This is a genomic window from Litorimonas sp., from assembly GCA_029936425.1.
In the GTDB taxonomy this organism is placed as follows: domain Bacteria; phylum Pseudomonadota; class Alphaproteobacteria; order Caulobacterales; family Maricaulaceae; genus Litorimonas.
The window spans coordinates 163,845-208,742 of record JAPYSU010000005.1 but is presented as its reverse complement, the minus strand read 5'-3'; the positions used below and the strand labels follow the sequence as shown (position 1 = coordinate 208,742).

Sequence of the window (44,898 nt, the reverse complement as noted above, 5' to 3'; positions counted from 1 at the left end):
CCGTCGCAAGGGCCTCTCAGTCCCACCGTCCGATACACCAACACGCCACGCTAGCACGCCTGTCCGTGTGTCCGGAACATAAGAAACATAGCTTGCTTGGGACGGGGGAGGACGCATCTCTGAAAGAAAATTATAAGTCGTTGAAATGGTGTAATAATTTGGCAGGCACGAGTCCGCATAAATACGGATTAAGTTTGATGACGCTCCAAGCCAGAGCTTCCTCCAATGCTCGCAAAGCAGGGATAGCGTCTCCCCTATATGATAATATAGAGTTTACTATTAGACTGCCCAAAGACAGTCGATAAGCTTTACATAATTTTGAATCTCGACAAGGGTCTAAACTTAGAGCGGAGTGTTCTTTATAAACCTCAATTGCCATTCGCACTGCGTGAGGCAATTATTCAGTTTCATCTAGTGGTCAAAGCGCGCCCTGCTGTCTAACACGTAGTCACCCAAATGTGTGCTTTCTAAATGTCACACGTAAACCCTAGCGCTTGAGGCTCATCATGTCTGATCTCGACTCTTTTAAACTCGAAGCCAGAGCTTGGCTTGAAGAAAACTGTCCCAAAGAAATGCGGGTGCCCATGAAGACAGAAGATGATGCCTGTTGGGGCGGTCGTCACTGGACTTTCCAGAGCGAGGCGCAGCAGATTTGGCTGGAACGAATGGTTGCCAAAGGCTGGACGGTTCCTACTTGGCCGAAAGAATATGGCGGCGCGGGCCTTAGCCGCGCTGAAGAAGCTGTCTTGCGCAAGGAAATGGCCCGTATTGGCGCGCGTATCCCGTTATCCAGTTTTGGCATTTGGATGCTCGGCCCGGCGCTCTTGAAATTTGGAAATGAAGCGCAAAAGAAAGAACACCTCCCGAAAATTGCGCGAGGAGAAATTCGTTGGTGTCAGGGATACTCCGAACCCAATGCGGGGTCAGATTTGGCTTCGCTCGCGACCAAGGCCGAGGACAAAGGAGATCACTATCTGGTCAATGGCCAGAAAGTCTGGACCTCTTATGCGGATAAATCAGACTGGATTTTCTGTTTGGTGCGAACAGATAATTCAGGCCGCAAGCATGAGGGAATCTCTTTTCTTTTGTTCGATATGGAGAGCGAAGGCGTTGACGCGCGGCCAATCTCGCTCATTTCCGGAAAGTCCGCTTTTTGCGAAACTTTCTTTGAGGATGTCAAAGTACCAAAAGAACAATTGGTCGGCGAAGTTGGTAAAGGTTGGTCTATTGCCAAATATTTGCTGACCCATGAACGCGAAATGATTGGTGGGTCAGGAGAGGGCGTGACGCGCCCTCTGCACGAGATCGCGGCGGGATCAATCGGTCTCGAAAACGGAAAACTCGCTGATTCCATGCTTCGCACAAAATTGGCAGAAACAGAAATTGACGAATGGGCTTTCAAACTCACAATGCAGCGTAAGCTTAGCGAGGCCAAAGCGGGCGCGTCGCTCGGCGCGGACAGCTCCATGCTGAAATATTATGGGACGGAACTTAATAAGCGCCGGTTCGAGCTAATGATGGATGCGGCCGGATATGACGGATTGGAGTGGGAAGGCGAACGATCCGAAGGCGGAAAACTCGCCCGGGACTGGCTTCGTACGAAAGCGAATTCCATTGAGGGCGGGACGTCTGAAGTCCAGCTTAATATCATCTCCAAACATATTCTCCAGCTTCCAGGCGCGTAACTATGGCACTCCTCCTAAATGAAGACGAAAAAATGCTCAGCGAAACAGCTGAGGGCTTTTTCAAGAACAAAGCGCCCGTTGCGGAACTTCGAAAGCTTCGCGATAGCCAGGACGAGAAAGGTTATTCTGAAGCGCTCTGGTCAGAGATGGCTGAGATGGGCTTTGCCGGCGTTTTAGTGCCTGAGGATCAAGGCGGCGTCGATATGGGCGTGATGGCTGCTGGATTATTGGCCGAACAAATGGGCCGTAATCTGAGCGCGACGCCTTTCTTCTCGACGTCGGTTCTCTCTGCAAGCGCGCTTAAAAATAGCGGCGGCGATCTCTCAAAAAACTGGCTGGAAAAAATTGCCGGGGGAGACGCGATTGTCTCTTTTGCGATTGATGAAGGCGCAAAGCACAATCCGCTTGGCACTGAAACGCGTGCGGAACGCTCCGGAAACGGTTTCAAGATTACCGGCAGTAAAGTCATGGTACTCGACGCGCATGTCGCGGACGCTCATATCGTTGTCGCCCGTACGGGCGGCGAGCCTGGAGACCGGGAGGGTTTGAGCCTTTTTCTTGTTGAGAAAACCGCTGAGAACCTCTCTGTAGAACGTACGATTATGGTGGACAGCCATAACGCCGGGCGAGTTGAACTCAACGGTGTCGAAGTCACCGCTGAGGCCATGTTGGGCGCCGAAGGTGAGGGCGCAGACGTGCTCGAGAAAGTGTTAGGGGCCGGACGCGCTGTTTTATCCGCAGAACTTCTTGGGGCCGGATCGCAGGCATTTGAAGATACTGTGGCGTATATCAAGGAGCGTAAACAATTCGGCAAAATCATCGGAGAGTTTCAAGCCCTTCAACATCGCGCGTCCCACTTATATTCCGAGCTAGAGCTTTGCCGTTCTGCTGTGCTTGCGGCTTTATCCGCACAAGATGATGGCGACAAAAATGCGGCCAAGATGGCGGGTATGGCCAAAATAAAACTGGGCCAGGTTGCCAAGCTCGCTGCGCTCGAAGGCATTCAAATGCATGGCGGGGTCGGTATGACGGACGAGTATGATATCGGGCTTTTTCTCAAACGCATCCGTGTGTTGCAGGAATTACTAGGCGACGGAAATTACCATCTGGACGATTTCGCAAAGGCGAGCGGCTACTAAGCTGCTTTAGACGTAGATTTGATTCGGGCTGACGCTAATGCGCGTCAGCTGACTTGTAGCTTTTCCCGTCCAAGGGGCTGGCAACAACCATGCCCCAATATGTGGAATAGGTCGTACGAGGTTCATAGACGAGGGCAATGCCAAAATCGACGACATCGTTGCGCAATAGGTTTTCATTATGCCCGGGACTATCTTTCCAGGCTTGAAACACATCATCCCAGCTCTTCTGACCCGTAGCGACATTTTCGCCAGCGATTGAGAAATAGTATCCTTGGCGCTGTACCCGGTCGCCATGCGTGGATCCGTCTGTTCCAGTATGGGAGATAATTCCGGCTTTTGCCAAATCCTTGGCATGGACCTTTGAGGCTAAATTGAGCTTGTTGTTCAATTTGACCGGACCTAATCCGTGTTCTGCACGATACGCGTTCAAATCCGCGACAGCAACATCAACATCAAGTGGTTCCGGTGGAATAGACGGAAATACAGGGTTTGAACCAAACCCATCATTGAGACGGCACTGAGCTTCGGGTTTGGAAACATCGGGTTGATAAGTCACGGCCCCGCGGCATTTTTTATCCGCTTTACAAAGCGACGAGCATTCTTCGGGTGTTGAAACAGGATAGATGGCATAGGTGCCGTCATCTTCGTCAAATTCGCCGACCTTATTATCGACCGCAAAGGCGGACGCGCTCAGAGAAAAAAAACAAACCAAAGATAAAATTAACTGCTTGACCCTCATGTCGCTAGACATACCCAATCTCCCTGCTCTGAAAAGCCAAGATAACAGTTAAATCTTTACCTAAGCGTTAGGATGGGGATTAATTATCAGAAAGGAAAAAGGCCTATCGGCCAGCCGTTGAAAACTGGCCAGAGGAGGGCGAGACGCCATTGGCCATATTTCGCTCTCTTTCAAAGGCCTGGGAGAGTGATTCGTAAAACGCAACCTGCCTTTGGACGCGCGGGTCATCCGGTGTGGGATCCGGCGCTGGGAGAGGCCTTACCTTGAGGCCCTTGTGAGCGTCGAGCATGAAAGCCTTCCAGGCATCGGCGGGCAGAAGCCCGCCTGTCACTTTTTGGGTCGGGCTATTGTCGTCATTGCCCATCCAAATCCCAGTCGTGTATTGAGCAGTAAAACCGACAAACCAAGCATCGCGATAATCTTGCGACGTGCCCGTTTTTCCAGCAGCGGGTCGATTGCCTAATTTCGCGCCATAGCCAGTGCCGGAATCGACGACGTCCCGCAGCATGCCTGTCATTTGCCGAGAATATGGCACAGCATAGGCGCGCGTAGGTTGAGCCTCCCGGCGCGTGTAAATTGAGCGCTTGGCCGTATCAGTGATTTCGGTAATGAAATAGGAAGGCTTGAGGAGCCCTTCATTGGCGAAGACCGAATAAGACGTGGTCAGCTCTAAAAGGTTAACTTCAGAGGTTCCCAGAGCAATAGAGTATTCTGGTCGCATTTCGGATTTTATTCCAAAACGCTTGGCCGTACTCACGACTTTGGTAGGCCCTATCTCAGATCCGACCTGAGCCGCCACCGTGTTGATGGACAGCTTGAGGGCTTCTCTCAAAGTGATAGGGCCGCGATAGCGGCGCGTATAATTTTCCGGTGCCCATCCTTTGATTTCGATAGGTTGGTCAATACGTATTGTGCCCGGAGTAAAGCCTTCTTCCATGGCAGCGGCATAAACAATACTTTTGAACGCAGAACCGGGCTGCCGTTTTGCTTGACTGGCTCGATTGAACTTTGATGTGGCGTAGTCACGGCCGCCAACCAGAGCTCGGACGGCCCCTGTTTCATTTTCAATGCTGATAAGAGAGCCTTCACTTATATTTTTAGCCTTTCCTGACGTTTCTAATACTTTCTTTATGGCCGCATCAGCTTGTTTTTGCCTTTGTGTGTCGAGAGTTGTCCGGACAATCAGATCCTGTCTCTTCTCGCCGATAAGTTCATTCGCCCGATCGGTAACCAAGTCAAAGACATACCCGATCACGTCAGGATCTAGTAGAGGATCAGCGTCTTCAACCATAACAGGAGGAGATTTCCGGGCCTGTAACTCCTGCTCTGGCGAAATGAACCCGTTTGCTGTCATACGCTGCAAAACCAAATGAGAGCGGGAGAGGGCGCTATCAAAATTTCTGGTAGGATCATACCGGCTTGGCGCTTTGGGCAGAGCGGCCAAGAGGGCGGCTTCCGAAAGACTCAAGGTTCGGGCGCTGTGGCCAAAATATTTTTGAGAAGCCGCTTCAATTCCAAAGACTTGAGGCCCGAGATTGATCCGATTTATATAGAGTTCAAGGATTTCCGGTTTGCTCAACTGGGCTTCCATGTCGCGGGCGAGCAGCATTTCCTGCACTTTGCGCCGGTAGGTTTTCTCAGGCGAGAGGACCATGTTTTTAACCAGCTGTTGGGTGAGGGTGGAGGCGCCCTGCGATTTTTCACCAGTTGACGTATTGGTAAGCAGAGCGCGAAGTATAGCTTTATTGTCAATTCCGGTATGTTGATAAAAACGTTCGTCTTCGATCGCGAGAAAGGCATTAGCCGTATATCGGGAAAGCTCGTCGAGTTTGAGAGGCTCCCCGATATAGGGGCCACGATGCCCAATTACCTGTCCGTCCTTGTCCAGTAGCGTGATATTAGGCTTCAAATTCAATTCCCACATCGTCGCTTTATCCGGCAATTTAGGAAGGCCATCGAGAAAATAATGACGGGCCTGTAAATAAGACGCGGTCATGAGGATGCAAATAACCACTAAAACAGCTACCCAGATATTACGTTTGCGACGCTGGCGATTGTCATTGGCGACGTTAATGTCTGCGCGGTAGGTTGGCATATCTTCCATATAGTGTAAGGGGCCTGAATGGTTGCTAAATCAAATCTTCCCTTTTGGAAAACCAAAAATATGGCCGAATTGAGCCGAGAACAGTGGGAAAGCCTGTGTGATGGCTGCGGAAAGTGTTGTTGCATCCGTCTGGAGGATGAAGATGACGGTTCTGTTTATGTGACAGATGTGTCCTGCCATTTGTTTAATCCTGAGACTTGTGCCTGTAAGGATTACAAGAATCGTAAATCCATTGTTCCGGATTGTGTCACGTTGACGGCGGCAACGGTTGATCAGCTTCACTGGATGCCCGAAACTTGTGCCTACCGCCTTGTTTCCAAAGGGAAAGATTTGCCGGACTGGCATCATCTAATTTCTGGCTCTCGGGAAACCATACATGAGGCTGGTATGAGTGTCCGCAATCAAGTCGAAAGCGAAGCCAAGGTGTCAGATGAAGAACTGCCCCGCCGAATTGTCATCTGGCCCGGCGAACCTGACTATACGAAGAAGCTTGATTCTGCATCTTAATGAAGCCGAGAATTATCTCGGCTGAATTATTGAAAGAATGATTTGATCCGACTGTATCTGGCAGGGAATGACGAAAAACTGTGTTTTTTATGTTACAGTTATGTCACAATTTGTATCAAAGCGTGAGAAACTGCTGTTTATGGGTGTGTTAGGGACATATTTACCTCATAGGGTCAAACCCTTATTGACAGTTTTTTGACGAAGCGACCTTAAATGTTCCTGTAGAGAACAAAGCGCGTTAAAAGCGGAAAAGAATATGACAGACACTACAGCGCGAGCCCTTGCCGCCAACGACCTTTCTCCAACACCTACTCATCGCGGTCAGCCGATACGGCATAGCGATTTTGAGACTTTGTGTGATGGGCTGGATTATGCAGCCGAAGGTAATACCGGTCTGAATTATTTTGACGGAAAAGCGGTTTTGAAGACGGTTTTAAGCTATAGAGAGCTCAGAGAGCGCTCTATCGAACTGGCTTATCGGCTCGTAAAATTTGCGCCTAAAAACTCCCGCATTGGTTTGGCAGCGGTCTCTACGCCAGAGTTCGCTGTTCTTTTCTTCGCCTGTCAATATGCAGGATTGGTTCCGGCGCCGCTGCCGCTGCCCGTGACCCTGGGCGGACGCGGAAGCTATGAAAGACAGCTGCAACGGATGGCCGATACCGGCGACTTCCACGCGCTGTTTACGCCTGATTCGATGGAACCTATTATGAGCTCGGCCTTGAACGACCAAGCAATACCGGTTCTGACCTTTAGTGATGTCGAGGCGCTTCCAAAAGGAGATAAACTACGTAAATTTAACAGCGAAGACTTGTGTTATATTCAGTATTCTTCCGGCAGCTCCAGTTCTCCAAAGGGTATTATTGGCACTCAATCAACGGTTTCGGCCAATTGTCATGCTATCACGAAACATGGCTTGAAAATAAATGAAACAGACCGTGCGACCAGCTGGTTACCCCTTTACCACGATATGGGTCTTATCGGTTTCATGCTCGCCCCTATGATGAGCCAGCTCACAGTCGATTACATTGACCCTCAGGATTTTACCCGCCGACCGATCACATGGCTACAGCTTATCAATGACCATAAAGGCACATTGTCCTATTCTCCCACCTTCGGGTATGAGCTTTGCGTCCGGCGTTGGCGCGAAGACAGAGAGCTTGATCTTTCTAGCTGGCGCGCCGCCGGTATTGGCGGAGACATGGTGCGTCCTGAGCCTTTAACCGAATTTGAAGACCTGTTTGAGCCCATGGGTTTCAAACGGGGTGCGTTCACACCGAGCTATGGCTTGGCGGAAACCACATTGGCGGCAAGTTTTGCGCCTTTGGGACAGGGATTGAAAAAGCATACGATTGATATGGACCGCTATGAGCGCACGACCGAGGCGGTGACGGCTTCCGAGCTCACTCCAGCGGCTGCCCGCCGGACATTTGTCGCCTGCGGCACGGTTTTACCGGATCATGAGATTGAGATTCGCGACATCAAAAACAATGTTCTGACCGGGTCAAAAGTCGGTCGGATTTGCCTCAGAGGCCCTAGTGTTTCTCCGGGTTACTTTCGGAACTCTCAGGCTACAGAAGCTGCTTTCACCAAAGAAGGGTGGCTTGATACAGGTGATCTCGGTTACTGGCTGGATGATCAGCTTGTCGTAACAGGTCGTTCAAAAGACTTAATTCTTTGGCATGGCCGCAATATTTGGCCGCAGGATATAGAATGGGCGGCTCAAGCGGCCGCGCCCCATCGTTGCGGCCGCGCCTGTGCTTTTGCGATTGGCGGCGCAGGGGATGAGAAGCAAATCATGCTTCTGCTGGAATGCCGGACACGGGACCAGAGTCTTCTCGATGAAATTTTCAAGGCTGTCACGGCGGCAATCCGGTTGGAAGTCGGCGTCCCCGTTAGACTTCAGCTTGTTCCCAAATCTACAATGATTGTGACCAGTTCAGGCAAACTATCCCGTGCCCGGGTGAAGGAAAAATTTGCGTCTGGCGGGATTATTGACCTTCAGAACGCAGAGTCGATCCGCGTTGTCCAATCCGAGACTTAGTCACCAATGCCTCGAATAATTGCGCTGACCGGCGCAACGGGGTTTCTTGGACAACACCTTCTTAAAGGCTTGTTGGATAATGGATATGGAGTGAAGGCGTTAGCACGTCGTCCCGGCGGCCTTTCAGGTTTTTCACATAAAAATCTTGAGGTTATCGAAGGGGATTTGGCAACCGATTTGTCCGGCTGGGCTAAAGGCGCAGATTGCGTAATTCACCTCGCTGGTTTGGTAAAGGCGCCCTCCTGGAAACATTTTGAGTCCGTAAATGTGAACGGAGCCAAGGCCGTCGCGAAAGCGGCTGAAAACGCCAACGTTCCTCGCTTGATACTACTTTCGTCGATGACGGCCCGAGAGCCGGGCTTAAGTTTCTATGCTAAGTCAAAGAAACTGGGCGAGCAGGCTGTAAAGGCCGAATTTTCCGGAAAACTGGCGGTGATTCGGGCGCCTGCCGTTTTTGGTCCGGGCGATAAGGCGACAAAGCCAATATTTGATTTAATGAAACGGGGTTTCTTACTGGTCGCAGGCGGCCGGGGTTGGAAAACCCGATCCGTCGCTATGGTTTATGTTCATGACTTGGTTGACGACTTGATAGCGAGAGCATTGAAGGGAGAATATGACAACAAGTCAGTTTCGCCCGCAACTGTCAAAGCCTTAAGCATGCCGGAGCTGGCCAATTACGGAGAGGACGCATTTAACAGGTCTGTGCGCGCTTTTCCGGTTCCACTCTTCATACTTTATCCTATTGCCGCTATTACGACTTTGACTTTACGACTGTTTTCTATAGGGCACTTGTCTCTAGGAAAACTGGCTGAGTTCCGTTATGAGCACTGGCAAAGTAACGACTTGGTTTCGAATCCCACCCCCATGGTTGAGGCCATTTCAAAAACCGTTCAAAGCTATGATGCGCCGGAATAATTTATGACATCTTCGCCAAATCGTGATGAGATTTTCGCTAAAGTCTGCGAGCTCCTTAAGCCTTATAATCCCCAGAACCGTCCGATATATCGGGAGAGCGGGATTATGTCTGACTTGGAAGTCGATTCTGTCGCGGTATTTGATTTGGTGATGGGCCTTGAAGATCACTATGATATTTCTATTCCTATGGAGATGGTGAGCGATATCAAAACTGTGGGAGAGCTCGTCAACGCCATCAAAGAACTCACTTCGGAATAGGACGGACGATGTCTTCTCTTTTTGACAAATACACGCCGCTCAAAACACGCGTCGATATGATGATGAAAATCGGACAAGACGCACTTGGCGTGCAGTTTGACGATATACTTGACGCGACAAGAGGGCGAATCGGAAATCGTGAGATTTTGCTCGCTGGAACAAATAACTATCTAGGCCTAACCTTTGACGAGGATTGCGTTTCTGCCGCTAAGAAAGCGATTGAAACTCATGGCACAGGCACAACTGGTTCACGCGTTGCCAACGGATCCTATGCCGAGCATGTAGACCTTGAAAAGGCCTTGGCTGATCATTTGGGGATGCCAAGCTGCGTCGTTTTTACCACGGGATACCAGACCAACCTTGCGGCTATTGCGGCGCTTGCCGGCGAAAAAGATATAATTTTCATGGATGCCGATGCTCATGCCTGCATTATTGACGGGACACGTCTGACCGGAGCGTCGACAATCCGCTTTCGTCATAATTCACCCGAAGATCTGGATAAACGCCTTGCCCGGCATGGAGATATTGAGGGCGGGCATGCTCTGGTCGTGATTGAGGGCATGTATTCCATGTTTGGTGACATTGCCCCGGTCGATGAATTTGTTGACGTGACACATCGCCATGGCGGATATCTTTATATTGACGAAGCCCATAGCTACGGCGTTTTCGGCCCAACCGGATGCGGGATTGCGGAAGAACAGGGCGTCCTGGATAAGGTCGATTTTATTTCCGGAACGTTCTCGAAGAGCCTGGCTTCTGTTGGCGGCTTTTGTGCATCTCGACACAAAGAATTTGAAATTACGCGGAAAATCATGCGGCCCTATATGTTTACGGCCTCTGCGACGCCGTCCAATATCGCTGCGGCCCGCGCTGCAGTTGAAAAGGTCAAGTCAGGCGGACATTTGCGCGCCAATCTCAAAGAGCGCTCCGAACAGCTTCATGCAGGACTAAAAGAAATGGGGTATGATCTGTGTTCAGAGGCGAGCCCGGTTATTGCGATACGCCGTCCTAATGAAGCGGTTGCCGCCATGGAGTGGAATTGGCTGATTGAAAACGGCGTTTATGTAAATCTGGCCGTGCCGCCGGGAACCCCGCAAAGTTCAAGCCTGCTGCGTATCAGCCTGTCTGCTGCTCACACCAAAGAAGATATCGACACACTCCTGAAAGCCTTTGGCAACCTCAAAAACGCTCAAGAGGAAATGATGCAGGATATGGCGGCTAAACTCGCAGCGGAGTAAATCCTAGCGAAACGCGCCTTTTCGCCAAAGTTGCCACCCCATAATGGGGGAGGTGAGAACCGGATGTTTTCTTTGGAAAGGTGTCGGCTGATAATCCACCCCTGAATGATTTTTTAGCTTTCTGAGCACATAATCCAGACCGCCCTCAAATGTGGCCGCGCTATTCAATATTCTGAGGATCGAAAGCGGCTTGCCTTGGATGCGTCGCCAAAACCAGAGACGTTTTACTCTGCTTTTATTCTCTTCTGATAATTTATACTGACCAGATTGATCCGGTTGACCGTAAAGCGCTGTTGTCAAAAAGGCGTATCTTTCGGAGAAGCGTTCGACAATTTCCTGTGAACGTCCAACAGAACTTTCAGGCCTTAGCTCTGTTCGGTAACTCTCGTAGAAACCCCGTCCCCATATTTCCGCTGCCGAGGCTTTTGGCGCAATTAACGGCGCGGACTGGCTGGCCATATACTGAACAGCATTGACCCGAGCCTGACATACGCGTTCGGAAATCGAATTGTCTTTGGCTCGCAGGAGTATGCAGGGTTGAGAAAAACGCCCCCAAACCTGGGACTGGAGAACTTTACCCGTACAGCGGCGTTCAAACTCTTTCAGACTAAGAATTGAATACTTACAGGTCGACAGAACCCCATCCTTCCCCTCACGTTCAATATAATAGACGGCCGGAGGAATGAGGCGGTTTAGCAGGGCACGCAGCCCTTTGCCGTGAACCGCGCGGTAACTGTCAACCAGAACATAAAAATCTAGCATCTTATCAGGATTGCTTATCTCTCTTAATGAAGACCCGTAATATACAAATGCAAGAACTCTATCTTTGTGCTGCTCTTCGATTGCGTCCAATACGTCATTTATTCTGGCGGGAGGGTCTAGGACTTCGGAACGGATTATCTTTAAAACCGAATCGTTCATCCTGCCCGCCAAAAGGTGACGGGGCGGGACGCAGAAATACGAAGCTTTTGTTCGCTAAAATCCAAAAAGTCTCCGTCCAGTGTGGCGGGTGCAGTTGTTTTTAAAGTCAACCGGTCGATATTATGACTATAATACCCATCTTGCGCGCGGTCTTGCTTTCGACCCATCCAAAGGCCAGCCACATTCCGGCCAAGTTTTCGGCTATCGGCCTCCGCCCAGGTCATCCGCAAAGGCGCGTCTTCTTCTCCCCAAAATGGATCCAGTCCCAGCATTAGGGAAGGTAAGGTTGTCATAATAGTCCCGAGGGCAACTCCCTTATGTTTAAAGAGAGTCTGACCGCCTAATCGAGCTTTCATTTTATGCTTTACAGGTGGCATGAGGCGGGATTTATCGCCCGTCACCGCTTTCAGAACAGCGCCGACGACGGCCGTGCCTCCGCCGACTCCGTTTCCGTTTAGTTTTTCCTGCGCAAATCGGCTGATATGAGGGAGTGCGCCCGTTGAGAACAGAAACCCATACAGTGGATTTGTCGGACTTCTATCCTGTTTAACTCGGTCTATTTTAACCAAAGAGATTGAGTGAGCTTTAATATTGCCGTCCTGGATTGTCCTTAAGTCGGTCAGATCTTTCAGTCCGATATTCCTGGCAATCTGATTGGTTGTTCCGCTTGGTAAAATGGAAACTGCAGGCAGGTTGTCATTCATATCATAGCTATTTAACAAGGCCGTCATGACCGTCCGCACGGTACCGTCTCCGCCCTCAATAAGAATATGGCGAGTGCGCTGTTCACGGGCCTTTTCCATGAGGGGCATAAGATCACTGCGATCCTGACTTATAAAGTGCTCACTATTTTCGGGCAGCGTTTTTAATGAAAGGGCTGACCCTTGCTTTGCAACAGATCGGGCTTTCGCATTAGAGATGGCCAATATTGACATAAGCTCACCCTAAAGGCTTTCGGTCCGGACAAGCATAAAAGCTCCAAACAGACCGAATAGAGCCAGTGGGAAGGTTATGGCGGTCGCTACGCCGATACCGCCGGACGTTGCAAAAGTCGCCATGGCTCCGTCAATAATCAGGAAGATAAATCCCATAGTAATACCGACAATAAGGGTTTTATCCCCTGTATCCTCTCTTCCAGTGCGTTGCATGAGAGGTACGCAGCATAAGAGCAAGATCAAAGCGGCCAATGGGCGGGTCAGGCGGTGAGCATGCCAAAAACTATAGGCAAAGCGGGGTTTAGAGCCTGAATTCCCTCGCATCATAAAGTTTCTCATCTCGGACATGGAAATATCGCGCGGTTCCGCCGCGAGGCGGGCAATAGACTCAGGTGTTTGGCTCGTTTCCCACATACGCGGAGAGGGGTCTCGAAGAGCGCTACGTTTTTCGCCATCAGATCCGGCCACTGTTAATATTCTGACGCCATGAAGTGACCAATTCGGGTCTGCATAATCTGCGCTTTTCGCCCAAAGAACTGATTTGACTTCTCCGGCATCCCCTCGCTCAAAGATTTGTATATCTCCCAGACGTGTATAGCTGATCCTTTCCGTTGCGCGGACAATATCCTGTCCATCCTCAAGCCATAAGGGGTTTTCGGAAGTAATATTTTTGACTTTATATTCCCCAATTCCCCAGTCCTGTAGTGCCCGGACAGCGGGCGCCATCGCAAAGTCAATAATAGTGATAGAAACTAGGCTAGCCCCAAATACGATAGGGGCAAGCAGTAGAATTTGTTTTGGCGCGGAAATTCCAAAACCCAATAAAGCCACTAATTCATGTTGTCGGATGAGCTTGACGAAAACCAGGAGGATAGCGACCACGAGCGTGAAAACAAATATTCGGTCAAAAATAACCGGGGCCCGCAACAGCATATAACGAAAAGTACCTTTGAAGCCTTCTCCGCTGGCAACGATATCAGCTCCATTAGCCAGGCTGTCGAGCAGGCCAATCAGAACCAACATACCAAATACGGTTCCTAACCAGGTAAACAAAAAGGTTTTAGAGAGATAGAGACCGAATTTAAGCACTGTCGGCCCCTGAGAGTTTCCCCCGAACACGGGAGACAGCAGAACGCGCCTCTTTCTGCCAATGTGCAACTTGCATGGCAAATGATGTCAGTGGAGGCTGGCCCATTTTATAAGCGCTTTTCCAAAATATATAGGCTGCAAAAATTGTGACTACAGTAATAACGGACCAAATACCGAGCCAGGGCGGAATTTTAGCTGAAGCGCCTAAACCTTGTCCGAATTCCAAGGCCTTTTGCAAGGAAACCAAGAATACGACACCTATGAAAATACCGGCAGAAGACGGGTTACGCCCGTAATTTAAGCCAAAAGGAACTGCAATGAAGGGGAGAAGGATTAATAAAAACGCACGGCCAACGCGCAAGTGTAAGGCGGCGTTATTGGTTTCTTTGGTGAGCGTATCGAGATAAGTGCCTTTACGGTTTTTGAATAATTCAACCGATGTGAGCTCTCTCTCATCATCGCCGCGGGCGCGGTATTCAATAACGGAAGCCGCTCCGGTCACGTCCGCACTGCTAAAGCTCAAATCACCATCAAACTGTTCATTATTTTCAACTTGATAATAGCGGCCAGAGGAAAGTTGCAAGACGGGATCGTTACTATCCTCTTGTACGACCAGACGTCCTTCATTAGCCGTTGTCATACGAAATCCGAGCTGATTTCCATCCTCGTCTTCTGTGGATTCATAAATAAAGATGGGGCCTATGGCGGATCCGGATAGGTCTGTTCCGGCAAAGAAAGTTCGGGTGCCTACCGTTGTAAAAGTCCCTTCGCGAAGAGCCGCCGTAAAACTCTGTTGTTTTACGACATTGACCAGCTGCCGATAATTATACCGGCCTACGGGTTGGAGGTAGCCTTCAATAAAAATCGTCAAACAGGCCAGGAAGGCGCCCAGCAGGACAAAAGGTTTCGTCATGTGAAAGAGCGAGACACCGGCCCCCAGGGCGGCAGTAAGCTCACTTGAGCGTGAAAACCGGTCTATAGTTATAATTGTTCCCAGTAGTAAGGCCATGGGAACTGCCATGCCGAGATAGTGCGGAAGAAGATTGTAGATCATTCGGGTCGCGTCAGCGGCTGGATTTGAGGAATTCGATACAATCTCAAAAATCCGCAAAAGTCTCTCCAAGAGGAGGACACAACATGCAAAAACGACCAGCCCACCGATATTCACGGAGGCCCGTTTGAAAAGATATAGGTTCAGCCTGCCCATCATCTCTGTAGTTAGACCTTTACTCTTTCTGTAAGCTGTCCATATTCAGTCTGTGTTCAGACCGACTGCATCACTATGAAATTAGGGCTTAATAAGGGCAGACCGTGAAAGCAAACTTACTTCACAGATTTTTATCCGAAATCTTTGTAATATTTACAATATTCGTGATTTTTTCAACCAGTGCGGTCGCTCAAAGCCGTGAAGTGGATGATGAGGAAGAGCCGGATGACGAAATTTCGGCTATCGGCAAAGAGTTAGGGCTTGAACTCTACGAAAGTGATAAATCCGATTATTGTGTAGAGGATGGCCTTCAAATTCGCGTCACTGTGAATAATGTCACCAAAGAAGGGATTCTAAAACTTGAGCTTTTTGGCGAGGATAACTTTCTCAGAAAAAGTGGCAAATTAAGAAGAATCCGTGTTCCAGCTGAGCAAGGGTCTCAAGAGTTATGCATTAATGTGCCCACACCGGGGTCTTATGCGGTTGTTGGCTATCATGATATTGACGGAGACCGCCGCCTTAAAAAGGCATGGAACTTCAAACCCCTAGAGCCATATGGCCTATCCGGAAACCCAGAGATAAAAGCCCTGCGTCTACCAAAATATTCAGAGACGAGCTTTGATGTTCCTTTGACGGGAACAGATATCGTCATCAATTTGGTTGACCTGTCAAAGTAAGCCGAACAAAAGCCCAATACTTGCTTTCCAAGCTTGGGGATTTTCGTGATTACTCAAATTGATATTATTGAGGTTTCAACTGCGTCGGACGAAAAGCGGTTTTTGTCTTTCCCCTATGACCTCTATAAAAACTCTCCAAATTGGCGGGCTCCGCTGCGGTTTGAACGGCAGCAGCAGATAAATCCTGAAAAAAACCCCGGCGCGCCGACGAATCGTCAGATTTTTCTAGCCGTTGCTGACAATCAAGTTGTTGGAAGAATTGCGGCCTTTATTCTTGATAAACACGATGCGCAATATGACGATAATACTGGGTTTTTTGGCTATTTTGACTGCCTCGACGACCCGGCTGTCGCAAAGTCCCTTTTATCCTCTGCGGAAACATGGCTGAGGACTGCCGGACGCAGCCGCATGGTAGGTCCTTCGCAATGGAGCGTAAATGAAGAGTGCGGTCTGTTAATTGACGGCTTCGACACGCCCCCGGTCATGATGATGCCGTTCGGCCGATCGGATTATCAAACTTATTGCGAATCATTTGGACTCATTAAGGCAGTCGATATGTATGCGTATCAAGCTGAGCTGGCGGCGGGTTATCCACGATCAAAATTTCTTCAGTCCCTTCTGAAATACGCCCAATCCAACAAATCAATTAAGTGGAGAAAGCTCGATAAGAAGAGCTTTCGGGATGACGTTGATTTGGTGATGGATATTTTTAATGACGCTTGGTCAGAAAATTGGGGGTTTCTACCCTTTAGTGATGATCAGATCGAACATATGGCCAAGGAAATAAAACCGCTTATTTTCGAAGATGGGTTCTGGATTGGTTATATCGACGATATTCCGGCCGCTTATATATGGATGGTTCCGGATCTAAACGCGTTGACGGAGGGCCTGGAGGGGAAGCTTCTTCCCTTCGGATGGGCAAAACTCGTTTGGCGGTTGAAGGTCTCAGGTGTAAAACAGGCCCGAATTCCACTGATGGGCCTCCGGAAAGCCCATCAAAATACGCGCAAAGGTCTGGCTTTGGTTGCCCAGCTTTGCGAGACGGTGTTTGCGGCGGGCCGAGAAAAGGGCTTCACCCATTGCGAACTGTCCTGGATATTGGAAGATAATAAAGGGATGATCGGAATCTGTGAGGAAGCCGCTGCAACCCGTTATAAAACCTATAGAATGTACGAAAAAAATATCGTCTCATGAAGCAGGTAACAACACTAGTATTAGCGGGGCAGAGGGCCGGCGTAGTCGATCCGCTTTGCGCCGAATTCGACGTTGAGTACAAAGTCGAAACCCCGATTTTGGGTCGACCCATGCTTGACTGGGTAGAAAGGGCGCTCGAGACGGCGGAACTTACCCGGCCTTATATGATTTCGGGTTATCCAAAGGCAGGCGAGGGGTGGTCAATTAAGGAAAGCGGAAAGGGCCCTGCAGACAGCGCTCTTATTGCTTTAAAAAATGCAAGCTTTCCTTGCCTTATGACAACAGGCGACCACCCATTATTAAGCGCTGAAATGATATCCAGCTTTGTTAATGGCTCAATTGCCAGCGGAGCAGATTTTTGCGTCGGTTTAGCCAATGAGGCCGTCATCCAAGACGCCTACCCCAAGACGAAACGAACTTATTTACGATTCTCCGATGAAGCGGTCTCGGGATGTAACCTGTTTTTTATCTCAAATGAAAAGGGTCTTGCCGCGCTCGAATTTTGGAAAGAGGCCCAACATCTGAGGAAGCAACCGCTTAAACTCGCCCGAAAAATAGGAATTGGCTTGGGTCTCAGATATGCGGTGGGTCGTTTATCGCTTAAGGGCGCCTTTGATGAGGCGGGTAAGAAAATAGGGATATCGGCAAAACCCGTTCTGCTTCCATTCGCCGAGGCCGCCATAGATGTTGACAAAGTCTCCGACCACCAATTGGTCAGTGAGATTTTAAAAAAGAGGGAGCTTTCAGATGAAAACTCCTGATTTAGGCATTCGATCTGATAAAACTGTCGGCAAGAGGATTGCGGCTAATACAGGCCTGCTTGTGGGGGCAAGAGGGCTTGGTGTTGTCCTGGGTTTGGCGACTTTGCTCATTACCGCAAAAGCGCTCGATAATCAGGTAAGCTTCGGGACGATTATCTTTTTACATGGGTATATGCTCTTCTTTGCAGAGGTGGCGACGTTTCAAAGCTGGCAATCTATTATCCGTTTTGGCTCTGATGACGTTCACAATGAAGATCCGAAGAGATTAGCGGGTCTGGTCAAGTTCGGCATTAAAATCGATGTTTTATCAGCAATATTAGCCTATGCAGGGGCGATTATATTATTCGAACTATATGCGCTCATTGTTGCCGCCTATCCCACTCTTGCCCCACAGGGCGGCGGATTTGACGTAGAGACACTCAAACCACTCGTCATAGCTTATTCAACTGTCGTTTTATTTCAGATTACAGGGACGCCCATCGGGATATTACGCTTGTTTGATAAATTTAACGGTTTGGCTTTCGCAGGAATCGTCATGCCGGGCATACGACTCCTGGGAGCAATTTTCGCGTATTTCATGGGGTGGGGAATGATAGGTTTTCTCTGCGTGTGGTATGTCGCTTCGGTGTCAGGTTATGTGTTCAAAGTTGCTCTTGGATTTGTGGAGCTTTTAAAGCGTCGATTGGCGGGTTCCGTCCTAAAGGCCGAAGACGGTTTTTTCAGGGCCAGGCCCGGACTGTGGAGTTTTGTCTGGAAATCCAACATAGACTCAACTCTTGCGGCTGGTGTCAATCAACTGCCTATACTCTTGGTCGGGGCTACATTCGGGCCGGCATTTGTGGCTATTTATAAGTGGGCGGAGGAAATCGCCAAATTACTCTCAGAAGGCGTAAAATTACTGGATCAGGTCATATATCCTGAACTGGCACGTATCGTCAGCGGAGGTGAGGGACGCCGCATATTGCGTCTGGTAACCCGTGCGAGCCTTGTTTCATTAGCCGTCGGAATGTTTTTAGCGGGAATTGTCGCTGTTTTTGGTCCATTCATCATAGAAGGAACGCTTGGCGCGGAATATGGCGGCGTTGTCCCCTTAGCAGTCGTTTTGGTCATTGGCGCCGCTCTTTTCGCGGCTGTCGCGCCGTTATTTCCTGTTTTTTATGCCGCCAACCGTCCGGAAAAAGCTATTTACGCCCGGGCTTTGGGACTGATTGTTTATGTCATAACCTTTTTTATCTTTACCCAATATTTTGGAGAGATTGGTTCGGCTCTGGCGGTTGTCGCGGGTTATTTCGTCGGTATGATTTTGGTCGTTATTTTAACGCGGCAGGTTTTGAAAGGCTTGGAAGATCGTGACGTCCAAACAGACTGACTTACCTATCATAGCCATATTTGATTTAGACTACACTCTCACCAAAAGAGGGACATGGGGAAGGTTTGTCTGGCGCACGGTTCGCTATAGACCCTATTTATGGCTGCCTCTTTTGCTCAGCACACTGATGTTCCAATGGCAGTATAAGCGCGGGAAAATCCCTAGAGGCGCCGTTAAAAAAACTATGATGCGATGGAGTTTGCAGCGCTATAACCGAACTAAATTACTGCCGATTGCAGAAGAGTTTGCTCGCAAGGAGGTTCAGAATTTGAGGCCGGGAGGGAGCCGGGCCTTGGAATATCACAAATCCCAGGGACATCACATAGTCCTGGCGAGCGCTGCCGTAGATTTGATTGTTGAGCCGATTGCGCATCATCTGAATATACCCGATTACGTCTCGACAATATTGGACTGGACAGAAAGCGGAAAACTTAAAGACACATTCAAATCACCAAATTGTTACGGGCAAGCAAAGCTGGATCGTGTCAAAGCCCTTCTTGCAGATGTTGCGCCGCAAGGCGCCTATACCTATTTCTATTCGGATAGCAAAGCGGATCTGCCGGTATTGGACTATGTGAATGTTCCAATAGTTATAGATCCGTCGAAGAAATTTGAGGTATTGGCAGAATTGCGCGGTTTTGAAATTCAATATTGGTTGGAAAAGGGAGAAGGATTCTTGCCTTTTGACCCTGAAGTTAAAAATTTGTCTTAAGGATAATAAAGACTGAATTTTAAACTTTATTGAAACTGTATTCGTTTTAAACCGTAGTCACAGAAGTGTCACGGGGGATCCCAGAGTTATGGCAGAATATGCAGATGCAGTTCCCAGCCTGAAAATCGGTTTTATTTATAATCATGAGGTTCCTCACCAGGTTGCTCATACGGCGCCTATCTTGAAGGAATTGCTTCTAAGGTATCCGGAGCTGGATATTGACGTTTTGGCCTCGACAGAGGAACAAACACAGCTTGTTAAGTCTGGTTTGGGACCGGAACTGGTTAAAAAGACCGGGTTTATAGACCTTGAAGTCGGAAAAGCGGATCGGGGCGTTCTGAAAGCGGCCAATGCAGTTGCTCCAGCCCGCCGAATTGCAATTTTGAAAAACAATCTGGATATTTTTAGAAAATATGATGTTTTCGTTGTACCGGAATCTACATCATTGATCCTAAAATCGCAATTTGGCTTGGATCATCTCAAATTCATTTTGACCCACCATGGGGCAGGGGACCGCTCTGTGACTGAAAAAGAGTCGATTCGGGATTTCGACTTTGTGTTAGTTCCTGGAGAAAAGCTCAAAAAACGTCATCTCGAAAGAGGACTTATCCGCAAAGGTAATTACGCGGTTTGTGGCTATCCAAAATTTGATTTCGTTCCTCACACGCCTGCAAATATGAATTTCTTCGAGAATGACAATCCGATTGTCATTTATAACCCTCACTTCGATCCGCATCTATCGTCTTGGTATGAAATGGGGACGGACGTACTTGAGGCGTTCTTGAATGCGCCGGATATTAATCTGATTTTTGCGCCGCACATCATGCTATTCCAACGTAAGCTCCATACATCTGTTGAGCATAAACGTGTCAAATACCGTAAGAGCCTCCCTAAGCGGTTTCATGAGGCTCCTAATATTCATATTGATTTAGGCTCCACGAAAAGTGTCGATATGACTTATACGCGCAGCGCCGATATATATTTGGGCGATGTCAGCTCTCAAGTTTATGAATTTTTGGAACGTCGTCGTCCAACTGTTTTCCTCAATAGCCACGAGGCCGATTGGGCCGGAAACCCCTTTTACATGAGCTGGACAACGGGACCTGTGCTAAATGGTGTGGAAAATTTGATTGAGACTATACGCGAAGCAGAGGCTACGCATGATAAGTACCTTCCGGCACAAAACTTTGCATTTGAAGAAACTTTCGAATTTTTTGATGGTAAGGCGTCTGCCGTAGCGGCCGATTCCATTGCAGAATTTCTGAAATATCAGTCCTGCGCAGAAGTGGAGCTGGAAGCGGCGGAATAAGCCATTCACTTTCGTGGATAAGTCTATTCACGATAAATTGCGTGTTCATTAGATTTAGTCCATTTATACAAATGCGATGAGACTACTAAATTCCATGATGTCCCGATTTGTAAAAGTCGGCCAGTTAACAATCATAGACGCGGACGGGAACCATCACGTTCATGGCCCCGGAGGCGAGCCCCGGGCCACCATTCGTCTGACGGATAAAACTCTTTACCGAACACTGTTTTTAAACCCCGAATTGAAGGCCGGCGAGGCTTATATGGACGGGACATTGATTTGCGAAGAGGGCGGCATTCGGGATCTACTGAAAGTTTTTCTTCATAACCGTGGGGGCCTGCGCAGTCACCCCATTCAAAAGGTTTTAAACCGGACGCTCAAAAAACTTAAAAAACTGCATCAGCGAAACAAGAAATCAAATGCTCGAACGAATGTGCAGCATCACTATGACCTGTCTAATGATTTCTATCGCTTGTTCCTAGACGAAGACCTTCAATATAGCTGTGCCTATTGGCCGAGCCTCGATATCACCCTTGAAGAGGCTCAACGGCTCAAGAAGAAGCATATTGCTGAGAAACTCTGCCTCAAACCCGGTCAAACCGTCCTGGACATTGGCTGTGGATGGGGCGGTATGGCAATCTACCTTGCTCAAAGCTATGACGTTAAGGTTGTCGGCGCGACGCTTTCAGATGAGCAGTTGTCTCTTGGCCGAGAAAGGGTGAAAGAGCTTGGCTTGGAAGACAAAGTAGATTTAAGGCTTGTCGACTATCGCGATTTGGATCAAAATTTTGACCGTATTGTAAGCGTAGGCATGTTTGAACATGTTGGTGTTGCCCATTACGAAGAATATTTCTCAAAAATCAAAAGTCTTCTTACCGAAGACGGTATAGCGCTTGTGCACTCAATCGGCCGTAAAGGCGGGCCGGGGACCACCGGCGCTTGGATTCGCAAGTACATCTTTCCGGGAGGGTATTCCCCGGCGCTCTCAGAAACTTTTGCTGAAATTGAAAAAGCTAAATTGTGGGTGACTGACTGTGAAATATTACGTCTGCATTATGCCTATACATTGGCTAAATGGAACAAACGCTTTCAGGCCAATAGAGAACAAATCGCCGTCATGTTTGACGAACGGTTTTGCCGTATGTGGGAGTTCTATCTTGTTATAAGCGAATTCTCATTCCTTTACGGCAATCATATGAATTTCCAGATTCAGCTTACCAAAGATGTGCATGCCGCACCGATTACACGGAATTACATGATGGACGATGCGGCCGTTTCGGGTTAAGCGGCGCTCATTATGGTAGAGACAGTCGATAAACCGAAAAACCTTTCTAATCCGCGGCGGGCCTTTGTTAAAAAGACCGGGAAGAAGCTAGTCCGGAAAATTGCGGCCTTCCAGTCAAGGCAATCCATTGTTCCGGATACGCCGAAAATCGATAATTCTTATTTTCCGTTTCTGAGCGAATTTACGGATAATTGGAAAACGATTCAGGGCGAGGCCAAAGAGGTTTTGAAATTTCGCGAAGCCATACCGGGTTTTCAGGAAATCTCACCCGATCAGTACCGGCTAGCCAAAGAGCAAAACTGGAAGACTTTTGTTCTATTTGGTTTTGGAGAGCGTTTGGAAAAAAATGCATCCTTGGCGCCTAAAACAGCTGAAATACTTGAGCGCGTTCCAAATTTGCAAACCGCCATGTTCTCCATACTTGCTCCCGGATATCATATTCCGGCGCATAAAGGGGTCACTAAAGGCATTCTTCGCTCGCATATTGGCCTCATTATTCCAAAAGATCGTGAAAAATGCCGAATTCGCGTCGACGACACCATTACGGCCTGGAAAGAGGGCGAAATTTTTGTGTTTGATGACACATTTGAGCATGAAGTCTGGAATGATACGGACGAAGAACGCGTGATTTTGCTGTTTGACTTTGACCGCCCGATGAAATTTTGGGGTCGTTTCTTGAACAAGACATTCCTTCAAATTATGAAGCTCACGGCATTTTACCAAGATCCGAAAAAGAATCTGCAAACTGCAGAAGACCGTCTGGAGGCGGCTATTCGTCAGGCTGATGCCAATATGGAAGCGATGTCCGATCCGGCAGAACGGCGGAAGTAGCCCTGCCAGTGGCTCTAATGTGATTGAATTGAATAAATGAGCCGTCCAATAGGCTTCAAATCAGGGTTTTCCAACCCGCCTCCATCCACTAGCGAAAGCATATTACCGATTTGAACTAAAAACCGAGCATTTGCAGCGGGTTTTGCTTTTTTATCAAAAATCAGTATGGAGTCCCTGGCGAACTCTTTATGATCCAGTGAATCTAGAGCGAATAATTCCTCGAGCTCAATCGCCAGGCTAAGATAGCGTGTGGGCTGGGCATTTGCGAAAGACTTGGCATTTGCTGTCCATTCAAAAATCGGAATGTGCCTAATCGGGGTGTTCAGGTGCTGGTAGACAGGACTTCGGCCTGCTGGAAGTTCACCGGAAAGTAGCCAAACCGAGTCGACGCCCAGACAATCCGCAATTTTCTCGAGCGCGTCTTTACGAGGAATATGTCCTCCGCGCTCCCAATTCGCGATGGTTGGCTGACTCACCCCGCATCGATCCGCCATGTCTGCCTGCGACAATCCGAGCTTTTTTCGGTGTTGTTTTATTCTCGAATGTAGATTAGGCATCGCGCCACCAACTGCTTATAGACTGTGTTTATAAGTTAAGTTTATTTAATCTCGCCTGCAAGAGCTCTCTACAGCTCATTAATTAGGGTTAAACGAGGCTAAATTCACTGTGAAGGACTTGCTTGTTTGGAAAATATGTCTATTTCGGCGCGTTCTAAATGAGGGCTGTGCGTTTAAGTGTATTAAGATGACAAAGAATTTATAAGAAAAACCTATAAGTTTTCTTGAATGAATGGCGTCAATGCTTATCTACAGTTCACGGATGATGATTCAACAGTCAGCGAATGAGACCCATAACTCGTTTGTTGATAGATAAAAACTGAAAGAGGATACCATGAAAGGTGACTATTGCACGCGCGAAGGCGCTGAAAAATTAAAAGAACAAATCGAAGCTTACTGGGCTGAACGCGGTCATGATGTCCGTATCAACTTGGTTCAGGGCGGATTTTTGGCGTCTATGCGGTCTGCCCGTACAGATGTTCGTTCTAATATGGTGAACGGCGTTCCAACGAAATCTACTGAAAACTTCGCATAATTCTTTTAAAGTTTGATTGAACAAAACCGCCCTTATGGGGCGGTTTTTTTATGCGCCGATATTAAGCTAGAGTTTTGACAAAATAGTGGGAATATCTCTGAAGTTATTGAGCGCATAAGTCGGTTTAAGGCGGTTTGCATTAATAGGCGTATAACCATATCTCATCAGGATTGTGGGTACTTTGGCATTATGTCCTGCACGAATGTCCGGAAAGCTGTCTCCGATCATGACAATGCGTTTTCCTTTTCGGTTCGGGCCGGCTGCTTGCAGTAAATGCCGGGCGTCAGGTTTGGCCTTGGGTGCTTCATCACCGCCAACAATGATTTTGAAGTATTTGGTTAAATTGAGTTTTTCCAATAGGGGGCGCGCGAGATAGCCCGGCTTATTCGTGCAGATTGAGAGAGTTGCGCCCCCGCGTTTTAAATGCCTCAGCGTTTCGACCACGCCGGGAAAGGGGCGGCTATGTTCGGTGAGCGTCTCGGCATATCGGGAAAGGAACCATTGTTGCAATTCTGTCAAACGATCCTCCGAGACGGTATGATTTCCCCGCTTCATCGCGCTGGCAATCAATTTTTTCGAACCATAGCCGACTTCCCGTCGAGCGGTTTTAAAGTGTGTCTGTGGAAGTCCTTCAAGGGCGATGGTCTCGTTTGTAACTCGAATCAAGTCAGGCGCTGTATCGACCAACGTACCGTCCAGATCGAGACAAAGAATGAAATTGTTATAGGGCAGGGCGACTGTCCCGGAAGCCGAATTCTTTGATATCATGACCGTCATGAGAGAAAGACCTCAGTTAAACTAAAATTATCGGGTGCAGTGTCCCCGAACTTTCGCTAAGCCCAATGCGATAGTAGAAACCCTGTAATTGTCAAACACCCAGGATTTTATGCAAAATCGTGCCGCCATTATTCTCGCCGCCGGAAAAAGCACACGCATGCAGTCAAACATGTCAAAGGTTCTGCATCCGGTTGGCCGTCGCCCGCTGTTGGAATGGGTCGGCGCTCTGGCTACGACAGCCGGTGTTAACAAGACAATTTGTGTTGTCGGTGAAGGAAATGAAGACGTCAGAGCCGCGGCTGAAAAACTGGGGTTTGATATCGCGGTACAGGAGCCTCAGCTAGGAACGGCCCACGCCGTTGACGCAGCTCGTAAAGCTTTAGAAGACTTTGAGGGGCAGGTTGTCGTGCTTTACGCCGATACGCCCCTTATCCGACCAGAAACATTATCAAAAGTATTTGACCGGTTGGAGGACAGCGCTGACCTTGTTGTCATGGGCTTCAAGGCCGCAGATCCGGGTTCCTATGGCCGACTGATCGTTGAGGGGGATGGATCTCTCCAGGCAATTGTCGAAGCGAAAGACAGCTCGGAAGAGCAGCTGAAAATTGATATTTGCAATAGCGGCGTCATGGCCGGAGACTGCAAATCCATTTTTGAGGCAATCTCAAAAGTTGGGAATAATAACGCGAAGAATGAGTACTACCTCACTGATATTGTTGAAATATTGAAGTCCTCTGGCAAACGGTCCGAAGTTATAACGGCAGATGAAAATGAAGTGCTAGGCGTCAATGATCGCACGGATTTGGCCAATGCCGAAGCGTCATTCCAAAAGGTCATGCGTGAGAATGCCATGCAAAGCGGTGTGAGTTTGAAACATCCCGAAACCGTCTTTTTCTCATATGACACCGTTTTGGAAAAAGATGTCACAGTCGACGCCAATGTCGTATTCGGCCCCGGCGTAACGGTTCGATCCGGCGCCGTAATCCATAGCTTCAGTCACATTGAGGGCGCCGAAATTGGGGAGGGAGCTCAAATCGGGCCATTTGCCCGTCTTCGTCCCGGTACAGTTCTCCATAGTGACACCAAGGTTGGCAATTTCGTTGAGACCAAAAAGGCAACAATCGGAACAGGCAGCAAAATCAATCACCTCTCCTACATAGGGGACGCAGAGATTGGGGCAGGGGTTAACATTGGCGCCGGCACGATCACTTGTAACTATGATGGTTTTGACAAGCATAAAACCCATGTGAAGGACGGGGCTTTTATTGGTACGCATTCATCTCTGGTGGCGCCTCTCACAATTGGTAAGGGGGCGTATCTGGGATCCGGGGGCGTGATTACCAAAGACGTTCCGGATAACGCTTTAGCCATTGCCCGGGCTGAGCAGGTGCATAAGCCCGAATGGGCAGAGCGTTACCGCGCCGCGAAAGCAAAACGAAAAGAGTCAAAAGGATAATCCGCATGAATGTGGCGAAAGAAAATGCCGCCTTGGCGGCGCTTGAATTTGTGAAAGATGGTATGGTTCTGGGGCTGGGCTCAGGATCAACAGCTGAGATTTTTATCGAGCAGCTTGGTGAAAAAGTGGCCGGAGGATTACGGGTTCAAGGCATCCCAACATCTGACCGAACCGCAGAATGCGCCAAAGAAGCCGGTGTCCCTCTCATCGCAGCGGACAAAATACGCTCAATTGATTTGACGATTGACGGCGCAGATGAGGTAGACCCGGCCTTTTCACTCATCAAAGGCGGCGGAGCTTGCCTTTTGCGTGAAAAAATTATTGCCCATGCATCCGCTAAGATGGTTGTGATCATCGATGCGAGCAAAATGGTGGAAAACCTCGGAGCCTTCCCTCTCCCGATAGAGGTAGACCCCTTTGGGCTGACTCTAACTGCGGATAAAATTTATGAAGCCTTGAAAGACACGGGATGCCGGGAAGCCCAAACAGTTCTCCGCCAGGCCAAAGACGGAAGTGGTCCACTGGTCACAGATGGGGGACATTGGATACTGGATAGTAAATGTGAACATATTGCGTCGCCTTTCGAGACAGCCAAAGCGCTCTCCTCCATTCCCGGCGTGATGGAGCACGGCCTTTTTATTGATCTGGCGGATACGATCATAATAGGAGAGGTCGATCACGCGAAAGTTATGGAATTGGCCAAGAACTAGGCCAATCGCTTCCTACATATACATGATAGAACAGAACGATTTCCGAGAGAAATATTATGAGTGATTACGATTTTGACCTATTTGTTATTGGCGCGGGGTCCGGCGGAGTCCGGGCCGGACGTTTAGCGGCCCAGCTTGGCAAAAAAGTGGGGGTGGCCGAAGAAAGTCTTCCTGGCGGGACCTGTGTCGTTCGCGGCTGCGTTCCTAAAAAATATCTGGTGTATGGGGCTGACTTTGGAGGCGCCATCAAGGACGCGAAAAAATATGGTTGGAATATCGGTGATGTCAGTTTTGATTGGCCGGCCTTACGGGATTCCATTCAAAAAGAGGTTTCCCGTCTTTCAGGTATTTATTCAACCTTATTGGAAAAAAACGGTGCTGAGGTCTTCCGCGAACGCGCCGAATTTGTGGATGAGCACACAGTCAAACTCGTTAAGAGCGGTAAGACAAAGACGGCCAAGACGATCTTGATCGCCACAGGGGGGCGGCCTTGGGCCCCGGAAATGCCTGGAATAGAACATGCAATTGTTTCCGACGATGCCTTTACTCTCGACGAGCTGCCTGAACGGGTTTTGATCATCGGCGGGGGATATATTGCCTGTGAATTTGCCGGTATCTTTTCCGGGCTTGGCTGCAAAACAACTCAGGTTTATCGTGGCGGGCGCCTTTTGCGTGGCTTTGATCCGGAAATTCGGGATGAGGTTGGGATTGCTCAGGAAAATAATGGTATAACGATCAAATTCAATGCCTCTCCTACGGGCATCAAGAAAACCGGAGGCGGCTTTATCGTGACTTTCGATGACGGCTCCAAAATCGGTACGGATTTGGTTTTCATGGCGACAGGACGCAAACCGAACACAAATGGCCTCGGTCTCGAAAATGCAGGCGTTGAAATCGCAGAGAACGGCGCGGTCAAAGTCGATAAATATTCAAAGACATCCAAAGCCAATATTTATGCTGTTGGTGATGTTACTGACCGGGTGAATTTGACGCCTGTGGCTATTCGCGAAGGCATGGCATTTATCGAAACTGTCTTTAAAAAGAATAAAACCGCTTATGATCATAACGATGTTCCCAGCGCAGTGTTTACACGCCCTCCTATTGGTGTCGTCGGCTTGACTGAACCTGAAGCCCGCGAAAAATTCGGTGACGATGTAAAGGTTTACTGCACCCACTTCCGGACGATGAAAAACGTATTGGCCGAAAAGTCTCAAAGAGTTTTCATGAAACTGATTACATCCGGAGAAGAAGAAAAGGTTGTCGGAATTCACATTCTGGGCGATGATAGCGCAGAGATGATACAGGCTTTGGGAATTTGTGTGAAAGCCGGTTTGACCAAGGAAACATTTGATAAAACCTGTGCGGTTCATCCTACAACCGCCGAAGAAATCGTGACGTTAAAGCCAAAAGAGCCGAACAAAAATACTATTGTGTCATAATTTTACCCGATTAGCCCATTTTACTAAGGGTTAACGACAGGTTTTATACAGTCACGGCTTTAAAACTCCATCCGGCTGGCCCAAACTCCAACGGGCTTGCGTATGATTCGGACAGAGCCGTTCAGGAACGGGGAAGGGAACAAAATGACATCGAACAAAGATCAGTTTTCCCCTGACATGATGACAGAGGATGAAACCCTTACGCCTTTTGACGTACGGGACAGTTCCGGACGTCAGGGATTGATAAAGCTTATAATCGGTACCGTTGTCCTACTGGCAATCGCTTTTTTGCTTCTCAAATTTTATCAGCCCGGAACACGGGACCGCGACGCGCCGCCCCTGATAACAGCAGAAAACACGCCTTTTAAAGTGACGCCAGAGGATCAGGAGGGGCTTCAGGCTCCGGATCAGGATCGCGGGGTTTTTGACGTCATGAATGGTCAGCCTCCTGAAGAAACGGTCACGGACACGCAGTCACCGGAAGTGCCGATCACGCTTCCAAAAAACCAACCCGCGGATATCCCGCCAAGTGGGGCGAATATACAGCTGGACCCACCGTCCAATACTTCGGAGGCAAATTCGAACGAAACCGAATCTCAGCCTCAAATAGAAGTTGAGCCTGAACCGGCCCCTGTCTCCCCTCAGCCTCGAACCGGCGGAAGCGAGTTTGTTGTTCAGGTAGCCTCTGTCCGTTCAGAAGCAGACGCCCAAAAGGTCTGGAATGAATTAGAGCAGCGCTTCGCATCACTTCTTCCGGGCGGCGTCTATGTTGATATCAAACGCGTCAATCTGGACGAGAAGGGGATTTACTACCGCACACGGGTTGCTGGATTGGCAGATAAATCTGCCGCAAATTCACTTTGCAATTCCTTCAAAGGATCTGGACAAGCCTGTTTCGTGACAACCAAATAAAATGAACCCTCTTTCCGTCATTCTCGGTCTATCCGGTCCGTCTCTGACGGAAAGCGAGCGTGTGTTTTTCCGGGATGCCGACCCGTGGGGCTTTATTCTGTTTTCCCGAAACATTGAAACGCCAAAACAGGTTCAAAAGCTTTGTGCCCAGTTGCGTGAAAGCGTCGGTCGGGACTGTCTTATATTTATAGATCAAGAGGGCGGCCGGGTGCAGCGCTTGCGTCCGCCCCACTGGCCAGCATATCCGCCGGCTTCAAAATTCGGAAACCTTTACGACATTGAACCGGTAAAAGGGCGACGCTCCGCTTTTCTGGCTTACCGCCTGATTGCAGACGATCTGCGTCAATTGGGTATTACGGCGGATTGCGCCCCTGTATTGGATTTGCCGCAGCCCGGAGCGGACCCGATTATATCGGATCGGGCTTTTTCAACTCGAATAGACCCTATCATAGATATGGCCCATAGCTGCATGGCTGGGCTCATGATGGGAGGGGTGGCGCCGGTCATTAAGCATATACCCGGTCATGGCCGTGCAGAAGTAGATAGCCACAAGGCTCTGCCGAAAATTTCGACTGATCTATATACCCTTAAGGCTAGTGATTTTGTTCCTTTTCAGGCGTTTAGAGAGGCGCCCATGGCTATGACCGCTCACGCGGTTTATCTGGATCACTCCAAAAAAGCTGTCACTGTTTCAAAAAAGGCTATGAAAGACCTTATTCGTGACGCTATCGGTTTTGACGGGCTGGTGATGAGTGACGATCTCGATATGAAGGCTCTCAATGGCTCTCTAACACGTAAAACGGAGCGGGCTCTGGCCGCCGGATGCGACATTGCGCTTCAATGCTCCGGCAAAATGAAAGACATGGTTCAAGTGGTAAAAGGCGCCGCGGCGCTTGAAGGCGTCAGCTACCGCCGCGCGAAAGTTGCAGAAAATTGCACGAACTCCCTCGTGAAATTTGACAGAAAGTCTGCTGAAGCCGAATTCGCTGAGCTAATGGGCCAATTATCATGACAGCCGAAGACTTTCAGGAAGACCTGGACTTCGAAGCCGCGACGGATGCGTCTGACGAAGGGGAGGGCCTCATCCTCGACATTGATGGTTACGAAGGTCCCTTGCACCTTTTATTGGAGCTCGCCCGAAAGCAAAAAGTCGATCTCGCCCGTCTGTCGATCCTGGAACTTGCAGAACAATATATAGCCTTTATCAAGTCGGCTCAACACCTTCGGATTGAACTGGCGGCTGATTATCTGGTGATGGCGGCGTGGCTGGCTTATCTGAAATCCAAACTTATCCTGCCCAAGGACGATCAGGGCGAAGTCACCATGGAAGCCGAGGAAATGGCAGCGCATTTCGCGTTCCGTCTGGAGCGGCTTGCAGCGATGCGGGCGGCTGCCGAAGGGTTGTTCCGACTGCCGCAAATGGGTCAGAGCGTTCATAAACGAGGTATGCCTGAGGGCCTTCGGTCCCGAACCTCTCCACTTTATGAGGCCGAAATCTTTGATCTCCTGCAAGCCTACGGGACGTCCCGTTCGCGATCTGCCTTTAAGAATCATACCTTACCAAAGCCAAAAGTTTTGAGTCTGGAAGCCGCCAGAGAAAGATTGCGTCGTGCCTTGCAAAATTCCGGAACGTCTCTGGAGGAGTGGACCGCTTTGGACGGGCTTTTACCTCAAGTTACGGAACTTGATGTAGAGGTGCCAACGGCTTCCATCAAAGCCAGCTCTCTTCTTGCCAGCCTGGAGCTTGCAAAAGAGGGCGATATCGAACTTCGTCAATCCGGGGTTTTTAAGCCTATTTTTGTTCGTTCCAGACAGGGAGAGCGGTCCTGATGTCAAATTCATCCGATAGAGTGGAAAATGCCAAGTACGGCATTGAAAGCGGCATTGTCCAAATAAGCGACCGTTTGAAGACACCCCATAATGTTGAAACGATTGAGGCGAATCTCCGATTGCTTGAAGCGCTTTTGTTTGCAGCAGTAGAGCCCATTGATACGCAAACCCTTAGAGATCGAATGCCGGATGACGCCGATGTCGGCGCTCTGCTCGCCCGTCTGACACGAGATTATGCTGGCCGCGGCGTTCATTTGGTCCGGGTGGCCGATAAATGGCGGTTTCAAACTGCGCCCGATCTAGAACATCATTTGACAGACGTAAAAGAAGCGCCTCGGAAACTCTCTAACGCCGCTCTCGAAACGCTGGCGATTATTGCCTATCATCAGCCCGTAACACGCGCCGAAATAGAAGACGTCAGAGGCGTGGCCGTCAGCAAGGGCACACTTGACGTTCTGATGGAGCTCAGCTGGGTCAGATTACGCGGACGGCGCCGTACGCCGGGGCGCCCAGTCACCTATGGCACGACTGACGAGTTTCTGGCCCACTTTAATCTTGAAACAATAACGGATTTGCCCGGACGGGATGACCTTAGATCTGCCGGACTTCTTGATCCTCGTCTTCCAAAAGATTTTGAGATGCCGGAGCCAAAAATGATGGATGATATTAATACAGACGAAGACCCACTTGAAATGGAAACCGAAGACCCTAATTTCTTCGAGGATTTCCTCGAAGAGGACGACGATTAGACCAATTCGTCTAACGCTTTTTTGTTTGAATTACAGATTCCCTTTGTTGCGCCAAACCTCGTAGAGCGTTAAGCTAAGTCTCAAATAAAGGATATGGTATGGCTCTCGGTCCCTGGCAGATTTTGATAATTCTTGTAATTGCAGTGCTTGTCTTTGGCGGGCGCGGCAAGATTAGCTCGATCATGGGAGATATGGGCAAGGGTATTACCAGCTTTAAAAAAGGGCTGAAAGACAGTTCAGAGGAAGAAAAAGACGCTTCGGAGGACGCCATAAACGTAACTCCGAAGAAAGAGAAAACGTCTAAATAATCTCGCCGACCGAACCGTTTACCGGGCATGATAGCCTGAACCTATAGGGGCTTTCCAATGCTTCCGCAGCTTGGTTTCGCAGAAATGATTGTGCTGGCGCTCCTGGCCATTATCGTGGTCGGACCAAAAGACTTGCCAAAACTAATGCGGAGTTTTGGGAATATCATGGCGAAGATCAGAGGGTTGGGGCAAGAGTTTAAAGACGCTTTCGATGAAATGGGCGCCGAAGATGAAATCGCCGAGATGCGGAAAGAACTGGAAGACCTTAAGAAAATGGGGTCTGTAAAATCCCTGACCGGTGATTTGGAAGAAGAGATGAGGGCGCTTGACCGGGATTTGCGAAGCTCCGCAGACCCAAAGTCGAAATCAAATCCCAAATCCCAAACAAATCCTGAGTTGCAAGTTAAGCCCGAATCTGAAGAGTCCCGTCCCGAGACACGGCCGGAGTCTTCCGAGTGAGCGGCACGAAGGCAATTGAAACAGATGATGAAGTGGACGCAAGCCGGGCGCCGCTTATGGATCATTTGTTAGAGCTTCGCTCTCGACTCATTCGATGCGTGCTGGCTCTGATTATTGGCTGTGTCGTCTGTATTCCGTTTTTAAGGCAAATCATACAAGGTCTGATGTGGCCGTTTGAGCAAGCAATGCTCAAATATAACGCCGCTCAATTCAAGGCGGGCTTTCCTGAAATTGATCTTGGCTTGATTGCGACCCATCCACTCGAAACATTTTTCGTGAAGCTTAAGATCGCCCTTTTTGGCGGAATTATTCTCGCCTTTCCTGTCTTTGCCTATCAAATTTACCGTTTTATCGCCCCAGGCCTTTACCGAAATGAGCGCGGCGCGTTCTTACCTTATCTAATTCTATCTCCTCTGCTTTTTGTTCTGGGGGCGTCCCTCGTATTCTATTTTGTTTTTCCTTACGTGATGGAATTCGCTTTAAACCAGCAAGCCATAGGAGAAGGGCAACGCATTGATCTGATGACAAAGATCAGTGATTATTTGAGTCTGGCCATGACCTTGTTTTTGGCGTTTGGCTTATCTTTTCAGCTTCCCGTTATTCTGTCTCTTTTAGGCCGGGTTGGGATCGTCAATTCAAAACAGCTTAAATCAGCCCGTAAATATGCTCTCTTCGGTATTGCCGTCTTCGCCGCCTTTGTGACGCCGCCCGACCCGATCACTCAGATTGTGCTCGGTCTGGCAATATATACATTATACGAAATCTCCATTCTCTCGGTCAGACTTCTTGAGAAAAAACTGGAAGAGGAGGAGGGGCAGTCTTAACAGGTTTGCAGGCTTAAATTATAAATGATTTAAGGATTGAAAACGCTTTCTTAACCCTGTTTCTTCATAAGGCGCTGATTAAATATGCTTTTCAGAGGGCAAGCTCATGCGTAAATTTTTACTTTTCGCGACATCCGCGTCTATACTTTTAACGGCGACAGCCTCATCGGCGCAGGATAATGTAGCTCAAGATGATCGATTTAAACCTCGCATCTATGGCGGCGCGGTTGCAACGTCCGAAGCGGAATCTGTCAAAGCCGGAGCACCGGCATCCGATGCTCAGATTGAACGCGTGATAGAAGAAGCCTACCGCGTCAGAAAATATCAAGGCGTAGGAGGCGGCGCAACGCCGGCCCAATCCGCGCCGCAAGCCACACCCGCCCAGAAAGTCTCGGCGAGTGCCAATGAAGCTCTTTCTCATAAAGTAAAACAGGGCGACACACTTTATAATCTATCCAAACGTTACAATGTGAAAGTTGAGGCCCTTCAGGAGGCGAATAATATCTCTGATAACAAGATTGAGATCGGGCAATCCCTTACTATACCGAAAAATTCCGGGACTCTGACGCAAGCAAGTACAGCTTCAGAAACTATTGTTGCGGAGAACCGGGTTGAGACAAAAGACCCGAAAGTGAAACGGGTAGTTTTACCTGTTCATGCCGAAACGGACACAATATATGCCGTTTTACCAAAGGACACGCTTTACAGCATATCAAAACGTAGCTGTGTGAAAGTTGGCGCACTGGTTGATGCTAACGGTCTTTCCAATCCCAATGTGCTCAAGCCTGGGCAAAAGCTGAAAGTGCCGGAGGGTCACTGCCTGGATCGCTAAAAGCTTCTTCAATATGTGAATAACCATCAGGCATTACAGTTTTGCCGCCGCTCTGCGTTGCAATCAATATTGATATCCCTATATAGGCGCAGATGAACGACGCTTTTTTGAGCGTTCAATTTTAATTTGGGGACTCAATATGTTCGCATTGATTATGCAATCCGCACCATCGGGTGGGGCCTTAGGTGGAGCCGTTGGGTCCATTTTACCGTTTATCCTAATCGGTTTGATTTTTTACTTTTTGATTATTCGCCCGCAAAACCAACGGGTGAAAGCACATAAGCAGCTTTTATCCGAGATCGTCCGAGGCGATACGGTCGTCACGAATGGCGGTCTTATCGGAAAAGTCAAACGAGTCGATGAAGATGAATTGACCGTGACCTTTGGTGAAAATGACATAAAAGTGGTTCGGACAATGATTGCAGACGTTAGAAACCGGACCGTCGCTGCAAACGACAAGAAATAATGCTTATATCCCGCCGCGCAGTGTCGCGGCGTCTTTTTAGGGCCTGATAAATGCTGTTTTTCTCCCGCTGGAAGATCATAATGATAATGGGCGCAGTTGTGCTGGGCCTCTTATTTGCCTTGCCAAACGCGCTTCCCTCGAATGTGCGGGAGAACCTTCCTGCCCCGATGCAGCGCACGATAAATCTTGGTCTCGATCTTCAGGGCGGGGCGCATATGCTGCTCGAAGTCGATTTGACGAGCGTTTTGGAGCAAGCCCTTGATAATGAACGGGAAAATATTCGTATCGGCTTTTCCGACGAACGGATTCGGGCTGAGTTTATTCGGGTTGAAGACAATGCTGTCGTCGGACGCTTGCGCGACGCTGCAGATATGCCGGCAGCCTTAACGGTTTTACGCTCCCAATCCGAAGTGATTGACCAAACGGCCCTTAATCAAGACCGGACGACCTCTGTCGAACAGATCGGCGACAAGGGATTTCGCGTCGAAATTACGGACGCCAATATTGAAGCCATTCAGACCCGTACGATCGCCCAGTCAATCAATGTTCTGCGCCGCCGGATTGATCCGACAGGCACAACAGAAATGACTTTGGCCAGAGAAGGGGATGATCGCATTCTCCTTCAAATTCCGGGCGCTAAGGATATTGACGAAATTAAAGACCGTATTAACAAAACGGCCAACCTTTCATTCCACATGGTCAGAAAAGAATCTGACAGCGAACGCATGATCCAACAGGCTGTCGAGGCGGGTCGCGTTCCTCCAGGCGCGGCTTATTTTCCTATGCAGGATGGTTTTAGCGGATTGATCGTAGATAAACGGACGCGCATTACGGGTGAGTGCCTGAAATCCTCATCAGAGGGGCTTCATCCGCAAGGGAACTACCCGATTGTTAACTTCAACTTTAACATCAAATGCGCCCGTCTGTTCGGGGATCTTACAGCTCAGAATGTTGGTCAGAGATTTGCCGTTGTTCTCGACGGAGAAATCATAACGGCCCCCCGCATTAATGGCGCGATTCCCGGCGGATCCGGCTTTATCGAAGGTAGCTTTACAATTGAAAGCGCGCGAGAGCTTTCACTTCTTCTCAACGCCGGGGCATTGCCTGCAAAACTGATTATTGTGGAAGAACGGACGGTCAGTGCCGAGCTCGGCAATGACTCCATTCAGGCCGGTAAAATTGCGTCCATTTTGGGTCTTATCGGTGTGGCAGCCTTTATGTGGCTCTCTTACGGCGCCCGTTTTGGTACAATTGCGAATTTGGCTTTGACAGTGAATATTGTCCTTATCGCGGCCTCGCTTTCACTGTTTGGTGCAACCCTAACTCTGCCGGGCATAGCCGGTATTATTCTGACGATCGGTATGGCTGTGGATGCCAATGTGTTGATTTTCGAGAGGATAAGGGAAGAGGTCTTCCAGGGAAGGCCGCCTGTCAATGCGATTGAAACAGGGTATCGCAGATCGCTCGCGCCTATTCTGGATGCTAACATCACGACATTGATCGCCGCTGTGACTCTTTACTTTGTGGGGTCTGGGCCAATCCGGGGATTCGCTGTGACGCTCGCAATTGGTATTGTCATGAGCGTCTTTACCGCTGTTATTTTTGCACGTTTGCTGACCGCCACTTGGTTGCGCCGCTCACGTCCTAAAACTTTGCCGATTTAGAAGGGCAGACTCATGAAGGATATTTCTCTTGTCCGGTTCCTGCCTGTGGAACCCAAAGTCCCATTTATCAACCTTAGAACGATTGCCGGAGCTCTGTCTGTGTTGGCAATCATTGCCTCCATTTTTCTCTTCGCCACGCGCGGGCTGAATTACGGTATTGATTTTACCGGCGGGACCGTGATCGAGCTGGATTTTGGCGAAGCCCCTGATCCCGACGGCATTCGTGATACGATGGTTGATCTCGGCTATACCGGAGCGACCGTGCAAAATATCGCGCCGCCTTCTACGGAAGGGGTTGATTATGAATTTGTGCGAGTCGGTATACCTCTACAGCCTGAAACCGAGGAAACCGGGGCGACGGCGCAGCAAGACGCGCTTAATGAAGTCAAAGCCGGGCTGGCGGAAAGCGTCGGGGAATTCAGCGTCTACAACCAGGGCGTCGTCGGATCCAAAGTTTCGGGTGAATTGCGGACGAAAGGCGCTTTGGCTGTTGGTCTCGCTCTCTTTATGGTGCTCGCTTATATCTGGTTCCGTTTTGAATGGCAGTTCGGACTCGGCGCTGTGTTGGCCCTGTTCCATGACGTTATTTTGACTATTGGTGTTTTCAGCCTGACGCAGATTGAGTTTAACCTCTCAATTATTGCCGCCATTCTAACAATTGTGGGCTATTCGCTTAATGATACTGTGATCGTCTATGACCGAATCCGTGAAAATTTACGTAAATATAAGAAAATGCCTCTGCCTGAACTTCTCAACCTCTCTATTAACGACACGCTGAGCCGAACCATTCTGACCTCCATGACCACGCTTCTGGCTCTGTCTGCGCTGTATTTTCTCGGCGGTGCGGGCCTTCGCGGGTTCTCCTTTGCCATGATCTGGGGCGTTTTCGTCGGAACCTACTCGTCAATCTTTGTTGCCTCACCCCTGTTGCTGATTTTGAAGTTCAAGCGCGGCGTCAATACAGGAAATCCAGAGCCGGCAGACGCCTAAAGCAGACGAACGCTTTTGGGTGATATTTTTAAAACTGCGCGCCCGGTAATATCATTCGGGCGGGTTGGCCCTAGAGTTTCTGTCGAAGTTGACTCTGGGCTGTCTCCGGAAAACCAAAGGCCTTTTTCATTGACTCTGCTCAGGCGCTTTATGATTTGGCCTAATCGGAGATGATCTATGACATAAATTAAACCCGGCTGCGGTTTTATCCGCGACCGGGCTTTTTTGATAAGTATGTAATCGCCATTTACCAGAGTAGGGGACATGCTGTCCCCCTCCACGCGGATCAGGCGGAACATGAAGTCGGGCCTAGAGGTCGGGTTCGACAACCTCGACTTTAGGCTCGTAAGGACAAACAACCTTCTTCGTCTTGATGCCTTTCATGTCCCAGAAAACTTCCGCAAATTCATTGCAGGCGTCGACCAATTTTACGCCGTCTTCGCGGTGCAAATCCTGCTTACAGGCAGAGGCGGCGAGCATGATGTTGTGCGCCAGCTCATGAGCATTTGGATGCTTTTTTAGCTTGTCGCCTTTCATGAAATCACCCCAGATGATGCGGGTCTGATGCTTGGTGTTCTCGGCCATCTCTTCTTTTTTGGCCGTGTTCCGAGCTGCCTGCATGGCGAACGCCGTGTCTGAAAGACCCTTGTCTTTAAGCCCCAAAAGAATATCCATCTGGCGCAGCGTGGAAACCGCATAATAGGTCACGATACGTGCATCATAAATACCACAAGGAATATCGCAGTGAGCAGAGGCGCCTTCGATTTTGTCGTCAAACTTTGAAATTAAATTGTGTAACATGAAAATCTCCTTATGCGCGATTTCGAAGGGCTTTAAAGGCAAAATAGCCAAGGCCTGCCAAAGCGACGACCGTCAGAGTTCCATGTACCGGACTGGACAGGAAATGAACGATTTGCTCAAATCCTGACATGGTCATATGTCCGCCATCCGCGAAGGCTGGCGAGGCAAATCCTGTAAGAGCGGCTGTGGCCGCTGCGATTTTTGCTGATTTAATCATAGAAAGGCTCTCTCTTCCGTGTTGAAATTACTATACCCTCTTGTGTAGGGCTTATGGATTTTGACTACAAGGGTATGATTAGCATTACGCGCGAGAACGCAAATCGTTGGAATAATTTTTGATGACATTTCAGTTGCATGAAGAGGTTCTATTCCGGGTTAAGAAGGCCGATCCGGATCGGGTAAGGGCTGCCTATTTTGCCGAAGAAGAGGCAAGGCAGCGTTTAATGTTGCTCTATGCGTTTCATCTTGAACTTGCAAAAGTGCCTGAATTGGTAAGCGAGCCCATGATTGGACAAATCCGATATCAGTGGTGGCGTGAAGCCATTACCGAAATTTACGAAACCGATGCGGTTCGCAAACACGAAATCACAACGCCGCTTCGCCGTCTTTTGCTGGAATATGACGTGCCTCGTTTCTGGCTCGACCAGCTTATTGACGGCCGGGAAAGAGACATTGACCCGAGGCCGTTTGAGACCCTCTCCGAAGCTCAGGAATATTGCGCCAATACCTCCGGGGTATTAATGAAAATTGCTGTGAAGCTATTTGGAATTGATCCGCAGGAAAGCGTTGTTGATGCGGGAATGGCTTGGGGCCTCACGGGGTTGGCGAGAGCTTACCCTTATTACCATCGAAGCATGTTAAGCGCCCTTTCTTTTGAGTCGCTCTGCGAAGCCGCGGACGAGAATTATCAATCTGCCAGAAACTCGATACATAAATTGGAAACAGAAGCCTTTCCGGCCGTCGCATATACTTCGCTCATAGGCCCATACCTCAAGAAAATGGGGCGCAAGGCATTTGATCCCAAAACCGAAGCGGTTACCTTTACGCCATTTGCCAAACAGACCCGCTTGCTAATCTCTGTTTTGAGGGGCAGAGTTTGATATAAATCGGAGCGGGAATTTTAAATGGCGTCAGAAAGAGTGGATGCAGATATTCTTCGGCCACTAGCCCATAGGGGTAAATTGTCGTCTAAGAAATATATTTCCGCTCTGGAAATATTTCGAGACGGGCTCTGGTGGGACAGATGGGCGCTCCGCACACTCTTTGCACTGGCCATTGGGCATATACTCGCCGGAATTATCTTTTTCTTTGCGCATAACTGGTTCGGCCTATCAGACAGTTTGAAATTCGGCCTTGTTGGCGGCGGAATCGGTCTAAGCGTCTTTCTCTGGATTGTCCTTGGCCTGGACAGTCTTGCCGGGAAGAGTTTCGGCATCGCTGCAACCGTTCTGGTCGGCGTGACGTTTGCAGTCTTCGGCCAAGTCTATCAAACGCCGGCTTTGCTCCACACCCCTTTTGTCCTCTGGGCATTAATGACCCTGCCTTTTGCAGCGGTTTCGCGTAATCTGGCACATTGGGCGGTTTGGATCGTTATCGCGCTCGTGGCCATGTTCGCCTATGCCGAGACCGGATTTTATATCGCAGGTCATCCTCTGGCCGCAGATATGCTCATTCTGGTTTCTGCGCTCCTCGCTATATTTAGCGTGATCGGAATAGATCAATTTATTCGGCCTCGATATCCATGGACGAGGGGTGCCTGGTTTCGTATTTTCCTCATATCCATTACGGCGGGATTGCTTGTGACAGCCTTTACGTCGACATTCTGGCCATGGCGAGCGGCAGAATTGAAGGCCTTATCCTACGGCTTGAGCTTAATGGCTTTTCTCGGCGCGCTCGGTGTGGGGCTTTACTTATACAAAGTCCGTTCAACTCTTGCCGAACTATCAATCACTACCTTTGCAATGACGATTATAGTCGTTCAAATCGTCATAAAACTTTTTCAGGATTCAGGCTGGCATTCAGGCGTCATATTGCTGGTTTTCCTGATATTCACTGGACTAACCGTTCTGCTCGGCGCTTTATTCAAACACTACATGCGGCTGACTCATGATGTGGTAAGCGCGCCTATCGATGAGGGTGAGGCCCCGCGTGAAGTGTCGCTTCCGCGCGCCTCCGAAATATTGTCAATTTCGGAGACAGAATTATCATCTCTACAGCAGGATATCGAATCAAAGGAAAATCCCTGGTATATTGAGACGTTTTTGGCCTTAGCCGGAATGGTGACGGCGGGGTTTGGGCTGGCTTTTTTCGGACTGATTTTCTCGTCTGTTTTGGACTTTGATAATTTTGGCCTTGCCTTGCTTATAGCGGGTGTGCCGCTTTATATCGGCGCCCTTATTTTAAGAAATAAGTCAAATCAGGGATATCTTCGGCATCTGTTGAATACCTTCCTCATGGTAGGGGCCGCCATGATTGTTGGCGGAATAGGGCTATCGCTTGAAGAAAACTCCTCTTTTAACTGGGGAGTACCTGTCTCGGCAGTGCTCCTTTTGGTAGTGTTGAATATCACCTTTGTCAGGGACGTTATAATTGAGTTTTTGTCTGCACTTATCGCTCTGGGCACACTCTATTTTTATCTCGGTTATGAACTGGAAATGGCTTATTTCGAGATTATTCTGGTGGCTTTGGCGACAGCCCTTGCCATGATTTTCTTGACTCATGTTTTGAAAAAACGGCTACTAACCGCGGCCGCTTCGGCGCTTCTGATCTATCCGGTTTTTGCCTCAATGTCGTTTGGCTTCGGCGGTGTGTTTGGGATTGAAAGCCCGATAGAAAGTTTGGAATGGACGCGCTATGCTTATTCTTTCGCGGGTGTCCTGATTGCAGCCGCGGCTATAGTCTATTTGAATGTCACCAACTCGGCGTTCAAAGCTTGGCGACCCCCAATTTTCGTCTTGATACCGCTCTTTATTGTCATGGGGCTGTTTCCCTTTGGCGGGGCGAGCGCGCTCCTCTTGATTTTGACCGGATATGTCCTGGGAAATAGAACCCTCGCCATTCTCGGTATTCTGCTGGAAATTTACTACCTCTACATGTTCTATTACGAACTTTCGATCTCACTTGGAACAAAGTCATATATTCTAATGGTGGTAGGTTTGGTGTTTCTGGCCATTTGGTATGTTGTGAACCGGCATCACGCGCAGGAGGCCTTGGCATGAAAATTATACGCCTCTTTATCATACTTGCCGCCACAACGGTCATAGCTTGGCTATTTAGCAGTCAAATCATGGCTCTGAATAAGGTGCGGACAGAAGGACAGACCGTCTATCTGGATCTACAGCCCGTCGATCCACGGGCGCTCATGCTCGGCGATTATATGCAACTCCGATATGCCGAGGAGCGCGTGCCGGACGGAATGGAGATAGACGAACTCCCTCCGAAAGGAGCCTTTATCATGTCATTGGACGATAATGATGTCGCGACTGTTTCAGGTTTAGCGTCAGAGGCTCCAATGGGGTCTAATGAAACAAGGTTCAATTACACGCGCACAAACCGAAGTCTGACTTTCGGCGCGCCCAGATTCTATTTCGAGAACGGCACAGCCGAGACCTATGAAAACGCCAGATATGGTGTATTTAAGGTCTCTCCGGAAGGGAAAGCCATTTTGGTCAATCTTGCAGATGAGGAATTCAAGGTCCTTCGACCGATATCAGAGTAATCCTTACGCCTTCGCCCATGGCAAAATGTCGTTAAGCGCTCGATTGGCCAATAGTCCTTTACGGAAACGAGTCTTGTCCTTGCCGCGCAACCGCTTTCCGTCCGGCGACTTATAAACAATCTCTTCTTCCATCGGTGGAAACAGTCCGAAATTGACGTTCATTGGTTGAAACTTGGATTTCGGCCCGTCCATAAATCCGCCTGTGACATGTTCCATCAGAGCGCCGAGTGCGGTTGTACGCGGCGGCATATCCATTGATTGTCCCAAGGCCTGCGCTGCGGCGAGGCGTCCCGCGATCAATCCAAAGGAGGCACTTTCGATATAGCCTTCCACGCCCATAATCTGTCCGGCGAAGCGAATATCTTCTCGGCCCTTGAGTTGGAGCTGTGAATTCAATAGCTTAGGCGAGTTTATGAAGGTATTTCTGTGAATGCCGCCTAGTCGCGCAAAGACCGCTTTTTGTAAGCCGGGTATGGTTTTGAAGATTTCGGCTTGCGCGCCGTATTTCATCTTCGTCTGAAAGCCGACCATATTATAAAGCGTGCCAAGAGCATTATCCTGACGGAGCTGCACGATAGCATGGGCTTTTACCGTCGGATTATGGGGATTTGTCAGGCCGACAGGTTTCATCGGTCCCCAGCGTAAGGTTTCCGCGCCGCGTGAGGCCATGACTTCAATCGGCAGGCAGCTCTCGAAATAAGGCGTGTCTTTTTCAAAGTCCTTGAACTCCGTTTGATCGGAGTTGATAAGCGCGTCGATAAAAGTTTCATATTGATCTTTATCGAGAGGGCAGTTGATATAATCCGCCCCGTCTCCGCCGGGACCCTTTTTGTCGTAGCGCGATTGCATCCACGCAATGTCAAAATCAATACTGTCCTTGTAAACAATCGGTGCAATCGCATCGAAGAAGGCGAGGCTGTCTTCGCCCGTCGTTTTCAGAATGTCCTGCGCCAGCGCAGGGGCGGTGAGGGGGCCTGTTGCAATAATCGTATTGCCCCATTCTTTCGGCGGAAGGCCCTTCACTTCGCCGTATTCCACAGTGACCAATGGGTGTTGTTGCAAAATTGTGGTCACAGCTTCGGAAAACTTGTCTCGGTCAACAGCAAGCGCCCCGCCCGCTGGAAGTTTGGTCATATCGCCCATGCCCATAATCAGGCTGTTTGAAAGCCGCATTTCCTCATGCAAAACGCCGACCGCATTGCCGTGTTTATCATCCGAGCGGAAGGAATTTGAGCAGACAAGCTCTGCAAAACCGCCGCCTTGATGAGCTTCTGTCATGCGCTTTGGACGCATTTCATGAAGAATGACGGGAACGCCGCGCGAAACGCACTGCCACGCCGCCTCTGACCCTGCTAATCCCGCGCCGATAATATGTACTGCCTTGACCATGGGCGAGGCCATAAGGCAGGACTGCCCTAGATGCAATGTGGCAAGCGAGTCGCATGGCAGGAGGGACAGCATGAAAATAGAGCCGAGAAAACCAACCACTCCGTTTGATTTCGGACAGGCCGCCGGAGCATGGTTTAATACGTCGGGCGGTAAGGAGTATGCTCTTCGCCTCTGGGTCTGGCATAGCGCCGCGATATTGGTCGTGCTGATGATCTGCCAACCTTTAATGCTCCCGCATTATGCTGATATATTAGAAGCGTCCTGGCGTGTGAACCAGCAAACTATGAGCGGCCAACCCTCAGAGGATGTAAGTATTGCCCTCTGGGCGGCCATCGGGCAGATAGCTCTCCCAACTCTCCTTTTCGTGGTCGGTTTAATGGTCACCACCTCGATGGGAGAAAGCGCCTTATACCGAAAATACTTATTAGGGGCGGAGCCTGCGCGGATTCCCATTAGGCTAGATATTCACACAGGACGAAACCTTCTAGCGCAGATTGGGTTTTATGCTCTTTATTTAGTTGTCTATGTTTTGGGGCTTTTGGCAATCATCCTTGTAGCTGGTTTTTTAGGAATGATGTTTGCTCCAATGATGGCAATTCTTCCATTCTTCGGAGTTCTCTTTTTGATGGTCTTATTGATCGTCTATCCCATAAGGTTTGCACCTGCAGCGGCCTTAACCGCCCTTGACGGGAAAACACACGTTTTGGCTGCAAGAAATGTGACTAAACAACGCTTCTGGTCTCTTTTCGGCGTTTATCTGGTCATTTATATTGGCGGGTATATCGGCTATTATATGGTCAGTTTAATTGGCATGTTGCTGGTGTCCGGTAATCCGGATTTCTTGACGGCGATGTCTGGGTTTGGCGGAGAAAACCCGCGTCCAATCATCGAAGCAACGATCGACCGATTTTCAAATCCACTTTATATGATTTTGGGCATTGTTGCCATGACAATGATGGCGGCAGCCCTGTCCGCGTGGATTCTCTGGATAGCCGGCGTCTCAGCTTACGCCGTACGCTGGTGGCACAGTGACGACCCCGCGCCGGCATTTGAATAGAAAATTTACTCCGCCGCCTCGGCATTAGGGGATTTCCGTTTATCGTCTCGCTCCAATAACGGGCCGAGATAACGTCCGGTCCAGCTTTCCTTGACTTTGGCCACGTCTTCCGGCGTACCGATTGCGACGATTTCGCCCCCGCCGTCGCCACCTTCTGGGCCAATGTCGATAATCCAGTCGGCAGTTTTCACAACGTCCAGATTGTGCTCGATGATAATCATGGTGTTGCCGGTGCCGACCAGCTCATTCAGAACGCCGAGCAGCTTGTTCACATCTTCAAAATGCAAGCCTGTCGTCGGCTCGTCCAGAATATAAAGCGTGCGGCCTGTCGCGCGTTTGGATAACTCTTTCGCGAGCTTCACGCGTTGTGCCTCCCCGCCAGAGAGTGTCGTCGCCTGCTGCCCGACCTTCAAATATCCGAGTCCGACGCGCTGCAGCGTCACCAGCTTGTCCCGAATAGTCGGGACGGCTTTAAAGAAATCTGCTCCCTCATCGACATCCATGTCCAA

At 49.2% G+C, this 44,898-nt stretch carries 48 protein-coding genes (1 of these 48 cut by a window edge); 35 read left to right on the top strand and 13 right to left on the bottom strand.

Annotation, left to right across the window (positions count from 1 at the left end; translation table 11 throughout):
- From ACN0IC_RS07175 to ACN0IC_RS07165, 3 genes are all read left to right on the top strand, one after another.
- On the top strand, positions 1-305 hold a 305-nt coding region (locus ACN0IC_RS07175; RefSeq protein ID WP_416878084.1), incomplete at its 5' end, for a hypothetical protein.
- A gap of 201 nt (positions 306-506) precedes the next feature.
- Complete coding sequence (locus ACN0IC_RS07170) at positions 507-1,685, top strand: acyl-CoA dehydrogenase family protein (protein WP_416878083.1); 1,179 nt, start codon at positions 507-509, stop codon at positions 1,683-1,685.
- Positions 1,686-1,687: 2 nt separating this feature from the next.
- Complete coding sequence (locus ACN0IC_RS07165) at positions 1,688-2,824, top strand: acyl-CoA dehydrogenase family protein (RefSeq protein ID WP_416878082.1); 1,137 nt, start codon at positions 1,688-1,690, stop codon at positions 2,822-2,824.
- A gap of 34 nt (positions 2,825-2,858) precedes the next feature.
- On the opposite strand, the gene ACN0IC_RS07160 is transcribed toward ACN0IC_RS07165, so the two are convergent.
- Positions 2,859-3,575 carry a CAP domain-containing protein gene (locus ACN0IC_RS07160; RefSeq protein ID WP_416878081.1) on the bottom strand — a complete coding sequence of 239 codons (717 nt, stop codon included), beginning with the start codon at positions 3,573-3,575 and terminating at the stop codon, positions 2,859-2,861.
- A 91-nt stretch (positions 3,576-3,666) separates the two neighbouring features.
- Positions 3,667-5,667, bottom strand: a complete 2,001-nt coding sequence (locus ACN0IC_RS07155) for a transglycosylase domain-containing protein (protein ID WP_416878080.1) — start codon at positions 5,665-5,667, stop codon at positions 3,667-3,669.
- Positions 5,668-5,685: 18 nt separating this feature from the next.
- On the opposite strand from ACN0IC_RS07155, the gene ACN0IC_RS07150 reads away from it, so the two are divergent.
- From ACN0IC_RS07150 to spt, 5 genes are all read left to right on the top strand, one after another.
- Positions 5,686-6,174 (top strand): YcgN family cysteine cluster protein, encoded by a 489-nt coding sequence (locus ACN0IC_RS07150; RefSeq protein WP_416878079.1) that lies wholly within the window; start codon positions 5,686-5,688, stop codon positions 6,172-6,174.
- Positions 6,175-6,430: 256 nt separating this feature from the next.
- A complete protein-coding gene (locus tag ACN0IC_RS07145; protein ID WP_416878078.1) occupies positions 6,431-8,215 on the top strand; it encodes a fatty acyl-AMP ligase in 1,785 nt (594 codons plus the stop codon).
- A gap of 6 nt (positions 8,216-8,221) precedes the next feature.
- Positions 8,222-9,130 (top strand): NAD-dependent epimerase/dehydratase family protein, encoded by a 909-nt coding sequence (locus tag ACN0IC_RS07140; protein WP_416878077.1) that lies wholly within the window; start codon positions 8,222-8,224, stop codon positions 9,128-9,130.
- Between the two features lie 3 nt (positions 9,131-9,133).
- Positions 9,134-9,388, top strand: coding sequence for an acyl carrier protein (locus tag ACN0IC_RS07135; RefSeq protein WP_416878076.1), 255 nt, complete (start codon positions 9,134-9,136; stop codon positions 9,386-9,388).
- Between the two features lie 8 nt (positions 9,389-9,396).
- Complete coding sequence (gene spt, locus ACN0IC_RS07130) at positions 9,397-10,626, top strand: serine palmitoyltransferase (RefSeq protein WP_416878075.1); 1,230 nt, start codon at positions 9,397-9,399, stop codon at positions 10,624-10,626.
- 3 nt (positions 10,627-10,629) lie between these two features.
- Here spt and ACN0IC_RS07125 read toward each other — a convergent pair whose 3' ends face one another.
- The 4 genes from ACN0IC_RS07125 to ACN0IC_RS07110 are packed head-to-tail and all read right to left on the bottom strand — an operon-like array spanning position 10,630 to position 14,778.
- On the bottom strand, positions 10,630-11,547 hold the full coding sequence (locus tag ACN0IC_RS07125) for a hypothetical protein (RefSeq protein WP_416878074.1): 918 nt from the start codon (positions 11,545-11,547) through the stop codon (positions 10,630-10,632).
- Positions 11,544-12,482: a diacylglycerol kinase family protein gene (locus ACN0IC_RS07120; protein ID WP_416878073.1), complete on the bottom strand. Its 939-nt coding sequence runs from the start codon at positions 12,480-12,482 to the stop codon at positions 11,544-11,546. Before ACN0IC_RS07120 ends, ACN0IC_RS07125 begins: the two co-directional genes overlap by 4 nt.
- A gap of 9 nt (positions 12,483-12,491) precedes the next feature.
- Positions 12,492-13,571: an LptF/LptG family permease gene (locus ACN0IC_RS07115; protein WP_416878072.1), complete on the bottom strand. Its 1,080-nt coding sequence runs from the start codon at positions 13,569-13,571 to the stop codon at positions 12,492-12,494.
- Entirely contained in the window at positions 13,564-14,778 is a 1,215-nt protein-coding gene (locus ACN0IC_RS07110) for an LptF/LptG family permease (protein ID WP_416878071.1), read from the bottom strand. The genes ACN0IC_RS07115 and ACN0IC_RS07110 overlap by 8 nt, the downstream gene beginning before the upstream one ends.
- A gap of 104 nt (positions 14,779-14,882) precedes the next feature.
- Between ACN0IC_RS07110 and ACN0IC_RS07105 the strand changes: the two genes are divergently transcribed.
- From ACN0IC_RS07105 to ACN0IC_RS07070, 8 genes are all read left to right on the top strand, one after another.
- Entirely contained in the window at positions 14,883-15,455 is a 573-nt protein-coding gene (locus ACN0IC_RS07105; RefSeq protein WP_416878070.1) for a DUF2141 domain-containing protein, read from the top strand.
- A 45-nt stretch (positions 15,456-15,500) separates the two neighbouring features.
- On the top strand, positions 15,501-16,649 hold the full coding sequence (locus tag ACN0IC_RS07100) for a hypothetical protein (protein ID WP_416878069.1): 1,149 nt from the start codon (positions 15,501-15,503) through the stop codon (positions 16,647-16,649).
- Positions 16,646-17,410: an NTP transferase domain-containing protein gene (locus tag ACN0IC_RS07095; RefSeq protein ID WP_416878068.1), complete on the top strand. Its 765-nt coding sequence runs from the start codon at positions 16,646-16,648 to the stop codon at positions 17,408-17,410. Before ACN0IC_RS07100 ends, ACN0IC_RS07095 begins: the two co-directional genes overlap by 4 nt.
- Positions 17,397-18,779, top strand: a complete 1,383-nt coding sequence (locus tag ACN0IC_RS07090; protein WP_416878067.1) for a lipopolysaccharide biosynthesis protein — start codon at positions 17,397-17,399, stop codon at positions 18,777-18,779. Before ACN0IC_RS07095 ends, ACN0IC_RS07090 begins: the two co-directional genes overlap by 14 nt.
- Positions 18,760-19,491, top strand: coding sequence for an HAD family hydrolase (locus tag ACN0IC_RS07085; RefSeq protein WP_416878066.1), 732 nt, complete (start codon positions 18,760-18,762; stop codon positions 19,489-19,491). The genes ACN0IC_RS07090 and ACN0IC_RS07085 overlap by 20 nt, the downstream gene beginning before the upstream one ends.
- Before the next feature lie 88 nt (positions 19,492-19,579).
- Positions 19,580-20,800, top strand: a complete 1,221-nt coding sequence (locus tag ACN0IC_RS07080) for a CDP-glycerol glycerophosphotransferase family protein (RefSeq protein WP_416878065.1) — start codon at positions 19,580-19,582, stop codon at positions 20,798-20,800.
- A 76-nt stretch (positions 20,801-20,876) separates the two neighbouring features.
- The gene (locus ACN0IC_RS07075) at positions 20,877-22,085 is read left to right on the top strand and encodes a class I SAM-dependent methyltransferase (RefSeq protein ID WP_416878064.1); all 1,209 of its coding nucleotides are present in this window, start codon (positions 20,877-20,879) and stop codon (positions 22,083-22,085) included.
- Between the two features lie 12 nt (positions 22,086-22,097).
- Positions 22,098-22,916: an aspartyl/asparaginyl beta-hydroxylase domain-containing protein gene (locus ACN0IC_RS07070; protein ID WP_416878063.1), complete on the top strand. Its 819-nt coding sequence runs from the start codon at positions 22,098-22,100 to the stop codon at positions 22,914-22,916.
- Between the two features lie 14 nt (positions 22,917-22,930).
- Here the strand turns inward: ACN0IC_RS07070 and ACN0IC_RS07065 are convergent, their stop codons facing one another.
- Positions 22,931-23,473 (bottom strand): helix-turn-helix domain-containing protein, encoded by a 543-nt coding sequence (locus ACN0IC_RS07065; protein WP_416878062.1) that lies wholly within the window; start codon positions 23,471-23,473, stop codon positions 22,931-22,933.
- A gap of 334 nt (positions 23,474-23,807) precedes the next feature.
- On the opposite strand from ACN0IC_RS07065, the gene ACN0IC_RS07060 reads away from it, so the two are divergent.
- Complete coding sequence (locus ACN0IC_RS07060; RefSeq protein WP_415811080.1) at positions 23,808-24,008, top strand: phosphoglycolate phosphatase; 201 nt, start codon at positions 23,808-23,810, stop codon at positions 24,006-24,008.
- A 66-nt stretch (positions 24,009-24,074) separates the two neighbouring features.
- On the opposite strand, the gene ACN0IC_RS07055 is transcribed toward ACN0IC_RS07060, so the two are convergent.
- Entirely contained in the window at positions 24,075-24,785 is a 711-nt protein-coding gene (locus ACN0IC_RS07055; RefSeq protein ID WP_416878061.1) for an HAD-IA family hydrolase, read from the bottom strand.
- 109 nt (positions 24,786-24,894) lie between these two features.
- On the opposite strand from ACN0IC_RS07055, the gene glmU reads away from it, so the two are divergent.
- The 14 genes from glmU (at position 24,895) to secF (ending at position 37,424) form a co-directional block, all read left to right on the top strand.
- Positions 24,895-26,241 (top strand): bifunctional UDP-N-acetylglucosamine diphosphorylase/glucosamine-1-phosphate N-acetyltransferase GlmU, encoded by a 1,347-nt coding sequence (glmU, locus tag ACN0IC_RS07050; protein ID WP_416878060.1) that lies wholly within the window; start codon positions 24,895-24,897, stop codon positions 26,239-26,241.
- The gene (gene rpiA, locus ACN0IC_RS07045) at positions 26,241-26,951 is read left to right on the top strand and encodes a ribose-5-phosphate isomerase RpiA (RefSeq protein WP_416878088.1); all 711 of its coding nucleotides are present in this window, start codon (positions 26,241-26,243) and stop codon (positions 26,949-26,951) included. The genes glmU and rpiA overlap by 1 nt, the downstream gene beginning before the upstream one ends.
- Before the next feature lie 56 nt (positions 26,952-27,007).
- Complete coding sequence (gene gor, locus ACN0IC_RS07040) at positions 27,008-28,390, top strand: glutathione-disulfide reductase (RefSeq protein WP_416878059.1); 1,383 nt, start codon at positions 27,008-27,010, stop codon at positions 28,388-28,390.
- Positions 28,391-28,534: 144 nt separating this feature from the next.
- Positions 28,535-29,302 carry an SPOR domain-containing protein gene (locus tag ACN0IC_RS07035; RefSeq protein ID WP_416878058.1) on the top strand — a complete coding sequence of 256 codons (768 nt, stop codon included), beginning with the start codon at positions 28,535-28,537 and terminating at the stop codon, positions 29,300-29,302.
- A gap of 1 nt (position 29,303) precedes the next feature.
- Positions 29,304-30,314 carry a beta-N-acetylhexosaminidase gene (nagZ, locus tag ACN0IC_RS07030; protein WP_416878057.1) on the top strand — a complete coding sequence of 337 codons (1,011 nt, stop codon included), beginning with the start codon at positions 29,304-29,306 and terminating at the stop codon, positions 30,312-30,314.
- Complete coding sequence (locus ACN0IC_RS07025; protein ID WP_416878056.1) at positions 30,311-31,132, top strand: segregation and condensation protein A; 822 nt, start codon at positions 30,311-30,313, stop codon at positions 31,130-31,132. The genes nagZ and ACN0IC_RS07025 overlap by 4 nt, the downstream gene beginning before the upstream one ends.
- Entirely contained in the window at positions 31,132-31,881 is a 750-nt protein-coding gene (gene scpB, locus ACN0IC_RS07020; RefSeq protein ID WP_416878055.1) for an SMC-Scp complex subunit ScpB, read from the top strand. Before ACN0IC_RS07025 ends, scpB begins: the two co-directional genes overlap by 1 nt.
- Positions 31,882-31,979: 98 nt before the next feature.
- Positions 31,980-32,189 carry a twin-arginine translocase TatA/TatE family subunit gene (tatA, locus tag ACN0IC_RS07015; RefSeq protein WP_416878054.1) on the top strand — a complete coding sequence of 70 codons (210 nt, stop codon included), beginning with the start codon at positions 31,980-31,982 and terminating at the stop codon, positions 32,187-32,189.
- 57 nt (positions 32,190-32,246) lie between these two features.
- Positions 32,247-32,648: a Sec-independent protein translocase protein TatB gene (gene tatB / locus ACN0IC_RS07010; RefSeq protein ID WP_416878053.1), complete on the top strand. Its 402-nt coding sequence runs from the start codon at positions 32,247-32,249 to the stop codon at positions 32,646-32,648.
- Positions 32,645-33,472, top strand: a complete 828-nt coding sequence (tatC, locus tag ACN0IC_RS07005) for a twin-arginine translocase subunit TatC (RefSeq protein ID WP_416878052.1) — start codon at positions 32,645-32,647, stop codon at positions 33,470-33,472. The genes tatB and tatC overlap by 4 nt, the downstream gene beginning before the upstream one ends.
- Positions 33,473-33,578: 106 nt before the next feature.
- Entirely contained in the window at positions 33,579-34,304 is a 726-nt protein-coding gene (locus ACN0IC_RS07000; protein ID WP_416878051.1) for a LysM peptidoglycan-binding domain-containing protein, read from the top strand.
- 139 nt (positions 34,305-34,443) lie between these two features.
- Positions 34,444-34,770: a preprotein translocase subunit YajC gene (gene yajC, locus ACN0IC_RS06995; RefSeq protein WP_416878050.1), complete on the top strand. Its 327-nt coding sequence runs from the start codon at positions 34,444-34,446 to the stop codon at positions 34,768-34,770.
- A gap of 50 nt (positions 34,771-34,820) precedes the next feature.
- Positions 34,821-36,434 (top strand): protein translocase subunit SecD, encoded by a 1,614-nt coding sequence (gene secD, locus ACN0IC_RS06990; RefSeq protein WP_416878049.1) that lies wholly within the window; start codon positions 34,821-34,823, stop codon positions 36,432-36,434.
- A gap of 12 nt (positions 36,435-36,446) precedes the next feature.
- The gene (secF, locus tag ACN0IC_RS06985) at positions 36,447-37,424 is read left to right on the top strand and encodes a protein translocase subunit SecF (protein WP_416878048.1); all 978 of its coding nucleotides are present in this window, start codon (positions 36,447-36,449) and stop codon (positions 37,422-37,424) included.
- Here the strand turns inward: secF and ACN0IC_RS06980 are convergent.
- From ACN0IC_RS06980 to ACN0IC_RS06970, 3 genes are read right to left on the bottom strand one after another with little or no spacing between them, the layout of a single operon-like run.
- Entirely contained in the window at positions 37,421-37,723 is a 303-nt protein-coding gene (locus tag ACN0IC_RS06980; RefSeq protein ID WP_416878047.1) for a S24 family peptidase, read from the bottom strand. The two genes, secF and ACN0IC_RS06980, sit on opposite strands and share 4 nt — an antisense overlap.
- Positions 37,724-37,733: 10 nt before the next feature.
- Positions 37,734-38,225, bottom strand: a complete 492-nt coding sequence (sodN, locus tag ACN0IC_RS06975) for a superoxide dismutase, Ni (protein ID WP_416878046.1) — start codon at positions 38,223-38,225, stop codon at positions 37,734-37,736.
- Positions 38,226-38,235: 10 nt separating this feature from the next.
- Positions 38,236-38,442, bottom strand: a complete 207-nt coding sequence (locus ACN0IC_RS06970) for a hypothetical protein (protein ID WP_416878045.1) — start codon at positions 38,440-38,442, stop codon at positions 38,236-38,238.
- A gap of 121 nt (positions 38,443-38,563) precedes the next feature.
- Between ACN0IC_RS06970 and ACN0IC_RS06965 the strand changes: the two genes are divergently transcribed.
- Genes ACN0IC_RS06965 through ACN0IC_RS06955 form a run of 3 tightly spaced genes read left to right on the top strand, consistent with a single transcriptional unit; the run spans position 38,564 to position 41,943 of the window.
- On the top strand, positions 38,564-39,325 hold the full coding sequence (locus tag ACN0IC_RS06965; protein ID WP_416878087.1) for a squalene/phytoene synthase family protein: 762 nt from the start codon (positions 38,564-38,566) through the stop codon (positions 39,323-39,325).
- 24 nt (positions 39,326-39,349) lie between these two features.
- Positions 39,350-41,443, top strand: a complete 2,094-nt coding sequence (locus ACN0IC_RS06960; RefSeq protein ID WP_416878044.1) for a DUF4401 domain-containing protein — start codon at positions 39,350-39,352, stop codon at positions 41,441-41,443.
- Positions 41,440-41,943, top strand: a complete 504-nt coding sequence (locus tag ACN0IC_RS06955; protein ID WP_416878043.1) for a GDYXXLXY domain-containing protein — start codon at positions 41,440-41,442, stop codon at positions 41,941-41,943. The genes ACN0IC_RS06960 and ACN0IC_RS06955 overlap by 4 nt, the downstream gene beginning before the upstream one ends.
- A gap of 3 nt (positions 41,944-41,946) precedes the next feature.
- Here ACN0IC_RS06955 and trmFO read toward each other — a convergent pair whose 3' ends face one another.
- Complete coding sequence (gene trmFO / locus ACN0IC_RS06950) at positions 41,947-43,332, bottom strand: methylenetetrahydrofolate--tRNA-(uracil(54)-C(5))-methyltransferase (FADH(2)-oxidizing) TrmFO (RefSeq protein ID WP_416878042.1); 1,386 nt, start codon at positions 43,330-43,332, stop codon at positions 41,947-41,949.
- 70 nt (positions 43,333-43,402) lie between these two features.
- On the opposite strand from trmFO, the gene ACN0IC_RS06945 reads away from it, so the two are divergent.
- The gene (locus tag ACN0IC_RS06945) at positions 43,403-44,389 is read left to right on the top strand and encodes a hypothetical protein (protein ID WP_416878041.1); all 987 of its coding nucleotides are present in this window, start codon (positions 43,403-43,405) and stop codon (positions 44,387-44,389) included.
- A gap of 5 nt (positions 44,390-44,394) precedes the next feature.
- On the opposite strand, the gene uvrA is transcribed toward ACN0IC_RS06945, so the two are convergent.
- A protein-coding gene (gene uvrA / locus ACN0IC_RS06940; RefSeq protein WP_416878040.1) for an excinuclease ABC subunit UvrA crosses the window boundary here: on the bottom strand, positions 44,395-44,898 show its 3' portion. 2,373 nt of this gene lie beyond the right edge of the window; 504 of the gene's 2,877 nt are visible here — the last part of the coding sequence; its start codon lies off the right edge, out of view — the gene reads right to left on this strand; the stop codon is at positions 44,395-44,397.

What these genes read in the sequence shown, in the direction of transcription:
- ACN0IC_RS07170 (WP_416878083.1), top strand. Translation starts at nt 507, where the DNA reads ATGTCTGATCTCGACTCTTTTAAACTCGAAGCCAGAGCTTGGCTTGAA.
- ACN0IC_RS07165 (WP_416878082.1), top strand. Translation starts at nt 1,688, where the DNA reads ATGGCACTCCTCCTAAATGAAGACGAAAAAATGCTCAGCGAAACAGCT.
- ACN0IC_RS07160 (WP_416878081.1), bottom strand. Translation starts at nt 3,575, where the DNA reads ATGTCTAGCGACATGAGGGTCAAGCAGTTAATTTTATCTTTGGTTTGT.
- ACN0IC_RS07155 (WP_416878080.1), bottom strand. Translation starts at nt 5,667, where the DNA reads ATGGAAGATATGCCAACCTACCGCGCAGACATTAACGTCGCCAATGAC.
- ACN0IC_RS07150 (WP_416878079.1), top strand. Translation starts at nt 5,686, where the DNA reads ATGGTTGCTAAATCAAATCTTCCCTTTTGGAAAACCAAAAATATGGCC.
- ACN0IC_RS07145 (WP_416878078.1), top strand. Translation starts at nt 6,431, where the DNA reads ATGACAGACACTACAGCGCGAGCCCTTGCCGCCAACGACCTTTCTCCA.
- ACN0IC_RS07140 (WP_416878077.1), top strand. Translation starts at nt 8,222, where the DNA reads ATGCCTCGAATAATTGCGCTGACCGGCGCAACGGGGTTTCTTGGACAA.
- ACN0IC_RS07135 (WP_416878076.1), top strand. Translation starts at nt 9,134, where the DNA reads ATGACATCTTCGCCAAATCGTGATGAGATTTTCGCTAAAGTCTGCGAG.
- spt (WP_416878075.1), top strand. Translation starts at nt 9,397, where the DNA reads ATGTCTTCTCTTTTTGACAAATACACGCCGCTCAAAACACGCGTCGAT.
- ACN0IC_RS07125 (WP_416878074.1), bottom strand. Translation starts at nt 11,547, where the DNA reads ATGAACGATTCGGTTTTAAAGATAATCCGTTCCGAAGTCCTAGACCCT.
- ACN0IC_RS07120 (WP_416878073.1), bottom strand. Translation starts at nt 12,482, where the DNA reads ATGTCAATATTGGCCATCTCTAATGCGAAAGCCCGATCTGTTGCAAAG.
- ACN0IC_RS07110 (WP_416878071.1), bottom strand. Translation starts at nt 14,778, where the DNA reads ATGGGCAGGCTGAACCTATATCTTTTCAAACGGGCCTCCGTGAATATC.
- ACN0IC_RS07095 (WP_416878068.1), top strand. Translation starts at nt 16,646, where the DNA reads ATGAAGCAGGTAACAACACTAGTATTAGCGGGGCAGAGGGCCGGCGTA.
- ACN0IC_RS07090 (WP_416878067.1), top strand. Translation starts at nt 17,397, where the DNA reads ATGAAAACTCCTGATTTAGGCATTCGATCTGATAAAACTGTCGGCAAG.
- ACN0IC_RS07080 (WP_416878065.1), top strand. Translation starts at nt 19,580, where the DNA reads ATGGCAGAATATGCAGATGCAGTTCCCAGCCTGAAAATCGGTTTTATT.
- ACN0IC_RS07075 (WP_416878064.1), top strand. Translation starts at nt 20,877, where the DNA reads ATGAGACTACTAAATTCCATGATGTCCCGATTTGTAAAAGTCGGCCAG.
- ACN0IC_RS07070 (WP_416878063.1), top strand. Translation starts at nt 22,098, where the DNA reads ATGGTAGAGACAGTCGATAAACCGAAAAACCTTTCTAATCCGCGGCGG.
- ACN0IC_RS07065 (WP_416878062.1), bottom strand. Translation starts at nt 23,473, where the DNA reads ATGCCTAATCTACATTCGAGAATAAAACAACACCGAAAAAAGCTCGGA.
- ACN0IC_RS07060 (WP_415811080.1), top strand. Translation starts at nt 23,808, where the DNA reads ATGAAAGGTGACTATTGCACGCGCGAAGGCGCTGAAAAATTAAAAGAA.
- ACN0IC_RS07055 (WP_416878061.1), bottom strand. Translation starts at nt 24,785, where the DNA reads ATGACGGTCATGATATCAAAGAATTCGGCTTCCGGGACAGTCGCCCTG.
- glmU (WP_416878060.1), top strand. Translation starts at nt 24,895, where the DNA reads ATGCAAAATCGTGCCGCCATTATTCTCGCCGCCGGAAAAAGCACACGC.
- gor (WP_416878059.1), top strand. Translation starts at nt 27,008, where the DNA reads ATGAGTGATTACGATTTTGACCTATTTGTTATTGGCGCGGGGTCCGGC.
- ACN0IC_RS07035 (WP_416878058.1), top strand. Translation starts at nt 28,535, where the DNA reads ATGACATCGAACAAAGATCAGTTTTCCCCTGACATGATGACAGAGGAT.
- nagZ (WP_416878057.1), top strand. Translation starts at nt 29,304, where the DNA reads ATGAACCCTCTTTCCGTCATTCTCGGTCTATCCGGTCCGTCTCTGACG.
- ACN0IC_RS07025 (WP_416878056.1), top strand. Translation starts at nt 30,311, where the DNA reads ATGACAGCCGAAGACTTTCAGGAAGACCTGGACTTCGAAGCCGCGACG.
- scpB (WP_416878055.1), top strand. Translation starts at nt 31,132, where the DNA reads ATGTCAAATTCATCCGATAGAGTGGAAAATGCCAAGTACGGCATTGAA.
- tatA (WP_416878054.1), top strand. Translation starts at nt 31,980, where the DNA reads ATGGCTCTCGGTCCCTGGCAGATTTTGATAATTCTTGTAATTGCAGTG.
- tatB (WP_416878053.1), top strand. Translation starts at nt 32,247, where the DNA reads ATGCTTCCGCAGCTTGGTTTCGCAGAAATGATTGTGCTGGCGCTCCTG.
- ACN0IC_RS07000 (WP_416878051.1), top strand. Translation starts at nt 33,579, where the DNA reads ATGCGTAAATTTTTACTTTTCGCGACATCCGCGTCTATACTTTTAACG.
- yajC (WP_416878050.1), top strand. Translation starts at nt 34,444, where the DNA reads ATGTTCGCATTGATTATGCAATCCGCACCATCGGGTGGGGCCTTAGGT.
- secD (WP_416878049.1), top strand. Translation starts at nt 34,821, where the DNA reads ATGCTGTTTTTCTCCCGCTGGAAGATCATAATGATAATGGGCGCAGTT.
- secF (WP_416878048.1), top strand. Translation starts at nt 36,447, where the DNA reads ATGAAGGATATTTCTCTTGTCCGGTTCCTGCCTGTGGAACCCAAAGTC.
- ACN0IC_RS06980 (WP_416878047.1), bottom strand. Translation starts at nt 37,723, where the DNA reads ATGTTCCGCCTGATCCGCGTGGAGGGGGACAGCATGTCCCCTACTCTG.
- sodN (WP_416878046.1), bottom strand. Translation starts at nt 38,225, where the DNA reads ATGTTACACAATTTAATTTCAAAGTTTGACGACAAAATCGAAGGCGCC.
- ACN0IC_RS06970 (WP_416878045.1), bottom strand. Translation starts at nt 38,442, where the DNA reads ATGATTAAATCAGCAAAAATCGCAGCGGCCACAGCCGCTCTTACAGGA.
- ACN0IC_RS06965 (WP_416878087.1), top strand. Translation starts at nt 38,564, where the DNA reads ATGACATTTCAGTTGCATGAAGAGGTTCTATTCCGGGTTAAGAAGGCC.
- ACN0IC_RS06960 (WP_416878044.1), top strand. Translation starts at nt 39,350, where the DNA reads ATGGCGTCAGAAAGAGTGGATGCAGATATTCTTCGGCCACTAGCCCAT.
- ACN0IC_RS06955 (WP_416878043.1), top strand. Translation starts at nt 41,440, where the DNA reads ATGAAAATTATACGCCTCTTTATCATACTTGCCGCCACAACGGTCATA.
- trmFO (WP_416878042.1), bottom strand. Translation starts at nt 43,332, where the DNA reads ATGGTCAAGGCAGTACATATTATCGGCGCGGGATTAGCAGGGTCAGAG.
- ACN0IC_RS06945 (WP_416878041.1), top strand. Translation starts at nt 43,403, where the DNA reads ATGAAAATAGAGCCGAGAAAACCAACCACTCCGTTTGATTTCGGACAG.